This window comes from Arthrobacter glacialis (assembly GCF_002909445.1).
GTDB classification, from domain to species: Bacteria; Actinomycetota; Actinomycetes; order Actinomycetales; family Micrococcaceae; genus Specibacter; species Specibacter glacialis.
On sequence record NZ_PPXC01000023.1, the window covers coordinates 1 to 50,371 of the forward strand.

The following is a 50,371-nucleotide window of genomic DNA, read 5'->3' on the forward strand; positions in this document are numbered from 1 at the left end:
GCACAATAGAAAAACACAACCAGTGGCCCTGTTTTCAAATAGCACCACTGGCCCTATTTTCGGTTGGCGTTAACAGCCAGGGGAGACGTGGGCACTTCCATCCCGGGCCTCTTTGGGCCACCATGAAGTCGGAACGGCGCGACGTCCTTTGAAGGATCCAAGGGCGGACATGTCACCTAATAGTGGGCGACCCTGGGATCCCTCGATCGTGGGGTCATTCCCAAATAAGACCCCGAGGCTGCCACCCAGACTTTAGCTGCTCGACCGACAGCTTGGGTGAGCCTTTTGGCGCCGTCTGTCGAGGCTGCCGTGTTTACACAACGGTGCGTTTCTTCAAGAAGCGCACCATTGTGTATGTGGATATGTCGATATGTGGGCGTGGATTGGTTCAGGCGGCTACGGCGAGGCGCTCGTGCTATCCTGCACCTCGCCGACCAGTTCCTCGATGATGTCCTCGAGGAAGAGCACCCCGGTGGTGGTGCCCTGCCCATTAAGCACGCGGGCCACGTGGGAACCGCTGCGGCGCATCGCGGCCAGCGCGTCCTCCAGCTCGCTGGAACCGGAGACCGAGGCCAGCGACCGGATCCGCTTGGCCGGGACCGCCTCGGTGAAGGCGCCGGGGGCAGTGAGGTCCATGACGTCCTTCAGGTGCAGGTAGCCGGTGGGCTCACCCGCGTCGTTGATCAGGATGTAGCGGGAGTAGCCGTGCTTGGCAACTGCCGTCTGGATGTCGGCCGGGGTGGAACCCTGGGCCAGCAGCACCATCTCGGCGATCGGCACCTCGACGTCGGCGACCTTCTTGGTCGTGAACTCGAACGCTTTGCTCAGCGTTCCGCTGGCATCGGAGAGCATGCCGTCGCGGGTCGACTGCTCCACAATGCTTGCGACCTCGTCCAGGGTATAGGCGCTGGTGGCACCTTCCTTGGGTTCGACCCGGAACAGGCGCAGGATCGAATTGGCAATGCCGTTGAGCGACCAGATCACCGGCTTCACGATGCGGGCCACCACGACCAATGGCGGGGCCAGGATCAGGGCCGCGCGCGTGGGCACGGAGAAGGAGATGTTCTTGGGAACCATCTCGCCGATGACCACGTGCAGGAAGGTGACCACCAGCAACGCCGCGATGAACGCAATGATGCCAATGGCTTCGGCCGAGAGCGTGGTCAGGCCCAGCGGAATCTCCAGCAGGTGGTGGATCGCCGGCTCGGAGACGTTCAGGATCACCAGCGAGCACACGGTGATGCCCAGCTGGCTGGTGGCCAGCATGAGCGTCGCATGCTCCATGGCCCAAAGCGTGGTCTTGGCCGCCTTGGAGCCGGCCTCTGCCTTCGGCTCGATCTGCGAGCGTCGGGCGGAGATCACGGCGAACTCGGCGCCGACGAAGAAGGCGTTGATGGCCAGCAGCACCACGAGCCAGATGATGCCGGGAAGGTACTCGTTCATTTGGGCGGCTCCTGGGTCATGTTCTCGATGATCTGGTCGTGTTCGCTCCGGGAGGGATCGACTGGAGTGAACTTCAGGCGTTCGATGTGCGTGCCCAGGACGCGCTCGACGCGCAGCGTGCCCTCGGGCAGGGACACCTCGTCACCCAGCTCCGGGATCCTATCCAGGCGGTCGGTGACGAATCCTGCCAGGGTGTCATACTCCTCGCCGTCGGGGACCTTGATCCCGGTGCGGTCCATTAGCTCGTCGGGCCGCAGGGAGGCATCGAAGGTCACCGAGCGCCCGGTCTTCACAACGCCAATGCGGACCGTGTCGTGTTCGTCCTCGAGCTCACCGACGATTTCCTCCACAAGGTCCTCGAGGGTGACGATGCCTGCGGTGCCGCCGTGCTCGTCGGAGACGATGGCGACCTGCAGGCCCTGCTGGCGCAAAAGTCCCAGCAGCGATTCGACGCCCATGGACTCCGGGATCCGCAATGGCGCATGCATCAAGTCGGTGGCCAGCTGCGTCGCGCGTAGTTCCATGGGCAGGGCGAAGGCCTGCTTTACGTGCAACACGCCAAGGACCTCGTCGCGGTCCCGCCCGGCCACAGGGAATCGCGAGAAGCCTGTTTGGATGGCCAGGGCAATGATGTCCTCGGCATTGTGCTCCGCGTCCACCGCGACCATGCGCACGCGCGGGGTCATGACATCGGAGGCACTGTGTTCAGAGAAGCGCAACGTGCGGTGCAGCAGCGTGGCGTGGTCTTGGTCAAGAACCCCTTCCAGAGCGGAGCGGCGAACCAAGGAGCTGAGCTCCTCGGCGCTGCGGGCACCGGAGAGCTCCTCTTTCGGTTCGATGCCGAAGGACCGGATGATGGCGTTGGCGGTGTTGTTGAACAGCAGAATTACGGGTTTGAAGACGGTGGTGAACAAGGTTTGGAAGGGGACGACGACCTTGGCAGTGGCCAGCGGCAGCGCCAGGGCGAAGTTCTTGGGCACCAGTTCGCCGATGATCATCGAGAAGACGGTGGCGATGAAGATGCCGATCACCGCGCCGATGCTCGGGACGAACGCCTCCGGCACGCCCGCGCCCAACAGCGGGACGCGCAGCAGCGAGCTGATCGCCGGTTCGAAGGTGTAGCCGGTGAGCAGGGTGGTGAGGGTGATGCCGAGTTGGGCGCTGGAGAGGTGGGTCGAGGTGATCTTCAGGGCCTTGATCGTGGATCCAAGGCGCTTTTCGCCGCGCTCGGCGCGGGCTTCTAGTTCGTGCCGGTCAAGGTTGACCAAGGCAAATTCGGAGGCGACGAACAATCCGGTGCCAACTGTGAGGACAAGACCGATACCGATCATGATCCATTCATACATTTGGGCGCCCCTCTCCGGTGGATGTCGGAATCCATCCGTTGTCGCGAAGGAGGGGCACGGGCATGTGGGAAGGGGGATCATCCATAGTACAGACCAGTGTATCCGGGCCCAACGGGTCGTGACCGCGGAAAGCTTTGTTGGAAGCTGCAGAAACGCTGTGAATTTCGCAGCATCGGCCGCTTACTCAACATCGGATCGGAATATTTCCTGATCGGATCCCTAACGCAACCAGTCGCATACCCCAATCCCGCATCCGACTCGATGTCATCAAAATTTGATGCCCCAAAACCTTTAGCTTTTTGAGACATGCGCACGACGCTGCTCTCGGCGATCTGCTGTCATTCTCCTCAAAGGCGACTGCATTGAACGTCAGAAGTTGCCTGCACTGCGCGGGAGCGTCCTCAAGGGGAACGGCCTACGGGACGGTTCTCAACGCGCACCATTTCGAAAATCAAGGGGGCCCACTAGCCAACAACGAGCAACTGGTCTGGCATTGACGGGAATAGTCAGTTGCTGAGCGTGCAGTTTGATCCGGCAACATTCAGGCGGATCGTGGGGGCCTGCGAGTTTAGTTCATCTTCGCCGGAACACACTGCGGCTGCATCGATCTTTACCCCTCCGAAGGGAACACTTTCGGTGGTGACGGTAGTTCCTGAGGCGACTGTGATCGAATCGACAAGTTTCCTGTCAGGCCCGGAAAGCGATATGGCGTGAGAAGCGCCTTGGTCCTCGGCCATAATCTCGAAAAGGCTGGCTGGTAGGCATCTTAGTTCTGCGTGGTCGGGGCTAGGTGGGCGATCTCCGTGCCTGCCAAGCGGACCCGCTGGGCCCCGCAGGAGCAAGCGTCATAATGAACAGTGCCAAGGCTCGTTCCATGCGATGAGCGTAGGTACCAGGTGTGATTCGCGGTGTCAGGGTGCATAGCCCAATCTTGGAGTAACGTGTTTATACATTTCAACCATTACATGGTGAGAAGGCCAGTGAGTGTGAGGATGGCCGGAAGCGTCGCGACGGCGAGAATGGTCTGCACCCCGGTGATCGATGTCATGAGTCGCGTGTCGCCTCCCATCCTGTTTGCAAGGACATAAGCCGATGGAGCGGTGGGGATGGCGCAGATGAGGATGACGCTTGCAAGGGTGGCTCCGGTCAAGCCAAGAGGAATAGCGATCCCTGCCGCGGCGAGGGGCAGCACGATGAGTTTGAGGACGACCGCGACGCCAATGTCGAGCGTGTCGCGTTTGCGGAAGGTGAAATGCAGGGCAGCGCCGACTGTCAGGGTTCCGCACACGAGGGCGGGAGCAGCCAGCATTTCGAGGGTGGCCAAGACGAACTCCGGAAGCGGCAATCCCGAGAGGTTGAGGGCGAGCCCGATCGCGCAGCCTTGGATGAGCGGGTTCTCGAGGAATTCGCGCCAAATCGGGATGCGTCGCCCAGTGCCCGGCGTGTTCCCATAAGCGGCGAGTGTGCTGACACAAATAACATTTACGAGTGGGACAACGATCGTACTGGCGAGGGCGAATGCTGCAACGCCCTCTTGTCCATGCAGTGCCGCCGCGAAGACCAGCCCGATATAGGTGTTGATTCGGATCGAGCCTTGGACCAGCGAGCTCAGTAGGGGTCCGTTTGCGCGAAGGGGGCGTCGCAGTGAGAGCACGAACCATGCGACCGCGCTGATCGGGACGGTGAGGCTGAACAGAAGCGGTCCGACAACAACGACATTGAGGTCGGCGTCGGCTATGGACGTGATGAAGAGGGCAGACGTGAAGACGCTATAACTCATCCACTCCAGGCCACTCCAGAATCCGTGATCAGTCAGCATCGTGCGGCGCATCAGCGCGCCCGCCGCGAGGAGGAGACCGATCGGCATGATCGCGGTGGTCATGAGGGTCATGGTTACCAACTGTGATGCAATGGGTTTATGCAGTTCAACCATGACAACATGACTGGTCCGCAGCTTGCGGCAGAACTTGTCAATCTTGTGGCCAGCGGACGGTGGACAATCGAACTGGCTCAGGTAATTCTGGGCGACCATCAGATCCGCAGAGCGTCCCTGACAGAGACTGTGGATGTGTTGCTGCAAGCATGGGCGGTGAGGTTGCGCTCTGCATTCGCCGCTGCCGACGTTGAATCACGGTGCGCTGCGATCAACGAGCTCCTCGAGGAAGGGGCCGCGCGCGCATACCTGACAACGCATGACAGGCTACGGCCTCATCTGCATTTCGCCGCGGAGAACGACGACGTCGTTGCCCGGGTGAAGGCGGTCACGGCTGGCGGGCTGGCGATCTTCACCGTCGAGTCAGAGGGTGGACGCCTGGGTGTGTGCGCAAAGGTCGGGTGTGAGATCGCGTTTGTCGACACCAGCAGGAATGGTTTACGGGCGTATTGTTCTGCGAGGTGCGGGAACAGCGATGCGGTCCGGCGACACCGAGGGCAAATCAGTTAGCCCTGACGCACCTACCTTGGAACCTTTGAGACTTACCCATCTGATGAATTTGGCCTAGCTAGGCGTCGTAGGGGCACCGCAGAAAACGGAAAAATCGTAGGAGCGCGAACGTGTTGACTGTGCGGCGAGACTAGCTCGGGGTACCCCGCACTATTTTGCTCCTGCGATGGATCCAGGTACGGAAACGGGCGTTTGAGTGTTAGCCACTCGGAACCACGCATGATTAGCCGGCTGCCAATCATGCACTCGCACTCTAGGGGGCCACCCCGTGACGAGAGTGCAGGGTTGGGTCGCCAACTTTTTTCTTGCTAACAGCGATGAGGTGCGGGTAGTCGACTGCGACCCCACGGAGCAGGGCGTGAACGGCGCGCGCGACCTCGGCATCGCTGGTGGAAGCGTGGCCGAAAAGAGCGCGATAGTGCACAAGTGAGGCCAGCAGATCTAACAGCAGGTCCCGATCGACGTCCCCGCGTAGATCACCGCGGGCGATCGCTCTGTCGAGGGCCTGACCGACAGAGCGGCGTGGAGGATCGAACAGGGCCGCCATGAACGCCTCGCGGCGCTTGGGGTCGTTGTGGCAGTCAGCGAGCAAGGATGCGAGGGCATCTGGCGGCATTCGACGGAACGCACCCACATGGAGCTTGATCGCGTCGCTCAAGTCACAGATTGTGCACTCTGTATCGGGTACCTCAAGTTCGCCGAGGCGGGCGGTGAGGGCGTCGAGCAATAGCTCAGGTAGACCAGCCCACCGGCGATAGATCGTCGGCTTTGTCGTGCTGGCTCGACGAGCAATGGCCTCAAGCGTCAAGCCGGAATAGCCAACCTCATCAAGTAACGTGAGGCCCGCACTGAGGATGGCTTGATCGATCGCGGGATCGCGCGGACGACCCCCGGGGCTTTGGCTCGGTTCCTGATGGGGGTCGCTCCGTATTGGTCGCTTTACCTCGGGGGAGAGTCGACTTTTCGAGGCAGGTGTGTGGTCAGGCATGAATAGAGTCTACGGCCATTTGGTGATACGTTCCTATACGTATAGGAACGTATCAAGGTGAGGATAGACATGTTGCCAGCAAGTAAGGAACAAGAGACCACAATACCGGGGCCTCCGAGGGGATGGGGTGCACTGCTCGGCCGTAAACATGGTCCGGTCGCCGCGACATTGGCAGGCGGCGTGGCGCTGCACGCAATCAACGTCTTTCTGGCAACCACGATCCTGCCATCGGTAATTGCTGATATTGGCGGGACTGAGCTGTACGCGTGGGCAACGACGGTATTCGTTTTTGCCTCAGTGCTCGGATCAACTATTGCTTCCGCGGTCCTAGGCGCACGCGGCCCGCGAGCCAGCTACCGCATGGCGGCGCTCATCCTCGGAATCGGCACGGTCATTTGCGCGCTTGCTCCAACAATGCCAGTCCTGCTCATTGGACGGCTTGTGCAAGGGATCGGCGGCGGCCTGCTTTTCGCTCTCTGCTACTCGATGATCCGGATTTCCTTCCATGAAGCACTGTGGCCACGGGCCATGGCGCTCGTGTCGGCGATGTGGGGCGTCGCGACACTGGTTGGTCCTGCTATCGGCGGGGTCTTTGCCGAACTGAATGCCTGGCGATGGTCGTTCTGGATTCTCATCCCGATCGTGATCCTCTTCGGCACCTGGGGTGCATCACGCCTGCCTGCAGGGGCATACGACGGAACAGCGTCACGCATCCCCTGGGTCAGCGTGGGCCTGCTGGCCGTCGCCGTCTTGGTGATTTCCGCAGCTAGCATCTCGTCGCTACTTTCAATCAACGTCGCCGGACTCGTGGTCGCGATGCTCCTGCTGTTCGCCTGGCTCAACCACGAGCGCAAGGCAACACGTCGACTTCTTCCCGCTGCCGCCTTCGGCCCCAACCCGCGCTTGCGACTCGTCTATCTAACGATGTCGTTGCTCGTCATCGCCAGCACCGTCGAGGTCTTTGTCCCCTACTTCGGTCAGAGGCTGCAAGGACTCGGGCCTCTCGCGGCCGGCTATCTCGGGGCAGTCATGGCCGCCGGCTGGACTGCGGGCTCGATCCTCTGCAGCGGCATCGAGAATCGTCGCTTGCTCATCGTTGCCATCGCTCCGGCGTTCTCAGCGCTCGGGCTCATGGTGCTGATCTTCACTGGACCGGTTCACTCCGGCGGTGCCCTTGCAATTGGCGGCATCGCCATTGGACTGCTGCTTCTGGGCTGGGGTGTCGGCATGGCCTGGCCACATCTGACCACCATGGTCTTGCAATTCGTCCCGGACGAGGACCAAGGTCTGGCAGGCTCCTCGGTCACGACCGTTCAGCTCACCGCGACCGCATTCGGATCGGCCATCGCTGGAGCCATCACCAACGTCGCTGGATTCGCCGACACGAACAGTATTGTCGGGGTCCAAACTGCCGCCCAGTGGCTCTTTGGGATCTTCACTCTCGCAGCCCTCATCGCACTCGCTACCGCGATCCTCACCGCACGCTCCACGCGGCACTGACCTCACTCCGACGGCGTTGCGCTGCCTGATCGCGGACACCGCACCTCGTCCCACAGGGACGTTGATCGGGACGGGTGAATGGAAAATCCTGCCATCGAACCTGGGCTCGGTGACCAGACACGATGGCAGGGAATCCGACAAACAACGGCAGAACTTTTAGGGCGAATTGCCTCAGCGGGGAAGGACAGCGGTTCCTTCCATGAATCGGACACAACGCCCCGTCAATATTGTGCGTTCGCCTTCGAAGTCGATGTGTACGGTTCCGCCTCGGGCCGATGCCTGACGCGCCAGCATTTGCTGTTTGCCAAGGCGTTCTGCCCAGAGAGGGGCGAGCTGGCAGTGGGCGGACCCGGTGACGGGGTCCTCGGAAACCCCGGCCTCTGCCCCGAACCAGCGGGAGACGAAGTCGTATTCAGTTCCGGTGCCCGGAGCTGTGACAATGGTCCCGCGCACCGGCAACGAAGCAAGGAATGCGAGGTCTGGTGTCAGGTCGATGACGGTTTGGGCGTCTTCGACCATGTAGATAAGGTCCGTGGCTCGCAGCTCCTCAGTCACCGGGACTCCGAGGGCCTTGGCGATGTCGGGGTCGATGGCAACTGGCGCGGGCACTTCGGAGGGGAAGTCCATGGTGTATTGGCCCTGGGCCGGGCGGGTCACCGAGAGCCAGCCGCTGCGTGTGTGGAACTGAAGTTTCTCGGCTTGGGGATGGGCGTCGTCAAAGAGGTAGGAGGCCGCGGCCATGGTCGCGTGTCCGCACAGGTCCACGTCGACGGCCGGGGTGAACCACCGCAGATGGTAGGAAGGGTGGGCGGGGTCCGGTGACTGGACCCCGTCGGGCAGGTCCTTCACCAGGAATGCCGTCTCGGAGAGGTTGTTCTCCATCGCCGCCTGTTGGAGCACCGCGTCGGGGAGCCAGTGGGGCAGGGCCATGACGGCTGCCGGGTTGCCCTCGAAGAGAGCGTCAGCAAACGCGTCGATCTGCGCTAGGGGTACCTTCACGACGTTGCGGTAGCACTCCAGGCGGTCGGGGTGGTCCTGGTGGTGGCCATGCTGATTATTCCAGGGGCCACGGCCTACCTTCTGACCGATCGATTTGGAAGGATGCTGGTTTTGGCACCAACCATCTCGGCACTGTGCGCCATCATTGGGCTATATTTCACCTACTATCTGGACACTGCATCCGGCGGCATGGTGGTCCTAGTCCAAGGAACAGCGCTTGCCATGGCCTACCTATTCAGCCCACGACACGGGTTAATTGTCACTCGCCTGGCCTCACAACGGCGGAAGCTGGCCCCTGCCTAGGCCCGGAATTTCGTGACGGCGCAGTCCAATAATGCGTGGATACGACAGGCGCATCTGACAGGATCACGTCCAATCGTTAGCCAGACACACAAGGGCCACACACCGCCGTTCCGCCAAGGAACGGCGGTGTATGGCGGTCTTCGCAACACCACTCTGCAGGTGTTGGAATGGGACGGCGTTGCCGCCACGTATTCGGAAAACGTCGATGATACCGAGCGCTTCCAGGCTCGGGACGATCACCTTGGCACCGGTGGTTACCCGTCCGTCGCGATCCCGTCAATGTCTTTCGACTGGGCGTCACTTATGACGGGAACCGCGAGCCCCGTTGGCGAATCTACAGGGATGCCAAGATTGATTGGACTGTCCCCGCCCCATATCCACCCCTCGCTTGTGTGGGGCCGGGTTCCTCTAAACTGCACCGTCCATGGCCGGATCCTGTCGTTAGCGGGCCGACGCAGCAACCTCTCCCCGATCGGTAATGACAAGTTCTGCACCCCCTTCGATGAAGTCCTCCTCCTGGGCGATCCATCGGATCAAAGTACCGAAAAACGACGCCCCAATATCGGAGTCAACCTTGTCGGTGGCTGCCTCAAGCAAAGGCTCGCCTTCCGTGACAGTGTCCCTCAGGATTCTTGAATCAGCGCGACAGGGGCGCTCCCGCTACGCCCACACACACACACACACACACACACACACACACACACAACGGGAGCATGAACGTGGCTGGTGTCGGGGTATGTCATGCGACCACGTCGAGCGTAGCGCGAACAATGCTATCCACATCGATGCCGTGATAGCGGTAGACGTCCTCGACGCTACCTGCCTGCCCGAAGTGGCTCACGCCGAGATTGCGGCTCTTGACCTGATTGACACCGGCGAGGAACGCGAGGGTGTGAGGATGTCCGTCGAGCACTGTGACCATGGGAACGGCGCGCTCGGACGGAAGGATTTGATCCAGTATCCATGTAGGGGCGTTCGCCTCCTGGCCATTACGACCCTGCAGCGCCTCGTAAAGTAGCCCGGGACTCGTGATGCACACCACGTCAACAGGGGTGCCTTGGGCAGCGAGGCGCTCGGAGGCGGCAAGCGCCTCAGGAACAAGGGCGCCCATGGTGACGATGGTTGCGCGCGGATCAACGGTCGAACGAAGCACGTAACCGCCGGCGACCACCTGGCGTCGACGACGCTCCCGGGCGGCCGGGTCCTCGGGGACAGCAGCCAGTTGCTGATCTACCGGCTTTGTGGAGAGCCTGAGGTAGGCTGACTTGCCGTCAGGGCGCCCCAATTGCGACATGGAGGCAAGCAGCGTCCATTCGGCATCGATGGCGAACGCCGGCTCATAGCTCGTGCACCCGGGCTGTTCGAGACCGATGGATGGAGTCTTGATGGATTGGTGTGCCCCGCCTTCCGGCGCCAGCGTAACGCCAGAGGGCGTACCAACCAAGATCGACTGTCCTCCGGCGTAGATGCCGTAAGACCACGGCTCGAGGGCCCGTTCGACGAACGGGTCATAGAGCACGCCGATCGGGAACAACGGCTGGCCCCAACGACTCCAGGTTGCGCCAAGTTCGCTGATCAGTCCCACGAGGTTGACTTCGGCGATTCCGAGTTCGATGTGCTGTCCAGTTGGCGTTTCTCGCCAGTGCATTACCGTCTCTGCGTCATCTGAGAACCAGTTTTGCCGCTCTTGGACTGACCATACTCCGACTTTGTTGACCCAGCCGGCCAGGTTGGTACTCGAACTCACGTCGGGGCTCACGGTCACAACACGGCGGGCGACGCCGGGGGCGGCGCGCTTGAGGTCGAGCAGGGCACGCCCGAGTGCCGCCTGCGTGGTGGCCGTCCCTGACGGGGTTCGCCCAAAATCAGTAGGGATCACAGGCGGTGCAACGGACGGCTCGGTATCGCGTCGAAGACCTTCAGCGATGCTCTCAATCATTTGTCCGGCAGCACTGGAAGGGTCGAAACGCCGCCAAGGCGCATCGGCGTTCTCGCCCAGGCGATCTGCAAGCTCCTGATACTGCTCGACTGTGAGCAGAGACGAATGATTCTGCGGGTGACCTTCAGTCGGCAGACCGTTGCCCTTGACGGTGTAGGCAATGATGGCGGTTGGTTTTGTGTCATCGATCTGCGAATAGGCGTTGCGCAGCGCGGCCAGATCGTGTCCCCCCAGATTTTTGATGGCGCGAATCAGCGTGTCGTCGTCGACACCAGCAATGAGTTCGGCGATGCCATCACATCCCTCACCATTACCGGGGAGGCGATCGCGCAGTTCGCCAGCGGAACAACGCAGCAGCCTCTGGTATTCAGGGTTTGACATATCCACAATGCGTTGACGCAGGGCGTCGCCTCCAGAGCGAGCCATGAGATTCTCCAGCAACTGCCCAAAACGCACAGTGATGACCTGCCAGCCGGCCGCCGTGAAAAGACGCTCGATTTTGCCTGCGGCAATATTGGGCACTACGCGGTCCAGTGACTGCCTGTTGAGATCCACGATCCATACGATTTCGCCAAGATCTCCGACGTTCGAGTCGAGCACGGCCTCCCAAACGGCACCTTCGTCCAGCTCGGCGTCGCCGACGAGCGAATACTGGCGCCCACGACTGGATTTCCCGCTCACGGTCTCGGTGTAGCGTCGCGAGATCGCACCCCAGATGGGTGCGGTTGCCCCGATACCCACGGAGCCGGTTGAGTAGTCGACCGGATCTGGATCCTTCGAACGACTGGGGTAACTCTGAAGACCTCCAAACTCGCGCAGCGTCGTGAGGTACTTCTCCTCGAGGCTACCGAGAAGGTAGTTGATGGCATGCAGGACGGGCGAAGCGTGCGGCTTAACAGAGACACGGTCTTCGGAGCGCAGCTGCCCAAACCACAACGACGTCATGATCGTAGCGATCGACGCGCTTGAGGCCTGATGCCCGCCAACCTTAATGCCCGAGGTGTTCAGGCGCACCCTGTTCGCATGGTGGATGATCGACGTCGAGAGCCACAACACGCGCTGCTCAATCGCTGCAAGCGTATTAAGATTCGAGTCTTTGTTCAGTGGAGCATCAAACACCGGACGGTCGTTGACAGGGCTTAAGGTCATGATGGGTTGCCTTCCGTGAGTGGCTCGGCGGGTGATGGGGGGAAGCACTCGATGCCATTTGGGCAGATTGGATAATGCAAGGGAACCACCTTCGGGCCCTCAATTGTTTGGTCAGAGCAGGGCGCTCTCGGACTGGTTCACAGGAACACTGTCAGGAGTGCTCGAAGCAGCGGTGAGTGCCTGGTCCAGATCTGCGATCAGGTCCTCAACACCCTCAAGTCCAATCGAGAGACGAACCAGGCTGGCCGACGGGCGGGCTTCAGGGGCAACTGGCCGGTGAGTGAGGGCCGCGGGGTGCTGAACGAGCGAGTCGACGCCGCCCAGGGAGACCGCATGGGTGAAGATGCGGACTGCAGACGTGAACCTGGTGGCAGCTTCGAAGCCGCCGCGCAGGCTGATCGATACCATGGCACCTTGCCCCCGCATCTGGTGCTGCAACAAGGATCTCGGGTCGCCGTCGCTGCCGGGGAAGTAGACCTTCTCCACCGCCGGGTGGTTGGCCAGCCATGTGACGATCCGGCGTGCACTCGCCTGCTGGTTGCGTACCCTGATGGGCAGCGTGGCAAGTCCACGGTGAAGCAGGTATGCGCCCAACGGGTGCAGTATGGCACCAGTGATCGCCCGGACGCGGCGCAACGCTTCAGCGGTCTTTTCGTCACAGGCGATGACTCCCCCAACGGCATCACCGTGTCCGCCGAGATATTTTGTTGCGCTGTGCAAGGACATGGCGGCCCCGAGGCTGATCGGGTTCTGCAGGATCGGCGTGGCAAAGGTGTTGTCTACCAAGACACGAACGCCGCCGCCCTGGGTTACGATGCTTCGAATATCAACCAAGTCAAGCGTCGGATTGGCCGGAGTCTCGACGATGATGAGGACCGTGTTGTCCCGCACCGCGCCTGCGACCTCGCCTTCCTCGCAAAAGGTGACGTCCACTCCAAGAAGCACTGAAGCCAATAGGTGGTCGGTACCGCCATACAGTGGGCGTACCGCAACTATGTGGCGCTTTCGGGTGTCGCCTGCCGTGGGGGTGGCGGTGCTTGTACTGGCGAGAATGGCGGCAGTCATCGCCGCCATCCCCGAGGCGAAGGCGACAGCAGCCTGGGCCTGCTCCAATTGTGCAAGTCCAACCTCAAAGCGGGCGACCGTCGGGTTCCACAGCCGGGCATAAACGGATCCGCCTGCAGGCAGGGGATGACCGCCGAGTGCCATTGATTCGTAGGAATCGCCACCAAGTTCAATATCGGGCAGCGGGTTTGTCGTGGACAGGTCAATCGGAAGCGCATGCACACCCAGCGCCTGGAGGTCCTCGCGGCCGCCGTGGACTGCCATCGAGTCGAGGTTCATCAGTTTGCTGTTCATGGCTCAAGGATGAACGAATAAACAATGAACGTCCATCTAATTGGATGAGAAAATAATCAATCTGACATAAGCTACGATTTTCACTAACAACGGATGGCGTGACGGGAGACACATTGCAGAAAGCACAACCACTACGAAGTTCAGGCAAGGGTGCACCTGCTGGCATGGCCGCTGGCAGGGTGGAACTGGACCGGATCGATCTGGCGATTTTACGCGCACTGGTCTTCGACAGCGGCTTGACCAACAAGGCCGTGGCCTCGCGGCTTGGGCTCGCCGAGTCAACCTGCGCGTACCGCCTGCGGATGCTTCGGGAAGCAGGCGTGATCATTGGGGGACGCGTCAAGCTGAACTTCAGTGCGCTCGGGTTCCCGATCCAGGCCATCGTCAAGGTGCGGCTGGAAAGCCACAACGCTGAGCACGTCAACAACCTGTACGCCAAGCTCACGCTAGTCCCGGGCGTTATCCAGGCATTCCATGTTGCCGGGGAAGACGACTTCCACCTGCACGTCGCCGTGGAAAGCCCTGAAGCGCTGCGCGACCTGGTCTTAAAGCACATCACGAACAACCGCGTGGTGCGTCAAACAGAGACGCAGCTAATCTTCGAAGCGCGGGATGGCGTTGGAATCTTGGCGGACCAGCCGCCGGCGGCCAGATGAATCAGCACGTGGAGCAATTCCCTGGCTGAGGCCCGGCGGCGTTTTGTGTTTTCTCCAATGTGTCCCAAGTCATACGAAGCAGTCTTGGTGAAAACTTTCAATTCCATTGATTTCATTGCTGAGTAAATGAAGTGTATGGCGTTTTGTTATGTTCCCGTTCAGTGTTGGCACATGCACTGCAAACCAGGCAGCGCCGCTTGGTTCGGCCGACCCCTATGAAAGTGGTTCAATGATGAACATCAAAACGAGAAAGCGGCTTAGCACCGTGCCCGTGGCGGTTGCACTGGCCGTCTCGCTGGCAGCGTGCGGCGGCACCGCCGGAGCCACCAGCTCCGGCAGGCCCACGGATGCCTTGGCCGGAAGCGACCAGGTCTCCCTGGACAGGTACACCACCAAGGACGTCACCGCCTTGGACAAGATCGACACGTCCACGCTGGGCCTGATCACCCCCGGCACCCTGACGGTCGGCACCCTCTCTGACGCCCCGCCGAACATCTTCATTGACAAGTCCGGCACTTTCACCGGCTACGACAACGAACTGCTGTTGACCATGGCCGGCAAGCTCAAACTCAAGGTCGAATTCAAGTCCACCGACTTCGCCGCCCTCCTGTCCCAAGTGGCCAATAAACAGTTCGACGTCGGCTCCTCCTCGATCTCCACGACGGACGCCCGCCGCAAGACGGTCGGCTTCACCAACGGCTACGACTTTGGCTACATGGCCGTGGTTGCCAAAACTGATGCGGCCATCAAGGGCTTTAAGGACCTGAAGGCCGGCACGCGCATCGCCGTCGTGCAAGGCACGGTGCAAGATGACTACGTCACCAACACCCTCAAGCTGGAACCGGTCCGGTTCTCCGACTACAACACCGCCTACGCCAACCTGAAGAACGGCCAGGTTGACGCTTGGGTCGCCCCATCCCAGCAGGCCAGTGGCCAGGTCAAGCCCGGCGACGGCACGGTCATCGCTGAATCAGTGGTCAACACGCAGAACTTCATGGCCTATGGGGTGAACAAGGAGAACCAGCAGCTCATTGACGCGCTGAACTCCGCCCTAGACGCCATCATTGCTGACGGCACCTGGTCAAAGCTGGCCAGGCAGTGGTACCCGGACCGCGAAATCCCCGCTACCTGGTCCCCGGGATCCAATGCTGCAGTCGTGGCGAAAGGGTAGACAATGGATGCACTCGAGCAGCTCCGTAAAACGTTCTTTGACTGGCAGGCCATGGCGGACGTCATCCCTCAGATACTCACAGTCGGTTTGCCAAACACACTCATTCTGGCCATATCATCAGCCGTTCTGGGCTGTATTTTTGGCCTGGTCCTGGCCGTCCTGGGTCTCTCGCACAATCCCCTCCTCCGGTGGATGGCCCGAATCTATACGGACATCTTCCGCGGGCTTCCGGCCATCCTGACCATCTTGCTCATTGGTCTGGGCTTTGGCCCGGTCGTCAGGATCTTGACCGGCAGCACTAACCCGTTCCCGCTGGGGATCTTGGCGCTGACTTTGATGGGCGCGGCCTACATTGGCGAGATCTTCCGGTCCGGCATTCAAAGCGTTGACAAGGGCCAGCTGGAGGCCTCCCGCGCACTGGGCTTTAGCTACACCTCTTCGATGATCCTGGTGATCATCCCGCAGGGCATCCGGCGGGTGCTGCCGGCGTTGGTGAACCAGCTGATTTCACTGATCAAGGACTCTTCCCTGATCTATCTGCTTGGCCTGCTAGGCAGCCAGCGCGAAATCTTCCGCATCGGAAATGATGCGGCGGCCAACACCGGAAACTTATCGCCACTGGTAGCGGCGGGAATTTTGTACCTAGTCCTGACCATACCGCTGACCCACCTGGTCAACTTCATGGACAACCGGATGCGCAGCGGGCGTCCGGATAAAGGTGGCGGCTCCGCCGCCACCGGTCCATCCGGCCTTGCCGGCCAAGCCGTTGTCGAACCGGTCGGACCCGCCAGCCTTGCCGGGAAAGGAAACTAAGCCATGACCGAATTTAGCTCGGGCACGTTGACAGGGACGAACTTGCATCTGTCCTTCGGCTCCCTCCACGTGCTGCGCGGCATCGACCTCCATGTTGAGCACGGCACCACCGCGTCGTTGATCGGGCCCTCCGGCTCAGGAAAGTCCACGCTGCTGCGGGTGTTGAATCGGCTGATCGAACCTGATACCGGCGACATCGCGCTGGACGGCAAGTCCGTGCTGACCGAGAACCCCGACCGGCTCCGGCAGCGCATCGGCATGGTGTTCCAGCAGTTCAACTTGTTCCCTCACAAGACCGTGGCGGACAACGTTTCGCTGGCGCTGCACAAGCTACGCAAGATGCCCAAGGACCAGGCCCGTGCCAAGGCCCTGGAGCATTTGGACATGGTGGGTCTGAAGCACAAGGCTGACGCGCGCCCAGGTAACCTTTCCGGCGGGCAGCAGCAGCGCGTGGCCATTGCCAGGGCACTGGCCATGGAACCGGAAGTCATGTTCTTTGACGAGGCCACCTCCGCACTGGACCCGGAACTCGTCAAGGGAGTGCTTGCCCTGATGGCTGATCTGGCCACCTCCGGCATGACAATGGTGGTCGTGACACACGAGATGGGTTTCAGCCGCAACGTCTCCGACTCGGTGACGTTCATGGACGGCGGCGTGGTGGTGGAGACCGGGCCTCCGGAGCAGATCTTCACAGACCCGCAGACGCCCCGGCTCAGAGGCTTCCTCTCCGACATCCTCTAACGTTTCCTTGCACACGAACACCCAACCAAAACCAGCAGCTAACCAATGGGAGAAAACATGATTACCACCTCTACGAAACCCTTCGCCGACTTCGCCGCTATCGAATCAACCGTCGCTGCCGTGAGCGAACAGCGCGAATTGGGCAAGGTTTCATTCACCATGCTCAGCGAATCGGCCGGAGGCCTGACCGCCAAGACGATAACCGGTCCCCTGATCCAGGCTGGCGAACCTGATCTCTCACGGCGGGGAAAGTTCACGCTCAACAGCGATGAGCCAATCGGATTGATGGGCACCGACACGGCAGTGAGCCCGGCCGAGTACATCCTCAAGGGACTGGCCGGATGCTACATGGTGACGCTGGCGTCCTTGGCAGCAGCCCGTGCCATTGAAATTGAGGCAATCCGGCTCACACTGTCGTTCGACATTGACCTCAGCGGCTTTCTCGGCATCGATAAGACGGTCCGTAAGGGGGCCCAGCAAATTGCAATCGACATCGAAATCGACAGCCCCGGGACCCCGCGGGAAGTCCTCATGGACCTTGTCCAGGCGCTCGAAGCTACCTCGCCCATCCGGGACACCCTGGCCAACCCGGTGCCGGTCGCGACCATTCTGCGCTAACGCCGGCGCCCGCTGCGCCAGGCCCGCAGGAATTCACACATCACGGGCACTAAAGACATGTTCATTCTCGGACCGGGTCAGTAGATGCACAGTCAGGTATCGCCACCGGTGAGCTGGATGTGGTCCCCACCAAGGGCAGGGACGAACCGCAGCAGGTCAGGATCCGTGGCGTTTCTGTCCCAGTGAAGATGCTGATGATATTGCTCTTGACCACCATTCACACCGGGAAGGAATGGTGGTCAAGATGCCCACCACCTCTAAACGCTCGATTGCGAGCGTGGAGTTAGCAGCGCATCAGGGGTCCCCTGCATAGTTTCATGGCCTAGCCCGGCGGTATCCCGTTCCCTCGGCCAGCAGCGAACGAGAGGACGGTGGCGGAGAAATCGAGCAGGCTGCCGGCGGCGCGCTGCGCATGGCCGCCGCCGCGTTCTCGATGTAGCCAGGCCTGGCCGCCGCGGTTTCGGATCCCGAGGACGAATTCCACCGCCGTGGCGTTGTCGACGCGTTCGTCGTTCCCGATCACCCAGCACAGCAGCGGAGGAAGATGGTCAGCTGAATCCAGGGCGGCCAGGAGGTGTCGCGGGGAATATGCGGCACGTTGCTGCCCGGAGGTTTCCCCGTCGGCCCCGAACTCGTGGAGCCATTGGGACCCTAACCCGTGCCGGTGCAGTTCCACGGTGTCCAGTAACGGGGCCACCGCTATTACGCGGCCGAAGGCGTCGGGCTCCAGCAACGCCGCGGCACAAACCACCAGGCCGCCGTGGGAGGCGCCCACCGCGGTGAGTTCACCGACACGTGTCCATCCCTGCGCCACCAGGTACCGAGCCACATCGATCACGTCGTGAATGGCATTCAATTTGTTGGACCCGCGTCCGGCTTCGTGCCATTGCGGGCCCAGTTCCCCGCCCCCGCGCACCTGGGCCGCCACGTGAATTCCGCCGGCCGCAATCCACGCCACCACGCTGGGTTCGGGCTCGCTGCGGTGGACGACGCCGAAGCCCCCGTAACAGGAAAGCAACAGCGGCCGAGGGGAAACGGGCCGGTGCCTGGCAAAGTCGCCGACACGTGCCGAGACAATCACGGGAACCATCACACCGTCCCGTGCCGGGACCCGCAGGCGCAGGTGTGCAAAAGCCCCGGTATCCTTGCGCGGCCGCGACGTGGAGGCATCGGGCGCTTCCGGCAGCTCCATGCAGATGACCGCCGAGGGCAGCTCCGGGGAAGCGCTCTGGATCCACAGCGCGCTGCCGTCCGGATGCGTGCTGATCGACAGCGAAGTGAGTTGCTCGGCCGCCTCCAGCCACCACAGCGTTGCCCTGTTCAGCGTGATCTTGGTTCCTGTGGGTCCCTCGATGGCCAGCACGTCACCGTGCTGGCTTCCCACCCGGGCCAGCACCTTATGCCCAGGGATCTGCTCGTGGTCAGGGTCTGCATTCGTTGACGGGTTCCAAATACCTTCCCGGTGCAGCCAGCACCGCGTTCCAGCCCCGGGTGTGCGCACCGTGAGCAGCAGCGCGCCGTCCCGGATTCCCAGGCGCAGCCGCGCCCCGGCCGCAGGGGTTCCGAGTTCCCAGGGGAAGGGCATCGGCTCGGGCGGCGCCGAGGGTCCGCCCTCATCAAGCTCGCAGCGCCAGATGGTTTGTTCCGGCGGCTTCCCGGAAAGCACCCAAAGCGAATTTCCATCCGGCGCCCACACCGGGGCGGCGTGCCAGGACCGGGGGCCGGGCAGTTGCAGGGGTGGGGTGCCGGCCGAGAGTAGCCAGATCCCGGCCAACTCGGTGTCCGCCGGACCAAGCAGTGCGGCGACCCGCGTGCCGGAGGGATCGAGGGTGAATCCGCGCACCACCCGATTCGCGGGAGCTGGTAGCGCGGAGCCCACTGGCGGCGGGGCTGGAGGGGCGTTGCGGGCAGATAGTGCCCGGCGCAGCCAAGGATCGGGAACCAGATACAACGCAGGGAATTCCTCCCTTGGATTCCGCCAGGTGAAGACGGCGTTGCCACCGGCAACCTGAGGCATTCCCTGCCTGGCCGTGGAATCCCAATGCCTGACTTTGTTCCGGAAATATTCGAAGAGAGGAGGCTTGTGCCGGAGTTCCAGAGACGCCTCGTTTGAGCCCTCGCGCTTTTCCACGCCCAAGGTCCAGGTCACCGCCCCACCGCGTCCCCGGGGCCGGTGTCGGCGCGGTTGAGCCATCCGAGATGGCCGCCGTCGTGCAGCGGAGTTGGTACTTTGACGGTATGGATTGCCGACTCTGGGGAGTTCGTGTCGATAAGATGCACCTCGCCGTGCCCGCCCCGCGTCACGGCAACCCATTCACCGCCAGGCGAACCGGCGACCGCCCGCCGATCCGCGTCATCCCACGGTTCGACGCCGGGCCGCGGGGCCCTGTCCATGGACGGCAAGGCCCAGCGGCCTCGCTCTTGCAGAGTCTGTGCGTCGTATGTGCGAAGGTCATCGCCGCCTGGGTGGATCCGGGCCACGGCAATTGCGGTGAGGGTCAGTGCAAAGCGGAAGATCATCCCGTCGCCGAGCTGCTTGGTGCGCGAGGTGTTGGCGTCGATGTCATGGATCCAAAGAGTATTTCCCCAGGTGACCCACTGGCGCGGGCGCTCCCCTCCTTCGCGCAGGACCGCAACTAGCAGACGCCGCCGCGGGCAAAAGCGCAGAAAATACGCGCGCCCCGCGGCCCCCCAGGGGCGCGTCGGCAAGGGGGCTGGGGTATGTCCACGTACGTCGAAGCACTCGAGACCGCGCTCGGTGGCCACGAACAGGGTGCCTGCCACGGGGTCATAGGCGTCTCCGTGGCCGGCGGCGCCGGTCGCTTCGATGCTCTCGCCGCGCAGCTGCGGGCAGTGGACGCCATCGGCGAGAATTGCCTTGACTGAAACGGATTCCAGGCCCCCAGGTTCGCGGTGCCGCAGCACCACCCGCGGACCGTTCGGGGTGGTGGCGACCACGACTCCCGGCTCTCCGGTGCGCGTGCGCATCCGGCGGGAGCGCGGTCCTCCCTGCGCCTCCAGGTCCACCACACTGAGCAGGTCGCTCCACGGCTCCCACGATTTCCCAAGACCTGTGCTGACCGCAACGAAACGGCCCGCGACGTCGCAGGCGAGGTGCTCGGCCGGGATGGCAACGGATATTCGGTGCTCAATTGATGCCTCGGGATCGGTGTCCATATCTACAAAGGGATCCATGATGATCAGCGAACCCCCCGCATCGTCCACCCAGGCGCACCTGCCACTACCAAGGGGCAGGATCCCGGCGTGCTCGGCCAGAACCATGCCGGGAATCCAGCCAGTAACCGTTTGGGATGCGGGATCGACGAAACCGATGGTTTCGGCCCGCTGATCGGCAACGACAAGTACTTCCTGTCTCATGACGCCTCCATAAAGTCTATTTGATAATGATTCTCATTAAGTATAGTGTCTGTCTTGTTGCTGAACGGCAACACCAACACACCTACGAAAGGACCCCATGGAAAACACCGTGGTACTGGCCGAAGTTGAAGAGACCGAGCAGTTGGCCCACTTGTCGGCCACTCACTCGAATGCACTTGTCGAGAACCCGTTCGACTAATTGCCTAGTCAATGCTGTGGAGTGGATGCAAGGCATCCACTCCACAGCATTGTCCTACCCGAACCAATCATCTTGAAGGAATCATGAGTAGCCCGACAATCGACGTCTTCGAGCTCGACGGAAGCGCCACAGTGCGTTCCTCCGATGGCGCCTTCCTGCGAGTACAGACTCCCTCCGGCGCACCGGTGCCCTTGGTGGATGCCTTCCACGGTCAAGTCCGGCAACAACTGGATGCACGGGCAGCCCAACGAGAACATCCCCGGCTCGGGCGTGAACGCCTCGCCCTTCTTGCCCCGGATGCTGGATGGGAACCCATCGCCTCGGTGTTGACAGGGCTTGATGTCCAACGCATCGCCGACACCGGCATCTCCACACAACGTCATGGCTTGGTCATCCAGGTGGCCGCCACCCGAGCAGAACGAACCGCACTCGACGCCTTGCCCTCTGCCGGAACCGCCGTGCTTCGCTGCTACCGGGAGGGCGAGATTCTCTTTGTGGATCCGCTGGCGCTGTGCTCGGCCGATCCGACCGGTTCTCAGGTGGTGCGCCGCCGTCTGGCCGCCTCCGTCGCCTCGGCTGACCTGGACGGCTGGCTCAATATCACCCGGCCCAGCGATGCCACGCTCGAGGACTTGCCGTCCCTGGCCCAGCAATTCCTTGGTGTTCGGATCCGTGCCATGGTCGCGGCGTGGCAGCATGACACTTCGGAGCTCGCGGTGCTGCGCCGCACCCTTTGGAGACTGGATACTCGGACGCTTTGCAGTAGTGAGCACCCGGTCCTTGGGTTTGCCGAACCGGCAAAGCGGCCCGGTCCACCACGATGAACCACGGACGCCAGACCGCGCCAACTTGCTTGAATATACGGTTGCGCGATGGCAGCGTTCTTGCGGGCGACCATTATCGTTCCCGCCAGAATACAGGCAGGGGAATCGTCGTGATCCGCACTCCCTACGACCGCCGTGCGTACCAAGCCCAAGCCGGGGCCTGGCAGGCACAAGGCCATGACGTGCTCGTCCAGGACGTACGCGGCCGTTACGGTTCCACCGGACCGTGGCTGCCCTACTCGGCTGAGGGGCGGGACGGGGCCGAAACCGCGCGCTTTCTGAAACGCGAGGGTCTCCTGAATGGCGCGTTGATCCTGGCCGGGGCCTCCTACGACGCGCATTGCGCCCTTGAGGCCGCCCGGTGCCTGGAAGCCGATGGAGGCCAGGTGCCTGCCGCGGCGGTGATCGCCATGGTTCCCGCCCTCGGACTCTTTGAGACCGCCAGAAACCCCGATGGCACCGCACGCTTGCGGGACCGGATTGGTTGGTGGCACATGCACGGATTCACCGCCGAATCCCGCCCCCCGCTGGCACCCGTCGAAATTGATCACCGTTGCCAGGAGGCCGACGCCCTCGGGGTGCGCCACGCGATGCCCGCAAACATCTACGGAGCGCATGCCCCGGCCCAATGGGACCGGTTGTGGGAGGCAACGAAGCTGGATCTTGAGGCCCGCTACTCAAGCTGCCAAACACCCCTGCTGGTTGTTTCCGGGCACCGGGACTTCTTTGCCCACGAGGCACTGGAGCTTGCCGAGGCTTGGGCGGCGGGCAGAACGGGCTTCCTGACCGGCCCGTGGGGACACCGCCTCGCCGCAGGCCTTGACCCCGCCACCGCGGCCACGCTACGCCGCCACGGCGGCCTGATGGCCAAGATTCAGGACTATTTGGAGGGTGCCGACCGCAGCCCCTTCACCAGGGAATTCACCGAATCTCTCGACGGCGCCGCTTCCTGGGAGCCGTCCGACCGTACACGCCTGCGTGCCGCTATCAATCCTCCCGTCCCAGCAGAATGCGAAGAACCCTCATGACCACTGCCGAACACCTTGGCCTGTTGCCGCTGCACACACTGGTGGATGAACACACCGGGATCATCCGCCGCGTCCGCTCGGTACTAACGCCTCAAGACGCCCCGCCAGCCTATACATCCATGACCGCCGAGGTCTCGGACGCCCGCTGGCTGGGAGACTGGCCTGCGGACCGGGTATCGCTGGGCACCACTTTCGGGGACGAGCGACAGGCATGGATCGCGGCGGTCGCCGAGGGCATTGAACGCTATTGCGGCAACTTCATCCCGGCCGACATCCCCGACAAGGAACACTTCATTGGCAGTGTCCGGCAGGCCGCTACCGCCGGGCTGCGCATCGTGCCGCTGGATGAGCTGCCCAGCTTTGCCCCGTGGCAGCTGGAACGCCCAGGCTTCCCGTACAGGGATCTGGATGAGGATACCGAAACGCTCTGGACCTCCTGCCGCCGACACAGCGACGGGCAACAGGTCTGGCTGCCCGCCAGCCTGGTGTACCTGAACTGGCGGCAACGGCGTTTCACTCACCTGCCCAGGATCCACCACCTCAATTACGCAGGAATCGCCACCGGGCAGGGGTTCGCCGATGCCAGGGACCGGGCGCTGCTGGAAACCGTGGAACGAGACGCCCTGGAATTATGGTGGCACCTGGACGGACCCACCCGTGGCATCCGCACTGATTCGATCCCCGGGCTGGCGCAGGCCATGGATGGCTGCCGACTCGAATACTGGGTCGTTGAAATGCCTAGCGAGTTCGCACCGGCCATGGCGGCACTGGTCTTCGACCCCGGCACCGGGCTCTACGCCGCCGGATTCTCCTGTAAAAACGATCCGGCCGAAGCCGCCCGCAAGGCAGTGCTCGAGGCGGTCCACACCTGGATTTACACGCAGGGCACCACCGATGCGGACGGCTGGGTCTTCCAAGCCGTCCAGGCCGGGCTCATGGCCCGGGGCCTGTACCTGGAGCACCGGTCCGACCGCCGCTACCTGCAGGACGCCGGGGAGCAATTCGAAGCCGTCCGTGATCTGGGTGCCCATGTCCAGGTGTGGCTTGATCCCGGGATGCACGCCCTGGCCGATCGATTCAAGGCGCCGGCTGGCGCGCTGGCGGGAATCGAGGAGGTGGCTGCGGTGCCCATGGAAGAAGTTCACCGGCGCCTAGCCGGCGCGGGGCACGAGGTTTACGCCCGTGAGCTGACCACCGACGACGTCGCCCTGACCGGGTTGAGTGTGGTGCGGGTCGTGGTCGGTGGACTTGTGCCCAATGCCCCGGCCGCCTTCGCCTACCTGGGCTGCCCGCGCGTCGCCAAGGCCGCGGTGGCCCGCGGCTGGCGGCATGTCGCACCCCACGGCCCGGAGGATTTCACCCTCGCCCCACCACCCCACATGTAGGAACGATGGCTCCTGTTTGCCGCACGCACCCCGCCGGGGACTTTACCGCTGCCTGGTCCGAGAAGGTGCCCGGGGCCATGACGCATCCCGGTCCCCGTCAAAACACCTGGGACCCGCCCCTGCCCCCCGACCATGCCGTTTCCGATGCGCCGGTGCCGATTGCCGCGGTGCTCGGTGCGCTCTGGAAAACCCGGGGGTTCCACGTAAACCCCGCCACCGGGGCGCCGGGCGGCATCCCGCAACGGGCCATTCCCTCGGCCGGTGCCTGTTATCCGGTGCAGGTTCATCTGCTCTGCGGTAGCGACTGCGATGTACCGCCGGGAATCCATGCCTACAACCCCGCCAATTCCACCACGTACCGCCGCATCCAATCCGCACCCGCAACGGCCGGTGCCATTGTCGTTTTCACTGTCCTGCCCCAGCGAACCGCGGCGAAATACCATCATCGCGCCCTGCCGCTGCTGCTGGCCGACACTGCCTACGCTCTGGTGGGTGTGGCCCGCCATGCGGCCTCCCGGGGGATGGCGAGCAGGTGGCTCACCGCGGATCCAGCCACCTTGGCTGCGGCGGCCAGGGTGCCTGAATACTCCCAGTGGCAGCAGCACTGGCCGGATACCGGAGCGGAATTGGCCCTGGCGGCCCTGTCGATGGGGGCCGGTGACGTACTGCCCGAACTATCCCAGTGGGTTGCCGCCGCGGGACCCGCTGGCCGGGCCCGGCCGGTCCCGCAGCGGCAACTACGCACGCTGGCGGCCGCGGAGCGCTGGGCAACTGAGTCAGGACTCCGCCACCCTGAGGGCCCACTAGACCTGACGCCGGGCGAACGGCTCATGGAAGGGCAACTGCTGCGCCGTCGCAGTATCCCCATCACCGGAGCCGTCCCGGTGTCGACTCACCCCCACCGAGGCGCAGCTGAGCAGGTATGGCGGGCGATGCTGGAAGATTTTCCGCTACCAATGCCAGCTGCGTGTGAGGTCCTGTTAGTGGACCAAGCCGGCATTCGGAATCGGCTGCTTCGCCGGGAGTGTGCAGGACAGCGGTGGGTGGATTCACTGGACGGGATACTGCTCTTTCGCACCCGCTCTGCGCCGGACGAAACGGCCATGTGGTGGGCCGCGGCGTCCGCCGCCCACCTGCTCTATTCCTCCCTGTCTACCGACCCGGGAATCACCTTCCGGCCCGTGGCCGGCTGGACTGGGACCCGGGACGGGTTCACCACCCTGCACGCGCTCGGATTCCGGGCGTTCAGATCGGAAGGAAACACTCATGCTGGTCAATAGGCGCCTGATGGCCTTGTCCCTCGGACACCGCCGAATTCTTCATGCACTCACCCTTGTCGTATGCCTGGGTACCGCCAGCTACTGGGTGCAGGCCTGGTTCCTGGCCCACGCCTTGGCCGGGCTGCTGCCCGGCCAAGTTCACTCCGGGGCACAAGTGGCGGGAAGCCTGCTCGCCGTACTTGGCTGCGGTGTGGCCCGCGCTGCTCTGCAACAGGTGCAGGCCAGTCTGGCTAGCGCCTTGGGAACCGCGGTACGCCTTGAATTACGCGCCACCCTGGCCGGGGCACTACTACGCCCGGAGCGGCTGCGCGACAATTCCGAACGCAGCGGGGCACGCCGGCTGGCCCTGAGCGAAGGTGCGGACGGCGTGGAGCCCTACGTCACCGCCTACATACCCCATGCACTGCAGCTGCAGATCCTGTGCCCGATCCTGCTGGCCGGCGTGGCAACGCTGAACCCGGTGCTCGCCGCAGCGCTGCTTGCCGCCGTCGTGGTGGCCGTGGGTGCCCCGAGGTTATGGGGCAGACTCCTGGCCCGGCGCAGCACCACGCACTGGGACTCCTACGAGGCCCTGAGTGCCGATTTCCTTGAGGCGTTGCAGGGCATGCGAACACTGAAGATCCTCGACGTCGTCCCGCGCTTCCGCACCCGGCTGGACGAACGCTCTCAGGAACTGCACCGGGCCACCGTGGCCACCATGCGGGTCTCACTCGCCGACACGGCATTGGCGGACCTCGGGATCCAGGCCGGGCTGCTGGCCGCAGCGGCACTGACCGCCTTGCACTCGCTCGGAGCTCTGCCCAGTGGAATCGGAGGGGAACCCTCACTCACATTTTTCACACTCATCCTGGCCTCAGAGGTCTTTCGGCCCCTCCGCGACCTCGCACGCCAATGGCACGCCGGCTACCTGGGCATCTCCGCATTGGGCAGCATCGATGCAGCGATCGCCTCCGACAGCGAAAAACCAGCCAGGGCCCCCGCTCACCCCGCTCCGGACCCAGCCAATGGTGCTGGCGAACAGCCGACAGATGGCCACACCCTCGTGCTGGAAGAGATTTCATTCCGCTACGGGCCCACCTCCCCGTGGCTGCTAAATGGCGCCACGATCGGCCTCCGCAGCGGCGGGATCACCGCTGTGGCAGGGCCCTCGGGCGCCGGAAAAAGCACACTCTTTGACATCATGCTCGGGTTCCTGCCCGCCGGCGGACAATGCCTGCTGGACGGACGCCCGATGCAACCCGGGGACGTCAGCGTAGTTTCTCAACACAGCTATTTGTTCCCTGGCACCATCCGGGCGAACCTGGCGGCAGTGCGTCCCGGGGCCAATGAAGCAGACATGCGCGGTGTGATGGCCCGGGCGGGGTTGGGCGCCGAGCTCGCAGCGTGGCCCCATGGCCTGGACACTGTCATTGCGGAGGCCGGGCACTCGCTATCCGGTGGTCAGCTCCAGCGCCTGGCGATCGCCCGCGCCATCCTGGCCGACCGCCCGGTGCTGCTGCTCGATGAGCCCACCTCGGCGCTGAACCCGGAGTTGGCCGGCGAACTCATGGATTTCTTGCGCGCCGAAGCCCGGTACCGCATCGTGGTGATGATCGCCCACCGCACCGAGGCCCTGGAAGCCGCCGACACTGTGCTGCAACTGCACGAGGGCACGCTGCGCGAAACCATCCCGTCCACATCCCCGGAGACATCATGAGCCTGCAGAACACCGACAAAGTGACGCGCCGGGAAGATCCCCTGTGGGGACTGCTCCCGTATCTATCCGCGCACCGCATGGCACTGGCTTGGACCGTGCTGGTTGGCCTGGCCAACAACCTGGCGCTGGTTTTCCTGGCCGTGACGGGGTCTTATACGGTAACCCTCGCCCTGGTCGAGGATGAGCTGGCGGACCCGGGGTGGTGGATCGCCGGTGGTGCGGCCGTACTGCTGCGCGCGATCCTGACCTGGCACGAAATGGACATCTCGCACTCCATCGCCTATCGAGTGCTCGCGGCATTGCGCATGGCCCTCTTCGACGGGTTTTCCCGCGGTGTGCCATCCCGGGCTCCAGGCCAACACACCGGACGGCTGGCTGCCACCGCCATGGGGGACACCGAGAAGCTCGAGTTCTTCTACGCCCACACACTGACCCAACTGGCCGGCTCCGCCGTACTGTTACTGGGCGGCACCGTTGCGCTGTTCCGGATCGGCGGGTCACTGGCCGCCGGCCTGGTACTGGGTTTGGCTGCCCTGGTGCTGCTGACCCTTCCCTGGCTGCGCACCAACGCACGCCTTGGCGAGGAGGTGCAACGGGCCAAGGCCGACCAATCAGCCTTGGCCGTGGACCTACTTTCCGGCTCCCGTGAAATCCTCGGCTTCGGGTTGCAAGAGCATGTACAGCAGCAGCTCGCCGCCGCCACCCACACCGTGGCCAGAGCAGAACGCCGACTCAAATCCCGTGAAGCCGCATCCGCAAGCATGCGCGAATTGTGTTCCCTGGGCATCCTGGTCGCTGTGTTCCTAGCGGCCTGGAACAGGCCGGGCCTGGATCCGTTGTGGATCCCGGCCGTGGTTGCAGGAACCCTCACACTGCTCTCCCCGCTGATGGAGGCGGTTGCTGTTTTCACCCAATTGCAACCCCACCGTGCCAGCGCGGCCCGGGTACTGGAGGGGATCTCCATGCCCGCCGAAGGCCCGGTGCTGACGCCGGTTCTCCCCTTTGCCGCTGTGGGCCCGCTGGGAATCGAAATCCAAGGTGCGGGCTTCAGCTACGGGGACGGCACCACGGCACTGGAACCCTGCTGGCTGTCCGTGGGACCAGGGGAACACCTGGGCATCTCGGGTCGCTCAGGGGCTGGAAAGACCACCCTGGCGCGGCTACTGGTACGCCTCTGGTCCCCGGATACAGGCTCTATCAAGTTAGTCCCGAGCGCTGGCGAGTCGGTCGACGTGTCTTCCGTGGACCCGCGCGTCTTCCGTGGATTGGTCACCCTGGTGGAGCAGGACGCCACGATCTTCCACGGGTCACTGCTGGAAAACATGCAACTGGCGGTCCCAGGCGCCTCCGCGACCCAGGTCCAGGGCGTTCTGGGCCGCGCCGGGCTAGTGCTGGACGCGGGGCGCTGGCCAGACGGCGTGCACACCATGATCGGAGAGTCCGGCACCAGCGTCTCGGGTGGAGAACGCGCCCGCATCGCCCTGGCCAGGGCACTTCTGGTGCAGCCCCGAATACTGGTCCTGGACGAGACCACCGCATCCCTGGACGCGGCCACCGAAGCGGTCCTGCTCGACGCCGTGGCCGCACTGTCCGGTGACACAACAGTCATCACGATTTCGCACCGGGATTCCACGTTGGCGCGCTGCGACCGCATGGTCGACCTCGCCGACCTGCACTCTTCACCCCTATCCCAGCCGCATAGACCCTCCCGGTAGGACCCCGGTGCCAAATCTCTGGCGAAACCTGGCACAAGGCCGGAGCCGGACCGTTTGCGGTCCAGCTCCGGCCGTGTCATTTATGTGTGTGCTCGCCGAAGGGCCAGGCTTTCCGGTTCTCTTTCGGAGACTCGGATACCTTCGGGGTCCGCTATGTGACGGGCCCCGAAGGTATCCGGGGGTGTTGCGGGGCGACGTCCTTAGCCTTGATCCACCGATCCGGTTTGGTGATTGACTGAATCTCAATTTTCGGTCATCTTGTGTTTTTGGGCAGCCCGGGGGCCGGCCTCGCTGCCGGTGGTGTTCCACTTTTGGTTCCTTGGGTTGCGCCGGGCTGGCTGGATTGACGGGTTTTAAGCGGCTCGTGGCGGTGCGTGTGTGGCGGTGACGAGGTTCACCCATTCGGTTTGCCAGGGCCAGTCTTGAGGCAGGTGTAACTGTTGACGCCGCGCGCTGGAAGCTATCCGGGCCGGAATATTGATGATTTTGCGGCAGATCGTGCCGGTCCGGGCCTTGGCGAACTGGCCTTCGGCGAGAATCCCGGCGGTGCGGGTCAGGTTGTAAGCCATGACCGCGGCGACCAGCCACGCCGAGTTCGCGGCAAACTTGCCCGAGGGCAGGTGGGCCAGGGCACTGTCTTTCAGATCAGCGTTGACTTGCTCGATCCGGGCGTGCTTGCGATGAACTTTGTCAGCGGCAACCGCGTCCAGCTTCTCCGTGGCCACGGTGGTGAAGAATGCATGGAAGCGGTGCGTGTCAAAGAGTATTGGCTGAGCTGCGGTGGCTTTCGGGTTCAGCTCGCCGGATGCGTCGCACGACCAGCCGCCCGGGGACACGCTCGGCCTTCTTCCTGGAAGAGAACGCGGTGAACGGGATTTCGGCGACTTCAGCGACTGACACCCATGTTTGGGTGTCCTCGTCGTAGATTGCGTTGGTGTACTTGATCGGAGTCCACGCATCCGTGCCGATGGCGGTGATGGCGCTTTTGATGGCCGGGTTCATCGGCACCGTGACCGTAACATCGGCCCCGCCGGCCAGTGCTGCGCTAACAGAGGGGTAGCCGTAGTAGGCCGAATCAAAACGACACACCACCGGCCCCGGCGTCTTCGTGCGTTTGAGCGTGGATAAGGCTTCAGTGACGAACTTGTTCGCACCGCGGGCGGAGTTCGCAGCCCCTTTGCGCAGGCGTTGGGCGATGATGACCGGGGCCGTGTCCTCCCGCGAGGCGGTGGCAAGGACGGCGTTCAGGCCGCGGACTCCGGAGTAGCCGTAACCGGAGCCCTGCTTCAGGTAGCCATGAACTTCGATGATCGTGTCATCAACATCAACAAAAATGAAGTCCTCCCGTGACGGCTCCGAACAAGGGCACTGTCCGGGCCAGGCCGGTCAGGAACCGGGAGGCGACTGCATCGAGTTGTTTCACATGCCCGAAGGTGAAGGAGCGCAGGAACGAGCCCAGCGTTGACGGGGCGTAACAACCCTTGAAGATCTTCTTCATCCCGCCGTGGCGCAGCACGGCCATGTCATCAATGGAATCGGCCCCGGCGACCATGCCCGCCACCAGCGCTGCGACCTTCAACCCCGCGTTCGCTCCCTTATCCGTGGGCACGGACAACCATTCATCCGCCAACGAGTGCAGGCCCACGTCCTCGGCCAGCCGCATCACCGGGACCAGCCCGGTCGGCGACACAAGGTTCTCCTCGTCAAAGGAAACTGACACGGCCGCACGGGTATGGGAAACTAGCATCTGCGAGATGTCCTCTTTTGGGTATGAAAATTTGACTGTGGTAAGCCATATTTTCCCCTAAAAGACGGGCATTTCGTGTTTAAACCGCCGTAGCCACCTCAAACCAAATCGGTGGATCAAGGCTTAGAACGCTTCGGGGTGAAGCCCGGCTGCGATCTGTTCCACGGCCCGAATGTTGCCCCAGGTGCCCGGCATGACGTCGTCGGAGTCGACGGCCACCATACGGTTGTTCTTCACGGCGTCCAACTGCGGGAACTTCGAACGAAGGAAATCGATAGTCGCTTTCTCATGGGCCTTGTCGATGGTGGTGAAGACGATGACCTCCGGGTTCTTGGCGACCAACGTCTCGGGGGAGATGACGGAGGAGAAAAACTGGGCGAACGCCTGGTCATCAGGACTGAAGACGTTTTCGCCACCGGCGATCTCGATCATGTTGTATTCGATGCCCGCCCCGATGGCGGCAATGGTGTTACCCTCTACGAAGAGTTCAGCCACGGATGGCTTCGGCAGGCCCGAGACCCTCCGCGCCACGCTATCCAGTGCTCCCTGCGCCTCGCCGGCCAGAGTGGAGGCTTGCCCGGCGACGCCGAAGATGGCTCCCATATTCGTTATGTCAGTGAACAGGTCTTTTACCTCGGCGTTGCTGCGGCGCTCGGGGCAGCCAGCGGTGGCAATGTAGGCCTGGGCGCCGGCAGCCTTGAGCTGGTCAATGTCGGCGAATCCCTGCTCTGCGGTGAACTCATAGCTGGTGGGCGAGTAAACCAGGTCCGGGGCGACACCCAGCAGTACCTCCCGCGATGGCGGGCTCTGTTCGCTCAATTGCTTGGCTGTGCCCAGGTCCGCAAGTTCTGGCATGAGCGCCCGGCCCTTGCTTTGGGCCTCGGCTACGACTTTATCCGCTTGGCCCAGGCGCACCAGCATCTCGGACTGGCCCGGCGTCATGGCCACGGCCCGCTGCGGCACCCCGGCGAAGGACAGTGCGCGGCCGCAGTTCTCGATGGTTTGCGCGGCTCCGGCGGACTGCGTCGGTGCCGTGGCGGAGACCGCCTGGCCGCAGCCCGCCAGCAGGTTGCCACCCAGTAGTAGGCCGGAGATAAGAAGCAGAGGTTTGTTGTTCATGCGTTTTCCTTGACTATTTCGGTTTCGTGGTTGATTGGTTGTTGTTGCGCCGCAGGTGCGGGCAGAGGGGTAATCCGGGCGACGGCTATCAACGGACGGCCGGTGAGTGGATGCTCCAACCGGCGCGAGTCGACGCCGAAGCCGGCGCGGATGGCGTCCTCGTCGAGTACCTCGTGCGGACGGCCGATGGCTTGTAGTTCACCGGCCCGCATCAGGGCTACCTGGTCGCAGTATTCGCCCGCCAAATTCATATCGTGCAGGGCGGTAAGCACGGTGATCCCGCGCGAGGTGGCCAAGGACATGAGTTCAAGTTGGAAGGCGACGTCCAGGTGGTTGGTGGGTTCATCCAGCACCAGCACGGGGGTCTGCTGCGTCAGGGTTCTAGCCAGCAGTACGCGCTGCTTTTCCCCCCCGGAGAGCCCAGCGAAGTAACGCGCGGCCAGATGTGTGGCCCCGACTTCGCGCAGCGCGGTGTCGATGAGCTCGTGGTCGGCAGCGGAGTCGGCGCCGAATCCGCGCTGGTGCGGCACCCTGCCCAGCATCGCCATTTCGCGCACCGTAATAGGGAACTCCTGGGTGGATTCCTGGGCCATGACGGCGATCCTGCGGGCCACCTCGCGTCCGTCCAGGGATCGGACATCCGTCCCGTTCACGAGAACTGTTCCCGAGGAGGGCTTTTGGGCGCGATAAAGGGTGCGCAGAAGCGTTGACTTCCCGCAACCGTTGGGGCCCAGCAGACCCAGAACCGAACCTGAGGGAACGGTCAGGGAAACATTGTTCACGATCCGGTGGCCCCCGATCTCCACACTGACTTTTTCGAAGGAGACGTTCACTGTTCCACGCCCGCCGCACGGGCGCCGGAGGTGCGCATGAGCCAGAGGAAGAAGGGTGCGCCGACCGCAGCAGTAAGGATGCCCAGCGGGATTTCGGCCGGCTGGGCAATGGTGCGGGCCAAGAGGTCTGTGAGCATCAGGAACAACCCACCGCCCAGGATGACCAGTGGCAGCATCCGCCGGTGGTCCGAGCCGACAATCATGCGCACCGCATGCGGAACCACTAGGCCCACAAAACCGATCCCGCCGCACACCGCCACGGTGGTGGCAGTCAACAACGCCGTGGCCAGCAACAGTGTCCTGCGCATGGCGGTGACGTTAACACCCAACGCGATGGCTGCCTCATCTCCTGCCAGCATGGCGTTCAGCGCCCGGGAACGCAGCATCGCATACAGCCCCACCCCGGCCAGAGCGAGCCCGGGCAAGATTAGCTGCGGGTAGCTGGCCGCGGAAACGCTACCGAGCAGGAAGAACAAGACACTGTAGACGTTCTGGGCCTCGGTGGTGATGGTCAGGAAGTTAGTGATCGCTGCCAGAAGCGAGCCCAGTGCGACCCCCGCCAGAATCAGCCGGGAGGGAGCAATAATCCCGCCCTGCCGCGCCAGCAGGTACACCAGGGCTGTGGCGCCAGCGGCCCCGACGAACGCGGCCGCGTTCAAACCCAGCCCAGCCACCGCAGTGGATCCGGCCACAATGGCCAGCACCGCACCGACTCCGGCACCGGCCGAGACCCCCAGGATGTAGGGTTCGGCCAGCGGGTTGCGGACATTGGTCTGCAGCAGTGCACCGGCCAGGGCCAGGCTCGCACCGGCAATGCCAGCCAACAGAGTGCGCGGCAGGCGAAAGTTCCAGACGGCCTGATCTTGCGAGACTGAGATGCTACCGTCATTCATCCACGCCATGCCGGGTACAAGATGCCCGGCGATGATCTTCGCTGTTTCGGGCAGGCTGGTGGACAGTGGACCGGTGCTTGCGGAAACAAGGATCACTAACAAAATACTGGTCGACAGTGTCAGGGCGGTGCCGTGCCGCCGCCACGCGGCGGACCTTGGCCAAGGGGAAGGCGCTACGGGGCGCGGCGGGTCCAGGGGGGTTCTCAGGAAATCGTTCACACTACACACGATATCGTAAATGAGAATCATTAGCATTAGGGTCGCGCCAGTTCGCCTTGTCCTGAAACTTCCAAGTTTCTCACTCGTTACCTTTTTAGTAGCCCCTTAAAGCGTAAGAATTGGGGTTGATGGCCTTGTCGGTCCCGGCATGATTAAGTCCCCCAGTCATTGAGGGTCCGGGGATGTTGATGCTCCCATTCTTGTCAAATAGTTTTCTCTGCCAGTACTCCAAGCCAAGTTCGGCAGTCTTCAGCGGTTGTGCGGTCTCGTGATGTGCCACGTTCGATGCGTGAAATTGATGTTGGCCATGTTCCCATCGCGTCGGCCGCAAACGTCAGTGTTAGCCCCAGCGCCAGTCGTAGCGGGCGTAGAACGCTGGTCGGAGGGATGGGTCGTGGATTGGTCATGACGCGGTAAATTTCTCGGGCAACGTAGCGTTTGAGGCAGCGGATGATTTCCTTCTTGCTTTTGCCGTCCACGGTTCGTTTGGCCACTTGGCCCCGGGTGCGTTGATCCTTCGACATCCGCACCGGCGGATTCAGGCAGTCATTGCAACAGGAGGGGTTCGAGTCGGCTGAATGGCGAACTGAAAACATGCGGTCAGTGCCATCAGGGAGACTTGGATGACAGGCTGGCAACAGGAAGCAGCGGTAGAGGCGGTGACGGTGGCAGAGAGTGGCAAGGCCCTGATGGAATGGGGTCAGATACAACTGATCCTGCTGGACGGAGCCGATGAGAAAGTCGACCTGATCGTCAGCCACTGGCAGAACGAGGTCAACGACGAGGGGGACCTTGTCTTTCCCATCCCGATCAAGGGTGTCTTGGACCTGACCAACGGCGTCGCCACAGCCTGGCGCCCCAGTAGTACGACGACGGCGGGGCGCCCGGAATTTCTCTGGACGCCCCGCCGTCGTACTTCAGTCAGCCGTGGCTGGCAGGTGCAGCGCTAACCCGCCACACCGGCCAGAAGGAATATGACCGCGGCGATGGCGAAGCCCATGACGCCGATCAGGGTTTCCATGACGGTCCAGGTCTTCAGGGTGGTCTTGACGTCCATGCCGAAGAAGCGGCCCACCAACCAGAAGCCGGAGTCGTTGACGTGGGAGACCACCACGGAGCCGGCTGCCACGGCGACAACCAGGGCGGCAACCTGCATGCCGGCCAGGCCGGCGGTGGCCACGGCCGGGGCTATGAGGCCAGCGGTGGTGGTCAGGGCCACAGTGGCGGAACCCTGGGCGATACGCAGGATGGCGGAAATCAGGAAGCCTGCCAGGATCAGCGGAATGCCCAGGTTACCCAGGACATCGGCCAGTGCCGCGCCGATGCCAGAGGCGCGGAGCACGCCGCCGAACATGCCGCCGGCACCGGTGATCAGGATGACCGAACAGACCGGGCCCAGCGAGGATTCGAGCAGCTTCTCTATGGCGCCAGCGTTCTTGCCGCGGCGGGTGCCCAGGACATAAACGGCCACCAGGACGGCGATCAGCAGGGCGACCGGGGTTTCACCGATGGTGCGCAGGACCTGGAACCACTGCTCGTTTTTGACCTCTTCGGACAGCACGCCGGAGGACGCAAGGGTGTTCAGGCCGGTGTTGATGAAGATCAGGACAAGGGGTAGGAGCAGCAGGCCGATAATGGTGCGGAAGCGTGGCGGGTGGGCCTCGGCTTCGGCGCTGGCTTGGCCAAGGATGGCCGGGACCGGGAGGACCAGCTTCTTGCCGACCCACAAGCCGAACAGGTAGGAGGTCACGTACCAGGTAGGGATGGCGGTGAGGAGGCCGGCGATCAGGACCAAGCCGATGTTGGCATCAAAGAAGGCAGCGGCGGAGACCGGGCCCGGGTGTGGCGGCAGGAAGATGTGCATCACGGAGAAGGCGCCGGCGGCGGGGAGGCCGTAGCGCAGCACTCCCCCGCCCAAGCGGTGGGCCACGGCGAACACGACGGGCAGCATAACCACCAGGCCCGCGTCGAAGAAGATGGGAAACCCGAAGATCAGGGAGGCGAGGCCCAGGGCGAACGGGGCACGCTTTTCGCCGAACACGCCGATCAGGTAGTCGGCCAGCACCTTGGCGCCGCCGCTGGTCTCAACGATGCGGCCGAGCATGGCGCCCAGGCCCACGAGGAGCGCCACGGTGCCCAGGGTTGTGCCGAACCCGTTGATCAGCACAGGAACTACCTGGTTGGCGGGGATTCCGGTGGCGAATGCGGTGGCCAGGCTGATCACGATCAGGGCGACGAGTGCATGCATCCGCAGCTTGATGATCAGGAACAGCAGCACGACAATCGATGCCGCGGCGATGAGCAGCAGAGGTCCTGCGCCCAGCGTTTGGGTCCATCCTTCGATGACCATGGTTCTCCTTTGAACAGAACTACTTGGGTATTGGGGAAAAATTGGGTCGGCTCGGTGGCCGAGCTCGGCAGGCGCTGAGCTCCGCAGGTGCTGAGCTCGGCCTAGGCGGGAAGCATGAGGCCAGCCAGCACGGCGGTGACGATCTCCTCCGGGGAATTGGAGATGTCCAGGCGCAGGCTGCCGGCGGCAAGTTCGTTGCCGGTCAGCGGTTCCAGGGTGGCCAGCTGGCTGGGCAGGAGCGTAGGCGGCATAAAGTGGCCTTCGCGACCCTGCATGCGCTGGCCAATCAGGTCGGCGCCGCCGTCGAGGTGGATGAACAGGACCCGACCCTTCGCTTCGGAGAGAAGCTGACGGTAGCTCAGCTTTAGCGCGGAACAGGTGAGCACGGCGCTCTTCCCGGCAGCGGCATGAGCGGTCATCCAGCCCTGGATTTCCCGCAGCCAGGGCCAGCGGTCCTCGTCCTGCAGGGGAACGCCCCGGGTCATCTTGTCGATGTTGGACTGCGGGTGGAACTCGTCTGCTTCGGCATAGGCCCAGCCAAGCTGCTGGGAAAGAGCTGCCGCGATGGTGGACTTGCCGGAACCGGCAACGCCCATCACCACCAGGTGCGTGACTGGATACTGCATGCTTTAACTCCGAAGAAGACGCCGTTGGCCAAATGAAGAGATGTCGTTGCGCATCTCACAATGAAGTGCACTGGAAGATAAGGTATCACCATTTCAGACGATAGGTACTATCTTTTGGTGTCACAAGTCATACCTTTGAAAATTTGTCGGTACGATTGAAGGGCGCGCAAGCGCAGAGGAAAGCAGGAAAGATGTCGACGGCGACAGTACCGGACGCGGATAACGCGCACGACGGCGGGGCCTCCCCCTCCATGCATGAACGCGTTCTCGAGGCGGTTGGCTCCGCCATCGCTGCAGGGAGCCTTCCTCCGGGCAGCCGGCTGACCCTTGAGGGCCTCCAGCAGGAGTACGGCGTTTCCCGCACCGTTTCGCGGGACACCATGAAGGTCCTGGAGTCCATGAACCTGGTGTATTCGCGCCGGCGGGTGGGCATCGTGGTCCAGGAGCGCAGGCTGTGGAATGTCTTTGATCCCAAGCTGGTGCGCTGGCGCCTGGGCTCTGTCCGGCGCGATATTCAGTACAGCAGCCTCACGGAGCTGCGCATCGCCGTCGAGCCCATTGCTGCTGCCGGTGCTGCCCGACGGGCGAGCGCCGCGGAACGGGCCAGGCTGGTTTTCCTGGCTGCAGAGCTGAGGCGGCTGGGCGAGGCCGGCGAACTCGAGGCGTTCCTGGCGGTGGACATCGAGTTCCACTCCCTGCTGCTCCAAAGCTGCGGCAATGAGATGTTCACGGCGCTCGAAGGCATGGTGGCCGAAGTGCTCACCAGCCGAACCAAGCAGGGCCTGATGCCCTTCAAGCCGCGGAACGAAGCCTTACAGGCCCACGAGGATGTTGCGGCGGCGGTGGCCCGCGGTGACGCTGTGATGGCGGAGACCGCCGTACACCACATCCTGGACGAGGTCCGGAACGCGATGGGACTGCGCTGACTCCGCGACTTTGCTGGACTTGCCGTGCTATTCGTCAACTATCACGATCAGCCCGCTCGCCTCATGACTCGGGCTGATTTTCTTTTGCGGAGGTGCCCAGTGGCGGAATATGCGAAGCCTGGGCTCTCTGCTAATCGACTTCGACCGGGATTTACGCTTGCTCGTCCTTGACGGCATCGAGCGAATTGAAGTCTCTCTCCGCATGCAGATCGGATACATCCTCGGCCAGGCTTCCCATTCGCCCACCTGCGCACGTCAACGTTCGTGGTGGCCTTCACGGACGACTCCATCGACCCACGAACGAGCACACCGACGAGCCGCCACGCACAGTGGTTGCAACGATTGGATGCACGACGGACAGACTCGGATGAAGCATTCGTAGCGCACTTCCGGACGAAGTACGACAACTAGATGCCAATCTGGGCCCTGACAGAGATCCTGGAAATGGGGCTACTCGGCCGCCTCTACGCCGGTCTCAACAACTCCCTTGCGACCGAGATCGTACAAGCGTACGGAGCCCCCACCAAGAAGTTGTTGACAAGCTGGATTTCCTGCCTCAACTACATCCGCATCGTTTCCGCACACCACGCGCGACTCTTCAACCGCAAACTCGTCGCCGCCTCTGGTCGGCCCAAACCCGGGCTCGTCCCCGCCCTCGACCACCTGCAGGACGAGACCAGCGCCAAAAAACCGTTTTTGGACTCTACAACGCCCTCGCCATTTTTGCCTACCTCTTGCAGTCCATTGAAGCAGGGTCCGAATGGTCGCAACGACTCGTCAGAGTGATCCAAAACTTTCCTGAACGTCCTGGATTTACGATAGGAGCCCTCGGGATCCCCGCAGGTTGGACCTCAAAGGAACTCTGTAATACTTAGGTGCCACTCAAGGCAATTCTGTTCACGTCGCAGCACTTGGACGAGGCGCGGCCACATCGCATGTATTGAGTTGTCAGATTCAAACCGACGACGAACAACATCTACAGTTCGAATTCCGCAGGCACTCGCCGCACACGTACGACGTGCCAAAAAGGCTGCGCGGCGGGCTCCTATGAGGAACACCACTTGCCGCCGCAACCCCAGGGGCCTGCCTGCTGAGCAAACACTGCACACAAACACAGCGCAACGGTATCGGCTGGCAATCATCTCAACAGCGACCATCCGGGGCGGCCGCCAACGGCCAGGCCCAGTGGCGGCCACTACGTCTCACAGGCAATCAGTCCCGGCGACCAGGGCCAACGGGACTGTCAGGGTCTAAACCCTGCCGGAATTTCATGCAAAAGGATGACCTAGGTTGCAATACCCCTACTCTGAGCCATGCGGTCCTCCCAAAAACCCCGTCATTCCGGGCCTTATGAGCCTCTGGGCCCCCTGTCGGATTCGAACCGACGACCCCCGCTTTACAAGAGCGGTGCTCTGGCCAGCTGAGCTAAGGAGGCAAACGCAATCAAGCGCTAGACAAGGCTACCGTACACGGGGAGAAAAATAAAAACCGGCTCCCCTCCGCCAAAATAAGCGCAGGAAAGCCGGTTTCTACGGAGCATCTAGGAAGAAAGACTACTTCTTGGCGGCCAGTGCCTTGGCCAGGAAGTCGTCGAACGTTTCAGGTGACTGCCACTGCGCACCGTCCATGAACACGGTGGGGGTGCCTGTGACACCGTGGACAGTTGCCAACGCCGTGGTGTTGGCCATGTACGGGCGGAAGGTCTTGGTATCAACACAGGAGCTGATGTCCGCCGCTCCCACGTCGGAGGCGTACTTCTTCAGGGTTGCGTTGTCCAGGCCCTTGCTGTTTTCAGCGGGTTGGTTGACGAACAAGAGGTCCAGGAATGCCTGGTACTTTTCCGGCGACTTGTCGGCAACACAGGCAGCAGCTGCGCCGGCGCGTGAGGAGTAGTTGGTGCCTGAGGAGAAGCGATCCAGGAAGCCCAGCGCGCGGTATTCAACGGTAATCTTGCCCTCGCTGGCCAAAGACTTCAGCTGCGGACCAAACTGCTTTTCAAACTGGCCGCAGAACGGGCACATGAAGTCGAAGTACACAACAGTCTGGATCGGCTCGCCGGTGGCGGAGGGCTGGATGCCAATCTTTTGCAGGTCAAAAGCCTTCTCAGCAGCAGCGGTGGGAGGCGTGCCCACCTTGTCGATGTCCACGGTGGTCTCCGTGGTGGTCGGCTTGATAACAGCACCATCGGCCCCGAGAGTAATGCCGCCATAGGCGTTCATATTCGTCGGCACGGGGCCCGTGGACGCCACCGGCTCGTTGGCCTTGTTCGTCTGAATGACTATGAGCGCAACAATCACCACAATGGCCACCACAGCCGCCAAAACGCCGCCACGTATCAGCCAGCCTTTGCGCTTTTCCTTCTTCAGCTGGGCATCACGAATCGTTTTGGCCTGCTCGCGCGCCAAAGCGGTGCGCTCAGCTTTGGACAACCGCGGATCATTTTTAGAGCTCATAGTTCCTCAAGTCTTTGGGCATGAAAAAGGGCCGTTCTACGGCGTGTTCTTGATTATCTTAGGGGAGAAACCTTGGAGAATGCTCTCAAGGTAACAGGACCGCACAAAATGCCACTTCATGGCAGCGCAGGCAGCCAAGCGGCTAAGCTGACACAAACCCTAGTCTCAACCCCGGGAGTTGCACATGCCTGAAGATACTCCGCCAAAACAGCCCATCCACGAAGGCGGTTCGGACTTCGTTGTGGTCTCCAACCGCCTACCGGTGGACAGGATTTCCACTGAAGATTCCGACGCCGGATGGAGACGCGCGCCGGGCGGCCTGGTCACAGCCCTGGCACCCGTGATGGCAACGCGCGACGGCGCATGGGTGGGCTGGCACGGTGCCCCCGACGAGGTGCTGGAACCCTTCCATCACGAGTCCATGGACCTCATCCCCGTCCCGCTGTCCAGCGACGAGGTGGAGCTGTACTACGAGGGTTTCTCCAACTCCACGCTCTGGCCGCTCTATCACGATGTCATCGCGCCCCCTGAGTTCCACCGAACCTGGTGGGATTCCTACCAACTGGTCAACACCCGCTTCGCCGAGGCCGCCGCCCAGGCCGCAGCACCCAACGCCACCGTGTGGGTGCAGGACTACCAGCTGCAGTTGGTCCCGCAATACCTGCGCGCACTCCGCCCAGACCTGCGCATCGGCTTCTTCAACCACATCCCCTTCCCCTCCCCCGAGATCTTCGCCCAGATGCCCTGGCGCAAGGCCATCCTGGAGGGGCTCCTCGGGGCGGATCTCATCGGCTTCCAACGCCCCAATGACACCGCCAACTTTTTGCGCTCGGCCAGGCGCTTCCTCGGCGCCGGCGTCAAGGCCAAACAGGTCCACGTCAAGGACGCCGCCGGCAGGTACAGCCACATTGCCCGGGCAGAGCCTTTCCCCATCTCCATCGATGTGTGCCAAATTCAAGAGCTGGCAGCCCGCCCCGACATCATTGCCCGCTCACAGCAAATCAGGGAGGACCTGGGCAACCCCAAAACAATCCTCCTGGGCGTGGACCGGCTGGATTACACCAAGGGCATCACACACCGGCTCAAGGCCTACGGCGAACTGCTTCTCGACGACAAGGTCAAGGTGGAGGACGCCTCCTTGATTCAGGTGGCCAGCCCCAGCCGCGAGCGCGTGGAAACGTACAAGCAGCTGCGCGAGGACGTGGAAGGCATGGTGGGCCGGATCAACGGCCAGTTCGACACCATCCAAAACACCGCCATCCGCTACCTCCACCACAGCTACCCCGTCGAGGAGATGGTGGCGCTCTACCTGGCCGCCGACGTCATGCTGGTGACTGCCCTGCGCGACGGCATGAACCTGGTGGCCAAGGAGTATGTCGCCGCCCGCACCAACAACACCGGCGCCCTGGTGCTCAGTGAATTCACCGGCGCCGCCGATCAGCTCAAGCAAGCACTGCTCATCAACCCCCACGACATCGACGGCCTCAAGAACACCATCGTGCGGGCCATCGACCTCCCCCGGCGCGAGTCCGGCCGCCGCATGCGCGCCATGCGCAAGCAAATCCTCGCCCACGACGTCCAGCGCTGGAGCGACGACTTCCTGAACACCCTGGCCCAGAAGGCGATCCGCGATGACAGCTGACCTGCCGGGCGACCTCCGCGCTGCAGTCATCGAGCTGGCACAAACACCGCACCTTTTGGTGGCCTTGGACTTTGACGGGACCATGGCACCCATCGTTGACCGCGCAGAGGACGCCCGCCCCCTCCCCCGCTCCGCAGCAGCCCTGGCAGCCTTGTCTGCCTTGGAACGGACGACGACGGCACTTGTGTCCGGGCGCGCCCTGGCCAGTTTGCGTGTGGTCGCCGCCCCACCGGAGCCGACACTTTTGGTGGGCAGCCACGGGGCGGAAGTACATCTGGGTCCTAGCTCAGCTGAGCTAAAACCCTCCCTTCGCCAAGCAACTGCCCTGGCCGAGGCCCGGGCCGCCGTTGCCCAGGCAGTGGCGCTGTACCCCGGCACCATGGCCGAGCAAAAGCCCGCGGGAGTGGTGCTGCACTACCGGCAAGCCAGCGAAACTGACGGCCAAGCCGCCGTCGACCTTGTTAACCAGGAACTGGCGCAGAACCCGGCCTTCACCATCACCACGGGCAAAATGGTGCTGGAGATTTCTGTGGTCTCGGCCAACAAGGGCGAAGGCCTGGCCACGCTGCGGGAGTCCACCCACGCAACGGCAACGTTCTTTGCCGGTGACGATGTGACGGACGAGCACGCCTTTGCCGCCCTCCTCCCAGGAGACGTGGGCGTCAAAGTGGGCCAAGGCAACACCTGCGCCCACTTCCGCATCGAGTCTCCCCACCAGCTGCCCGCAGTTCTTGAACTATTGCTCGCCGCCCGCACCAACGGCGGCACGCACAACGCATGAAGGACACCACCTTGAACTCCGCCGTCATTCGTGAAGTCCGCCCCTGGGGCGGGGACCTCAGCGATGTCACGGTGGTCGATGGCCACATCAGCGCCGTGACGCCACACAACCCGGCCGCTGCGCACGGCGGCGAAACGGTGGTGGAGGGTCGCGGTCGACTGCTGCTGCCCTCCTTCTCCGACGTCCACGTGCACTTGGACTCCACCCGCCTGGGCCTGCCGTTCCGGGAGCATACGGGCGCGCCCGGCGTCTGGGGCATGATGATGAACGACCGCAACAACTGGCGCAACGCAGAGACCCCCATCGGCGAGCGCGTCGAGACCGCCCTGCGGATGATGATTGAACGCGGCACCACCCGTGTCCGCAGCTACGCCCAGGTGGATGTGGATTGCGGCCTGGAGCGCTTTGAGGCCGTGGCCGCCGCCCGCGAAACCCACAAGGACCGTGCCGAGGTGAAAATCATTGCCTTCCCGCAGGCAGGCCTGCTGCTGGAAAAGGGCTCCGCCGAGCTGTTGGAGGAAGCACTCAAGGCCGGGGCTGACGTGGTGGGCGGAATCGATCCCTGTTCCCTGGACCGCGACCCCGTGCGGCACCTGGACCTTGTCTTTGGACTGGCCGAGAAGTACCAGCTGCCCATCGATATCCACCTGCACGAACCCGGCGAGCTGGGGCTCTTCAGCGCAGACCTCATCGCCGAGCGCACCCGGGCCCTTGGCATGCAGGGCAATGTGACCATCTCCCACGGCTACCCGTTGTGGGGTGTCAGCGAGGCGCGCACCCGGGCGCTCATCGAGACCTGGGCGGAGCTGGACATCTCCACGGCAACGGTTGCCCCCGGCACAGGCCACCACCCTCCCCTGGCGCAACTGGTCGAGGCCGGCGTGCGCGTGGGCTTGGGCGAGGACGGCCAGCGCGACTACTGGTCCCCCTACGGAAACGCCGACATGCTGGCCCGCACCTGGCAGCTGGCGTTCGTCAACGGCTTCCGAGCCGATGAGCTGATTGAACATGCCGTGGCCGTGGCCACCATGGGCGGGGCGTCCATCCTGGACCGTTCCACACCCAGGCTGCGCTCCGTCGCCGACAGACCCGGAACGCAAGTCTCCGACGTCGCAAGCTTTGTGCTGGTGGCCGGGGACTCCGTGGCGGCGGCTGTCATGGACAAGCCTGAGGATCGCACCGTCCTGCATCGGGGCCGAGTGGTGGCGGATCAGCTCGAGCTCGTGTAGTAATTGTGGTGCAGTAAGTAATAAGTATGGAGAATTGGCACAAATACCAGAAGTGACTTCGGTCATAGGGAAAATGTGTCATACTTCATAAGTCGGCCCGCGCTGCCCCAGGTAGTCTGCGGTCTGATGGAATTACCAACCATTCACTTGAGGATCGTTCGGCACGTACCTGCCGATGAAGGGATTTATTGCTGTGGCTACAGTAACTTTTGATAACGCAACCCGAATTTACCCGGGAACCACCAAGCCCGCTGTTGACAAGCTCAACATCGACATCGCCGATGGCGAATTTTTGGTTCTCGTTGGACCCTCCGGTTGTGGCAAGTCCACCTCCTTGCGCATGCTCGCCGGCCTGGAAGATGTCAACGCCGGCCGCATCCTGATTGGCGACCGCGACGTCACAGACGTTCCGCCGAAGGACCGCGACATCGCGATGGTTTTCCAGAACTACGCGTTGTACCCGCACATGAGCGTTGCTGACAACATGGGCTTCGCCCTGAAGATTGCCGGCATCTCCAAGGAAGAGCGCGCCAAGCGCGTCAAGGAAGCCGCAAAGCTTCTTGACCTTGAGGCATACCTTGACCGCAAGCCGAAGGCACTCTCCGGTGGCCAGCGTCAGCGTGTTGCCATGGGTCGCGCCATTGTGCGTAACCCGCAGGTCTTCCTCATGGATGAGCCGCTTTCCAACTTGGATGCCAAGCTCCGCGTGCAGACCCGTACGCAGATTGCTTCCTTGACCCGCCGCCTGGGCGTCACCACCGTCTACGTGACCCACGACCAGGTTGAGGCCATGACCATGGGTGACCGCGTTGCAGTCCTCAAGGACGGCTTGCTGATGCAGGTTGACACACCGCGCAACCTTTACGATGCACCGCAGAACGTTTTCGTTGCAGGCTTCATCGGCTCCCCCGCCATGAACCTGCTGGAACTGCCCGTTGTTGACGGCGGTGTGAAGTTCGGTGGATCAATTTACCCCGTACAGAGCGCTGTCCTCGGCGAAGCCGCAGGCAACACCGTCACCGTTGGTGTCCGTCCCGAAGACCTCGAGCTGGTTGGTGCCGGCGAGGGCTTGGCTGTTGAGGCCGACGTCGTAGAAGAGCTCGGTGCCGATGCTTACGTTTACGGCCACGCAATCATCGATGGCAACGAGCGCGACATGGTTGTCCGTGTCGACGGTCGCCGCCCACCGTTGAAGGGCGACACCATCCACGTCCGCCCCCAGGTTGGCCACGTGCACCTCTTCGATGCAACCTCCGGCCTGCGTTTGGGCGACAAGGCTGTAACCCGCGACTAGTCCCCACCTGCTCCCCAACTGAAGCCGCTGGCGCGTCTTTAGTTGGGCCCCTCGCAGGCGTGGGCCCATCCACCCCCTCCCCAAGTTGAAGCCGCTGGCGCGTCTTTAGTTGGGCCCCTCGCAGGCGTGGGCCCACCACGAGTTGTATGGCGCGGTTGCTTGCTGGACTTTTCCAGCAGGCAGCCGCGCTTCACCATTTAAGAGAGAATTTGTATTATGACTGAGCAACCAGGCGCCAAATGGAACCACGAGCCAACCGACTTTGAGCAGATTGGCAAGTTGCCCAGGCAAAGTGCGCCGCCCGCGGCCGTGATGGGCTCCTTGAACATCATCGCTGCCTCCGCCGATCCCGGCCTGCTGGACCTCCCCTGGCACATCAAGCTCGAGGAATGGCCTGCCGCCAACCTGGCGGCACTCCCCCGCGGCATCTCCCGCCACGTGGTCCGCTTTGCCCACCTGGACGGTTCCGTCATCGCCATCAAGGAAACTTCCGAGCATGTGGCCCGGCACGAATATCACATGCTGCGCAAACTGGCCCGCCTGGATGTGCCCTGCGTTGAACCCGTTGCCGTCATCAGCGGCCGCACCACGCCCAGCGGCGCGCCCCTGGACCCCGTACTGGTCACCCGGCACCTGAAATTCTCCCTGCCGTACCGCGCCCTGTTCTCACAGAAGCTGCGCCGCGACACCCTGACCCGCCTCATCGACGCCCAGGCGCTGCTGCTGGTGCGCCTGCACCTGGTGGGCTTCTACTGGGGCGACGTTTCCCTCTCCAACACCTTGTTCCGCCGTGACGCCGGCGCCTTTGCCGCGTACCTGGTGGACGCCGAGACCGGTGAGCTGTACCCGGACCTGTCCACGGGGCAGCGCGAGTACGATCTTGAAATTGCCCGGGTCAACATTGCCGGTGAACTCATGGACCTGCTCGAGGGCGGGCTCATCGAGGAAAAAGTGGATCCGGTGGCCACCAGCGAGCTCATCATGGAAAGCTACCGCCGCCTGTGGGCAGAGCTGACCGAGAAGGAGTCATTCGAGCTGGAGGACAGGTGGCGCGTGGGCGCCCGCATCCGCCGCCTCAACGAGTTGGGCTTCGATGTTGAGGAATACGCCATCAAGACCACCCCCGACGGCTCCACCATCCAGCTGCAGCCCAAGGTGGTCGACGCCGGCCACCACCAGCGCCGCCTGCTGCGCCTGACGGGCATCGACGCCCAGGAGAACCAGGCCCGGCGCCTGCTCAATGACATGGACTCGTTCCGGAACGACGTTGCCCCTCCCCTGGATGAGGAGATCAGCGCCCACCAGTGGGTCAGCTCCATCTTTGAGCCCATTGTGCGCTCCATCCCGCGCGAACTCGGCGGCAAGCTGGAACCGGCCGAAGTGGTGCACGAGGTCCTGGAGCACCGCTGGTACAAGTCGCAGGAGGAGGAACGCAACGTGCCCCTCGCCGAGGCCGTGCAGTCCTACGTGGACAACATCCTGCGCTTCCGCCGGGACGAGGACGCCATCATGCTCAGCACCGACACGGCAACCATCAAGATGCTAGAAGGCGGAGTCCTCCCAGACGCAGCGTTCGAATAGCACACCCTCCCTTTCGACGCTCGCTCACGTCCGGGGCACTTTTTCCCGACGCTCCTTCACATCGGGGCACTTTTTGGAAACGCTCGCTCACCACCCAATCCGTTAGTGAGCGAGCGTTCTGAATTATCGCCCCGTATGTGAGCGAGCGTCTATGAGGCGGCGGGGATTGCCTTGCCCGGGTTGAGGATTCCTTGCGGATCAAAAAGTGCCTTGATCTGGCGTTGCATCTCCAGCACAGGCTCGGCCTGCTCAAGCCCCAACCACCGCAGCTTGTACTGGCCTATGCCGTGTTCGCCGGTAATGGTGCCGCCCAGCTCCAGCGCCATGTCAATGGACTCATCCAGGGCGGCATTGAGTGCCTGGATACGATCGGGCTCAAAAGTGGGCACAGAGAACGTGGGGTGGAGGTTGCCGTCGCCGGCATGGGCAATAACCTGCAGCTCAACATCATGGCGCACAGCCATCTCTTCCAGCGCGGTGATGTAGTGAACCAGTTGTGACCGCGGCACTGCCACGTCCTCGCCCACCCGGTTCTCGGCGTCCACGTCCAGGCCGCGGTTGTTGCGACGCAGGTCAACCAGGCGTTGTGCTTCGGCCGGATCCTCGCGGCTGACAGTGCCGTCGAGGGCCTCCAAAGCAGAAGCCGCCAAGGTCTCCTCCTGTTCGGCAGCCAGACCGTCAAACTGGATCAGCAGCAGCGCGGTTCCGCGCTGCGAGAGGTTGCTCCCGTTGCGGATGTCCAGTTCCTTCAGGGACGGCCCGTCCAGCAATTCCAGGATGCAGGGCTGCACGCGCGCGGCACCCAGCGCCAGTACGCCCGCAGCAGCCCGCTGCACATCGGGGAAGAAGACAGCCAAGGTGCGCACTATGGTGGGCAGGTACTTCAACCGCACAATTGCCCCCACAACTATGCCCAGGGTGCCTTCCGAGCCCACAAACAGGCTGGTCAGATCGTATCCGGCCACCCCCTTGAACGTCCTGTGGCCCGTGTGAATGAGTGAGCCGTCAGCCATGACCACCTCGAGGGACAGGACGGCGTCGCGGGTGACACCATATTTAGCGCAGCGCAGGCCACCGGCATTAGTGGCGATGTTGCCGCCCACGGTGGAGATCTTGAAACTGGCCGGGTCCGGGGCAAACATCAGCCCAAACTCGGCAACAGCTGAATTGAGGTCTCCGTTAATGACTCCGGGCTCAACCCGCGCAATTTCATCGGCAGCGTTGATTTCCAGAATCTTGTTCATCCGGGTCAGATTCAGCACCACGGCGCCGGCCGTAGCGTGCGCGCCGCCCGAGACCCCCGTGCCGGCACCACGGGTGACCAGCGGAACACTGTGGGCGGCTGCCGCCCTCACCACTGCCTGCACCTGGGCCACCGTCTCAGCCCAGACCACGGCAACGGGCTCATGGTAGTCCGTGACGGGACCCTGATCTCTGGCGTAGGTCTGCAGATCACTCTCAGCAACACTGATTTGGTCCGCGCGCAAGGTTTCCCGCAGTGTCTGTGCGAATTGCTGGTTGAGATGTAATTCTTGGACCGCCATGGCTGCGCAGACCCTTCCGTCAATGCCCGTGTGTGCTCCTTCCAGTCTAGAAGAAGCACACACGTTGGCTGCATTGCTAGGACGACGGCGGGATACTCACCCCGGGCAGGCGCCAGACATACGCTCCCGGACCGGCCAGAGCCAGGTCTTGTGCCACTTTGAACTCGCCCGCAGCGAAGGCCGGGGCTGCGTTGAGTGCCTGACTGCCGGCAAGGTCAAGACCCAGATCATCAAAGTCCAGGCCCACCATGTCAGCACGAGTTGCAATAACCAAGAGCGACTCCTCAGGTGACTCACGCACAAAAGCCAGCACATCGCCGTCGGCCATTAGCCAACGCATGCCACCCTCTGCCACAGCGGGACTCTCATGGCGCAAGGTGGTCAAGGATGCGTATGCGGCCCTCAAGTCGGTGACAATCCGTGCGGGCTCATTCCACGGCATGGGCGTGCGTGAGGACTCACCCCTGTCACCCTCCAAACCAAACTCGTCACCGGAGAAAATGACAGGGATGCCGGGCAGGAGCATGGACAGGGCGGCCGCCACGATGGGCCCGCCGGGGATCATGACGCTGACCGCACGCGCCGTGTCATGAGTATTCAGCGCGTTCATGGTGGCGTTGCGCACCGGCCAGCTGAAGGCGCTGGACAGATCCCTGTGCGTGGCAAGGACCACCTCGGCATTTACCCTGTTGGGACCGGGCAACGGTGTCCCAAAGAAGTCCACGCGCGCGCTGGGATCGGCCAGCCATTGCCACATTGGCCGGGTGAAGTTGGAGTACGTCATGGCGCCCTGCCAGCCGAATCCATCAACGTCAGCTCCGGCGTCGGAGGTCTCCTCACCCAACAACAGTGCGTGGGGATTGAGTTCGAGAATTCTGGCCTGGATCAGCGCGGCAACCTCACGGTTCATGTCCACGGCCCCGAGCCGGCCCGTCATGTTGCCGACGTCAATGCGCCAGCCATCCAAATTGAAGGGGGCCTTGAGCCAGTGCGCCACCACAGAATCTTCGCCGGTGACAAACGCCTCGCGCAGCGCATCCGAGCCCCAGTTGATCTTCGGCAGTGACTTTACGCCCCACCAGCACTCGTATTCGCTGTGGTCTTCGTTGAAGTAAAAGTAGCTGGCTTCAACAGAGTCTGGATCTGCCTGGGCACGCGTGAACCACTCATGAGCGTCACCAGTGTGATTGGCTGTCAGGTCTCCCATGACTTTCATGCCGCGGGCATGGGCGGCCGTCACCAGCCGGATGAGGGCCTCATCGCCGCCCAGAAGCGGATCCACCGAGTGGAAGGTTGAGGCGTCGTAGCGGTGATTGGAACGGCCGGGGAAGAAAGGGGTCAAATAGACAATGTCCACGCCCAGTGCTGCGAGCTCGTCCAGCTTCTCCGTCACGCCGTCAAGGTCGCCGCCGTAGAACTGCCGCGCCACGTCCGGGCCGCTGCCGTGGACGGGCGTCTGCCAATCACACGCAACAGCCCACTCCGGGGTGGGCCGCTGCGCGGCCTTGGCGGATCTGGCAAAACGGTCAGGGAACACTTGGTACATGACTGCGTCGCGGGACCACTCGGGGGCATCCCTTGCGGTGGTGACACGGAAGTCGTTGTAGTCCGAGGTGTCCCTGTCGTGGAGGCCGGCGTTGTTCAAGTGCCAATAGCTGGAACCCTCGCCCGCCTCGCCGGCTACTTCAATGACGAATCGGTACAGCGCCACGGGGTTGACGGCCAGTATGGCGGCCTCCCACCACACCCAACCGTCAGTAATGCCGAGGACCTGAGCCTCGTCGTAGCGGGGCTCGGCGTCCTGGACGTTGCGCACCCAAACCCGGGTTGCAGCGCCCCACGACTGCGGAATACGCATGCGCAACGTGCAGCGTTCGCCCAGGAGCCCTTCGCCTTGTACATACATCGCGGACCCGTCGTGATGCGGCGTCAAAACAGTCATGATTCACTCTTCCCAATAGCAAGCAATGCGCCCACCATATATCGACCAACTGAAGAGTCCTGCACCGCGCTCTTTGTATTACGCGTTAAACGACGGTGGCCACCTTGGTGGGGTGGCCGTGAGGGTGTGTGGTTGTTAAAGCAAGGGAGGCCCCTCACCGTGGTGTGGGGCCTCTACCTTTTTTACGTGTTGTCCGGCGGTGTCCTACTCTCCCACATC

42 protein-coding genes, 1 tRNA gene and 2 pseudogenes are annotated in these 50,371 nt (G+C 62.9%); 24 read left to right on the top strand and 21 right to left on the bottom strand.

The window, feature by feature from the left end; all coding sequences use genetic code 11:
• Positions 1–396 precede the first annotated feature (396 nt).
• From CVS27_RS19165 to CVS27_RS19175, 3 genes are all read right to left on the bottom strand, one after another.
• The gene (locus CVS27_RS19165; protein ID WP_103467452.1) at positions 397–1,443 is read right to left on the bottom strand and encodes a hemolysin family protein; all 1,047 of its coding nucleotides are present in this window, start codon (positions 1,441–1,443) and stop codon (positions 397–399) included.
• On the bottom strand, positions 1,440–2,789 hold the full coding sequence (locus CVS27_RS19170) for a hemolysin family protein (protein WP_103467453.1): 1,350 nt from the start codon (positions 2,787–2,789) through the stop codon (positions 1,440–1,442). The genes CVS27_RS19165 and CVS27_RS19170 overlap by 4 nt, the downstream gene beginning before the upstream one ends.
• Before the next feature lie 961 nt (positions 2,790–3,750).
• On the bottom strand, positions 3,751–4,671 hold the full coding sequence (locus CVS27_RS19175) for an AEC family transporter (RefSeq protein ID WP_207767585.1): 921 nt from the start codon (positions 4,669–4,671) through the stop codon (positions 3,751–3,753).
• Positions 4,672–4,728: 57 nt separating this feature from the next.
• On the opposite strand from CVS27_RS19175, the gene CVS27_RS19180 reads away from it, so the two are divergent.
• Positions 4,729–5,232 carry a CGNR zinc finger domain-containing protein gene (locus CVS27_RS19180; protein ID WP_243400283.1) on the top strand — a complete coding sequence of 168 codons (504 nt, stop codon included), beginning with the start codon at positions 4,729–4,731 and terminating at the stop codon, positions 5,230–5,232.
• A gap of 253 nt (positions 5,233–5,485) precedes the next feature.
• On the opposite strand, the gene CVS27_RS19185 is transcribed toward CVS27_RS19180, so the two are convergent.
• Complete coding sequence (locus tag CVS27_RS19185; RefSeq protein WP_103467456.1) at positions 5,486–6,220, bottom strand: TetR/AcrR family transcriptional regulator; 735 nt, start codon at positions 6,218–6,220, stop codon at positions 5,486–5,488.
• A gap of 180 nt (positions 6,221–6,400) precedes the next feature.
• Here CVS27_RS19185 and CVS27_RS19190 point away from each other — a divergent pair, with 180 nt between their 5' ends.
• Positions 6,401–7,720, top strand: a complete 1,320-nt coding sequence (locus tag CVS27_RS19190) for an MFS transporter (protein WP_207767586.1) — start codon at positions 6,401–6,403, stop codon at positions 7,718–7,720.
• A 171-nt stretch (positions 7,721–7,891) separates the two neighbouring features.
• Here the strand turns inward: CVS27_RS19190 and CVS27_RS19195 are convergent, their stop codons facing one another.
• A complete protein-coding gene (locus CVS27_RS19195) occupies positions 7,892–8,719 on the bottom strand; it encodes a PhzF family phenazine biosynthesis protein (RefSeq protein WP_103467458.1) in 828 nt (275 codons plus the stop codon).
• 9 nt (positions 8,720–8,728) lie between these two features.
• Here CVS27_RS19195 and CVS27_RS19200 point away from each other — a divergent pair.
• Positions 8,729–9,022: pseudogene (locus CVS27_RS19200) on the top strand (metal ABC transporter permease); the annotation flags it as partial.
• A 254-nt stretch (positions 9,023–9,276) separates the two neighbouring features.
• Here CVS27_RS19200 and CVS27_RS21700 read toward each other — a convergent pair.
• From CVS27_RS21700 to CVS27_RS19215, 4 genes are all read right to left on the bottom strand, one after another.
• On the bottom strand, positions 9,277–9,516 hold the full coding sequence (locus CVS27_RS21700; RefSeq protein WP_133162999.1) for a 2-oxo acid dehydrogenase subunit E2: 240 nt from the start codon (positions 9,514–9,516) through the stop codon (positions 9,277–9,279).
• Complete coding sequence (locus tag CVS27_RS20960) at positions 9,464–9,619, bottom strand: hypothetical protein (RefSeq protein WP_165788355.1); 156 nt, start codon at positions 9,617–9,619, stop codon at positions 9,464–9,466. Before CVS27_RS20960 ends, CVS27_RS21700 begins: the two co-directional genes overlap by 53 nt.
• 142 nt (positions 9,620–9,761) lie before the next feature.
• The gene (locus CVS27_RS19210; RefSeq protein WP_103467460.1) at positions 9,762–12,110 is read right to left on the bottom strand and encodes a thiamine pyrophosphate-binding protein; all 2,349 of its coding nucleotides are present in this window, start codon (positions 12,108–12,110) and stop codon (positions 9,762–9,764) included.
• A 111-nt stretch (positions 12,111–12,221) separates the two neighbouring features.
• Complete coding sequence (locus CVS27_RS19215; RefSeq protein ID WP_103467461.1) at positions 12,222–13,469, bottom strand: trans-sulfuration enzyme family protein; 1,248 nt, start codon at positions 13,467–13,469, stop codon at positions 12,222–12,224.
• Positions 13,470–13,633: 164 nt separating this feature from the next.
• On the opposite strand from CVS27_RS19215, the gene CVS27_RS19220 reads away from it, so the two are divergent.
• The 5 genes from CVS27_RS19220 (at position 13,634) to CVS27_RS19240 (ending at position 17,468) form a co-directional block, all read left to right on the top strand.
• Complete coding sequence (locus tag CVS27_RS19220) at positions 13,634–14,125, top strand: Lrp/AsnC family transcriptional regulator (protein ID WP_165788356.1); 492 nt, start codon at positions 13,634–13,636, stop codon at positions 14,123–14,125.
• 232 nt (positions 14,126–14,357) lie between these two features.
• Positions 14,358–15,296, top strand: a complete 939-nt coding sequence (locus tag CVS27_RS19225; protein ID WP_103467489.1) for an ABC transporter substrate-binding protein — start codon at positions 14,358–14,360, stop codon at positions 15,294–15,296.
• A 3-nt stretch (positions 15,297–15,299) separates the two neighbouring features.
• Entirely contained in the window at positions 15,300–16,109 is an 810-nt protein-coding gene (locus tag CVS27_RS19230) for an amino acid ABC transporter permease (RefSeq protein WP_103467462.1), read from the top strand.
• A 3-nt stretch (positions 16,110–16,112) separates the two neighbouring features.
• Entirely contained in the window at positions 16,113–16,850 is a 738-nt protein-coding gene (locus CVS27_RS19235) for an amino acid ABC transporter ATP-binding protein (RefSeq protein WP_103467463.1), read from the top strand.
• Between the two features lie 57 nt (positions 16,851–16,907).
• Complete coding sequence (locus tag CVS27_RS19240) at positions 16,908–17,468, top strand: OsmC family protein (protein WP_103467464.1); 561 nt, start codon at positions 16,908–16,910, stop codon at positions 17,466–17,468.
• 322 nt (positions 17,469–17,790) lie between these two features.
• On the opposite strand, the gene CVS27_RS19245 is transcribed toward CVS27_RS19240, so the two are convergent.
• Both CVS27_RS19245 and CVS27_RS20965 read right to left on the bottom strand, forming a co-directional pair.
• Entirely contained in the window at positions 17,791–19,485 is a 1,695-nt protein-coding gene (locus tag CVS27_RS19245) for a prolyl oligopeptidase family serine peptidase (protein WP_165788357.1), read from the bottom strand.
• 128 nt (positions 19,486–19,613) lie between these two features.
• Positions 19,614–20,846 (bottom strand): hypothetical protein, encoded by a 1,233-nt coding sequence (locus CVS27_RS20965; RefSeq protein WP_165788358.1) that lies wholly within the window; start codon positions 20,844–20,846, stop codon positions 19,614–19,616.
• 97 nt (positions 20,847–20,943) lie between these two features.
• Between CVS27_RS20965 and amiA the strand changes: the two genes are divergently transcribed.
• From amiA to CVS27_RS19275, 7 genes are all read left to right on the top strand, one after another.
• A complete protein-coding gene (gene amiA / locus CVS27_RS21405; protein WP_243400284.1) occupies positions 20,944–21,045 on the top strand; it encodes a streptamidine family RiPP in 102 nt (33 codons plus the stop codon).
• Between the two features lie 83 nt (positions 21,046–21,128).
• Positions 21,129–21,869, top strand: coding sequence for a hypothetical protein (locus CVS27_RS19250; protein WP_103467466.1), 741 nt, complete (start codon positions 21,129–21,131; stop codon positions 21,867–21,869).
• Positions 21,866–22,897 (top strand): CocE/NonD family hydrolase, encoded by a 1,032-nt coding sequence (locus tag CVS27_RS19255; RefSeq protein WP_103467467.1) that lies wholly within the window; start codon positions 21,866–21,868, stop codon positions 22,895–22,897. Before CVS27_RS19250 ends, CVS27_RS19255 begins: the two co-directional genes overlap by 4 nt.
• A complete protein-coding gene (locus tag CVS27_RS19260; protein ID WP_103467468.1) occupies positions 22,894–24,282 on the top strand; it encodes a YcaO-like family protein in 1,389 nt (462 codons plus the stop codon). The genes CVS27_RS19255 and CVS27_RS19260 overlap by 4 nt, the downstream gene beginning before the upstream one ends.
• A 5-nt stretch (positions 24,283–24,287) precedes the next feature.
• A complete protein-coding gene (locus CVS27_RS19265; protein WP_103467469.1) occupies positions 24,288–25,562 on the top strand; it encodes a nitroreductase family protein in 1,275 nt (424 codons plus the stop codon).
• Positions 25,549–27,258 carry an ABC transporter ATP-binding protein/permease gene (locus tag CVS27_RS19270; protein ID WP_103467470.1) on the top strand — a complete coding sequence of 570 codons (1,710 nt, stop codon included), beginning with the start codon at positions 25,549–25,551 and terminating at the stop codon, positions 27,256–27,258. Before CVS27_RS19265 ends, CVS27_RS19270 begins: the two co-directional genes overlap by 14 nt.
• Complete coding sequence (locus CVS27_RS19275) at positions 27,255–28,973, top strand: ABC transporter ATP-binding protein (protein ID WP_103467471.1); 1,719 nt, start codon at positions 27,255–27,257, stop codon at positions 28,971–28,973. Before CVS27_RS19270 ends, CVS27_RS19275 begins: the two co-directional genes overlap by 4 nt.
• 353 nt (positions 28,974–29,326) lie before the next feature.
• On the opposite strand, the pseudogene CVS27_RS19280 reads toward CVS27_RS19275, so the two are convergent.
• From CVS27_RS19280 to CVS27_RS19295, 4 genes and pseudogenes are all read right to left on the bottom strand, one after another.
• Positions 29,327–30,720, bottom strand: a pseudogene (locus CVS27_RS19280) (IS1380 family transposase).
• Between the two features lie 123 nt (positions 30,721–30,843).
• Positions 30,844–31,839, bottom strand: coding sequence for an ABC transporter substrate-binding protein (locus CVS27_RS19285; protein ID WP_103467472.1), 996 nt, complete (start codon positions 31,837–31,839; stop codon positions 30,844–30,846).
• Positions 31,836–32,672, bottom strand: a complete 837-nt coding sequence (locus CVS27_RS19290) for an ABC transporter ATP-binding protein (RefSeq protein ID WP_103467473.1) — start codon at positions 32,670–32,672, stop codon at positions 31,836–31,838. The genes CVS27_RS19285 and CVS27_RS19290 overlap by 4 nt, the downstream gene beginning before the upstream one ends.
• Positions 32,669–33,661 carry a FecCD family ABC transporter permease gene (locus CVS27_RS19295; protein ID WP_243400285.1) on the bottom strand — a complete coding sequence of 331 codons (993 nt, stop codon included), beginning with the start codon at positions 33,659–33,661 and terminating at the stop codon, positions 32,669–32,671. The genes CVS27_RS19290 and CVS27_RS19295 overlap by 4 nt, the downstream gene beginning before the upstream one ends.
• 746 nt (positions 33,662–34,407) lie before the next feature.
• On the opposite strand from CVS27_RS19295, the gene CVS27_RS19300 reads away from it, so the two are divergent.
• Positions 34,408–34,734: a hypothetical protein gene (locus CVS27_RS19300; protein ID WP_103467475.1), complete on the top strand. Its 327-nt coding sequence runs from the start codon at positions 34,408–34,410 to the stop codon at positions 34,732–34,734.
• Here CVS27_RS19300 and CVS27_RS19305 read toward each other — a convergent pair.
• Both CVS27_RS19305 and CVS27_RS19310 read right to left on the bottom strand, forming a co-directional pair.
• Complete coding sequence (locus CVS27_RS19305; protein ID WP_103467476.1) at positions 34,731–36,134, bottom strand: GntP family permease; 1,404 nt, start codon at positions 36,132–36,134, stop codon at positions 34,731–34,733. The genes CVS27_RS19300 and CVS27_RS19305 overlap by 4 nt on opposite strands.
• 101 nt (positions 36,135–36,235) lie before the next feature.
• Positions 36,236–36,760: a gluconokinase gene (locus CVS27_RS19310; protein WP_103467477.1), complete on the bottom strand. Its 525-nt coding sequence runs from the start codon at positions 36,758–36,760 to the stop codon at positions 36,236–36,238.
• A gap of 191 nt (positions 36,761–36,951) precedes the next feature.
• On the opposite strand from CVS27_RS19310, the gene CVS27_RS19315 reads away from it, so the two are divergent.
• From CVS27_RS19315 to CVS27_RS21525, 3 genes are all read left to right on the top strand, one after another.
• Complete coding sequence (locus CVS27_RS19315) at positions 36,952–37,686, top strand: FadR/GntR family transcriptional regulator (protein ID WP_103467478.1); 735 nt, start codon at positions 36,952–36,954, stop codon at positions 37,684–37,686.
• Positions 37,687–37,795: 109 nt separating this feature from the next.
• A complete protein-coding gene (locus CVS27_RS21520) occupies positions 37,796–38,068 on the top strand; it encodes an Abi family protein (protein WP_103467479.1) in 273 nt (90 codons plus the stop codon).
• A 29-nt stretch (positions 38,069–38,097) separates the two neighbouring features.
• Complete coding sequence (locus CVS27_RS21525) at positions 38,098–38,472, top strand: Abi family protein (protein ID WP_103467480.1); 375 nt, start codon at positions 38,098–38,100, stop codon at positions 38,470–38,472.
• Positions 38,473–39,047: 575 nt separating this feature from the next.
• On the opposite strand, the gene CVS27_RS19330 is transcribed toward CVS27_RS21525, so the two are convergent.
• Both CVS27_RS19330 and CVS27_RS19335 read right to left on the bottom strand, forming a co-directional pair.
• A tRNA-Thr gene (locus CVS27_RS19330) sits at positions 39,048–39,121 on the bottom strand.
• Positions 39,122–39,239: 118 nt separating this feature from the next.
• Positions 39,240–40,139: a DsbA family protein gene (locus CVS27_RS19335; RefSeq protein ID WP_103467481.1), complete on the bottom strand. Its 900-nt coding sequence runs from the start codon at positions 40,137–40,139 to the stop codon at positions 39,240–39,242.
• 184 nt (positions 40,140–40,323) lie between these two features.
• On the opposite strand from CVS27_RS19335, the gene CVS27_RS19340 reads away from it, so the two are divergent.
• From CVS27_RS19340 to CVS27_RS19360, 5 genes are all read left to right on the top strand, one after another.
• Positions 40,324–41,781 (top strand): alpha,alpha-trehalose-phosphate synthase (UDP-forming), encoded by a 1,458-nt coding sequence (locus CVS27_RS19340; RefSeq protein WP_103467482.1) that lies wholly within the window; start codon positions 40,324–40,326, stop codon positions 41,779–41,781.
• On the top strand, positions 41,771–42,562 hold the full coding sequence (gene otsB, locus CVS27_RS19345) for a trehalose-phosphatase (RefSeq protein WP_103467483.1): 792 nt from the start codon (positions 41,771–41,773) through the stop codon (positions 42,560–42,562). The genes CVS27_RS19340 and otsB overlap by 11 nt, the downstream gene beginning before the upstream one ends.
• On the top strand, positions 42,559–43,791 hold the full coding sequence (locus CVS27_RS19350; protein WP_103467484.1) for an amidohydrolase: 1,233 nt from the start codon (positions 42,559–42,561) through the stop codon (positions 43,789–43,791). Before otsB ends, CVS27_RS19350 begins: the two co-directional genes overlap by 4 nt.
• A 193-nt stretch (positions 43,792–43,984) precedes the next feature.
• Positions 43,985–45,085, top strand: coding sequence for an ABC transporter ATP-binding protein (locus CVS27_RS19355; RefSeq protein WP_103467490.1), 1,101 nt, complete (start codon positions 43,985–43,987; stop codon positions 45,083–45,085).
• A gap of 216 nt (positions 45,086–45,301) precedes the next feature.
• The gene (locus tag CVS27_RS19360; protein WP_103467485.1) at positions 45,302–46,666 is read left to right on the top strand and encodes a DUF4032 domain-containing protein; all 1,365 of its coding nucleotides are present in this window, start codon (positions 45,302–45,304) and stop codon (positions 46,664–46,666) included.
• Positions 46,667–46,815: 149 nt separating this feature from the next.
• Here the strand turns inward: CVS27_RS19360 and CVS27_RS19365 are convergent, their stop codons facing one another.
• Together CVS27_RS19365 and CVS27_RS19370 are read right to left on the bottom strand one after the other, a co-directional pair.
• Positions 46,816–48,210 carry an FAD-binding oxidoreductase gene (locus CVS27_RS19365; protein WP_103467486.1) on the bottom strand — a complete coding sequence of 465 codons (1,395 nt, stop codon included), beginning with the start codon at positions 48,208–48,210 and terminating at the stop codon, positions 46,816–46,818.
• 76 nt (positions 48,211–48,286) lie between these two features.
• Entirely contained in the window at positions 48,287–50,152 is a 1,866-nt protein-coding gene (locus CVS27_RS19370) for a glycoside hydrolase family 13 protein (protein WP_103467487.1), read from the bottom strand.
• Positions 50,153–50,371 lie beyond the last annotated feature (219 nt).

What these genes read in the sequence shown, in the direction of transcription:
- CVS27_RS19175 (WP_207767585.1), bottom strand. Translation starts at nt 4,671, where the DNA reads ATGACCACCGCGATCATGCCGATCGGTCTCCTCCTCGCGGCGGGCGCG.
- CVS27_RS19260 (WP_103467468.1), top strand. Translation starts at nt 22,894, where the DNA reads ATGACCACTGCCGAACACCTTGGCCTGTTGCCGCTGCACACACTGGTG.
- CVS27_RS19265 (WP_103467469.1), top strand. Translation starts at nt 24,288, where the DNA reads ATGGCTCCTGTTTGCCGCACGCACCCCGCCGGGGACTTTACCGCTGCC.
- CVS27_RS19370 (WP_103467487.1), bottom strand. Translation starts at nt 50,152, where the DNA reads ATGACTGTTTTGACGCCGCATCACGACGGGTCCGCGATGTATGTACAA.
- CVS27_RS19315 (WP_103467478.1), top strand. Translation starts at nt 36,952, where the DNA reads ATGTCGACGGCGACAGTACCGGACGCGGATAACGCGCACGACGGCGGG.
- amiA (WP_243400284.1), top strand. Translation starts at nt 20,944, where the DNA reads ATGGAAAACACCGTGGTACTGGCCGAAGTTGAAGAGACCGAGCAGTTG.
- CVS27_RS19305 (WP_103467476.1), bottom strand. Translation starts at nt 36,134, where the DNA reads ATGGTCATCGAAGGATGGACCCAAACGCTGGGCGCAGGACCTCTGCTG.
- CVS27_RS19235 (WP_103467463.1), top strand. Translation starts at nt 16,113, where the DNA reads ATGACCGAATTTAGCTCGGGCACGTTGACAGGGACGAACTTGCATCTG.
- CVS27_RS19270 (WP_103467470.1), top strand. Translation starts at nt 25,549, where the DNA reads ATGCTGGTCAATAGGCGCCTGATGGCCTTGTCCCTCGGACACCGCCGA.
- CVS27_RS19245 (WP_165788357.1), bottom strand. Translation starts at nt 19,485, where the DNA reads ATGCCTCAGGTTGCCGGTGGCAACGCCGTCTTCACCTGGCGGAATCCA.
- CVS27_RS19350 (WP_103467484.1), top strand. Translation starts at nt 42,559, where the DNA reads ATGAAGGACACCACCTTGAACTCCGCCGTCATTCGTGAAGTCCGCCCC.
- CVS27_RS20965 (WP_165788358.1), bottom strand. Translation starts at nt 20,846, where the DNA reads ATGAGACAGGAAGTACTTGTCGTTGCCGATCAGCGGGCCGAAACCATC.
- CVS27_RS19255 (WP_103467467.1), top strand. Translation starts at nt 21,866, where the DNA reads ATGAACCACGGACGCCAGACCGCGCCAACTTGCTTGAATATACGGTTG.
- CVS27_RS21525 (WP_103467480.1), top strand. Translation starts at nt 38,098, where the DNA reads ATGCCAATCTGGGCCCTGACAGAGATCCTGGAAATGGGGCTACTCGGC.
- CVS27_RS19185 (WP_103467456.1), bottom strand. Translation starts at nt 6,220, where the DNA reads ATGCCTGACCACACACCTGCCTCGAAAAGTCGACTCTCCCCCGAGGTA.
- CVS27_RS19165 (WP_103467452.1), bottom strand. Translation starts at nt 1,443, where the DNA reads ATGAACGAGTACCTTCCCGGCATCATCTGGCTCGTGGTGCTGCTGGCC.
- CVS27_RS19210 (WP_103467460.1), bottom strand. Translation starts at nt 12,110, where the DNA reads ATGACCTTAAGCCCTGTCAACGACCGTCCGGTGTTTGATGCTCCACTG.
- CVS27_RS19180 (WP_243400283.1), top strand. Translation starts at nt 4,729, where the DNA reads ATGACTGGTCCGCAGCTTGCGGCAGAACTTGTCAATCTTGTGGCCAGC.
- CVS27_RS19335 (WP_103467481.1), bottom strand. Translation starts at nt 40,139, where the DNA reads ATGAGCTCTAAAAATGATCCGCGGTTGTCCAAAGCTGAGCGCACCGCT.
- CVS27_RS19310 (WP_103467477.1), bottom strand. Translation starts at nt 36,760, where the DNA reads ATGCAGTATCCAGTCACGCACCTGGTGGTGATGGGCGTTGCCGGTTCC.
- CVS27_RS19215 (WP_103467461.1), bottom strand. Translation starts at nt 13,469, where the DNA reads ATGAACAGCAAACTGATGAACCTCGACTCGATGGCAGTCCACGGCGGC.
- otsB (WP_103467483.1), top strand. Translation starts at nt 41,771, where the DNA reads ATGACAGCTGACCTGCCGGGCGACCTCCGCGCTGCAGTCATCGAGCTG.
- CVS27_RS19240 (WP_103467464.1), top strand. Translation starts at nt 16,908, where the DNA reads ATGATTACCACCTCTACGAAACCCTTCGCCGACTTCGCCGCTATCGAA.
- CVS27_RS19360 (WP_103467485.1), top strand. Translation starts at nt 45,302, where the DNA reads ATGACTGAGCAACCAGGCGCCAAATGGAACCACGAGCCAACCGACTTT.
- CVS27_RS19285 (WP_103467472.1), bottom strand. Translation starts at nt 31,839, where the DNA reads ATGAACAACAAACCTCTGCTTCTTATCTCCGGCCTACTACTGGGTGGC.
- CVS27_RS19225 (WP_103467489.1), top strand. Translation starts at nt 14,358, where the DNA reads ATGAACATCAAAACGAGAAAGCGGCTTAGCACCGTGCCCGTGGCGGTT.
- CVS27_RS19250 (WP_103467466.1), top strand. Translation starts at nt 21,129, where the DNA reads ATGAGTAGCCCGACAATCGACGTCTTCGAGCTCGACGGAAGCGCCACA.
- CVS27_RS19275 (WP_103467471.1), top strand. Translation starts at nt 27,255, where the DNA reads ATGAGCCTGCAGAACACCGACAAAGTGACGCGCCGGGAAGATCCCCTG.
- CVS27_RS19340 (WP_103467482.1), top strand. Translation starts at nt 40,324, where the DNA reads ATGCCTGAAGATACTCCGCCAAAACAGCCCATCCACGAAGGCGGTTCG.
- CVS27_RS19170 (WP_103467453.1), bottom strand. Translation starts at nt 2,789, where the DNA reads ATGTATGAATGGATCATGATCGGTATCGGTCTTGTCCTCACAGTTGGC.
- CVS27_RS19300 (WP_103467475.1), top strand. Translation starts at nt 34,408, where the DNA reads ATGACAGGCTGGCAACAGGAAGCAGCGGTAGAGGCGGTGACGGTGGCA.
- CVS27_RS19365 (WP_103467486.1), bottom strand. Translation starts at nt 48,210, where the DNA reads ATGGCGGTCCAAGAATTACATCTCAACCAGCAATTCGCACAGACACTG.
- CVS27_RS19230 (WP_103467462.1), top strand. Translation starts at nt 15,300, where the DNA reads ATGGATGCACTCGAGCAGCTCCGTAAAACGTTCTTTGACTGGCAGGCC.
- CVS27_RS21520 (WP_103467479.1), top strand. Translation starts at nt 37,796, where the DNA reads ATGCGAAGCCTGGGCTCTCTGCTAATCGACTTCGACCGGGATTTACGC.
- CVS27_RS19220 (WP_165788356.1), top strand. Translation starts at nt 13,634, where the DNA reads ATGGCCGCTGGCAGGGTGGAACTGGACCGGATCGATCTGGCGATTTTA.